Raw genomic sequence first — 55281 nt, 5'->3', positions numbered from 1 at the left:
TAGATCATGGCGTTTATTTATAGATTTTTCCTGAATGACATTGATGAGCCATCCCAGAAAGAATGAAAAACACAAGATAACAGAGTGTACGTTTGTATTTTCTATCAATAATAATATTACACCAGTCCAGGTGTTTCTATACTTTTTATTTGAAAATACTATGGCCAGTATGAACATAAGCAGCATGCTGATGCCATAGTTTCGTGCCATAACAACATATTCATAAAGTGCAAATCCGCTAAATGAAATTACGGCTTTATATTTAAAATCAAATGGCGATTTAAAAATTAAAATATAAATTGCAATTGTGGCTACAATAAAAGATATTAAAGGTAGTACTATATAAGATCCAGATATATAATATCCAAATCTAAGAAATAAGAACCAGATAGATGGATGACCATTCCCATGTATACCATATACGGGATCAGCACCTATGCCATAGACAAGATTAACAACTTCATCAAACCAAAATTTATGATTAAAAATCATGAAGCATACAAATGAAATCCATAATAAAAATAGAATAACACATTTGTTGTAATCGTTTATTTTTTTATTCATGGTTGATTCCTTGTTTGTTTTTATCGTTTCCACAGAAAAGTATTGACATATATTCATACACTTATGTCTATAAAAGACTTTTTGAAAATTGAGATATGCCCGGAAATGGGAAAGTTGGAACCAGATATGGCACGATAGCCTTTCCGCCTTACTGATCCTCACATACCTATGAAATGCCCCATATGATATCGATTTTGAACATTCTACTAATTTTCAAAAAGGCTCCCAGAACAATGACACAACATGCTATATGCTGTTTTCTCGGCTTCGTATCAATCAAATTATGGGTCTATAGAGGTTTCTCATACTGTTCTACCAGAACTGCCAGTGTCTGCGCCATCCGATGACGTGCCCCCAAGACCCTTATCTGGCAACCTGATTCGATGCTCTACCGTCCAGTAGGGAATGTGGGCGCACCGTATCGTAGTCTCCTCGCCAGTTAGCCAGAAACTGGTGGGTATGCGTCAGGGACGTGAACAGTGTCTCGTTAAGGCATTCATCCCTGAGCCGGTCATTGAATTTTTTGACAAACCTGTTCTACTACGATTTCTTCAGGGCAATATAGTGTCATTCGATCTATACCTTGTAGGCTTATTTCAGGATGGCATGGGATGTAAATTCCGTTCTGCTATCACTGATAATAATGAGAGGTCTGCCATATTGCTCTACCAGGGACGTCAGTTCCCGCGCTACACGTCCCGTGTGACAGCGATGTGTCAGCAACTGGCTCGCGGTTCTCTGGGCTGGAATCGTCGATAACGGTCAGAATGCGAAACCGGCAGTCACAGATCAGGGCGTTCGACGCAAAATACAGGCTCCAGTGCTGTACGAGCACCATAGCAGGTCCTTCATTTGTAGAAGGTTGCGTTATGCCCCCGTGTTTGCAGCAAAGATCAGAGACCTCCAGCCCAGATTCTTGTCCTTTGAGGAACCCTATGATCTGCTCTTGCGTAAAGCGACAGTGTTTCATCCGTCCGTATCCTTCGCGATCGGACTTTATTTTGAAATGATTATATTTTCGGGGGCATCATATCGAGCATTGTTTCAATCGCCTTATGCATTTCTGGCGCGTCGCTATCTGATATGATCGACGCACCATACATTTCCAGGGCTTTGTTCATTTCACCTGGCAACACCAGCAAAAGCGCAGGTGCATCGTTCACTCAGATCCCACGCATCGTAAATATATATCCAGATGATGTGGTATTTTTTACGAAATTCGTTTTAGATAAGAAGATTACTTGTTTAATTTAAAATAATCCCTATTTATTTTGTATTCTACTGTGCACTTATATTGTTTTTTGACGGAGGATCTATCTAATTTGTAAATAGAATAGCCTTCTTCCAGAAGAGTACGATTGAATGATGCTACCTTTGTTGTTTCTGCATACAGTCGAGACAGTTGCTTGTTGTCAACATAGAAATCCATGTACTGATAGCGAAATATTGTAGGCTTTTTTATTTCTTCATCATCTATTCTACCATAATTTTTAGATAAGAAGATGATCACACCAGTATTGTTGCAATATGATATTTTTTCAGCATCATCCAGAACGTTATCCAGGCTATTAAAATTGAAAGCACTTAATGAGAATGGGAAGATCAAGGCAAACCTACGTTGTGATATGTAAAAGGTAGGGTTATCCAGATAATAATGTAATGCAGGGATATTAAGATCATTTGTTGATATGATAGCAGAATCTCTCATGGTCGGATCCTTGCTTATAATATTTGCAACTTTATATGAGTTTGAAGTGGGATATCCAAAATACCCTCCAAATATATTCGCAAATGCCGGGAATATCTGCATTGATAGGAGAATGCATAAGCAATAATATCCATATTTGCGAATTTTTATCTGCTTTTCAGTAAAGGTATTCACGCTGTTTCTGGATATCCAGAGCGCAGAAACCATAAATGCCAGCCATAAGGCATGATGGCGGTACATGCCCCAATAACCGAAAACAAAAAAAACATCGAGAACATATAGAGATATCAATGCAGAGATAAATAAAGTTAAGTCGCCATAAACAGAAAAAACGCTCATAAAAATAATAATCGATGTAAATATCGTCAGTATAGACTTTATAATATTGTGCCATAGGTGCTCAATTTTTTCTTTATGAGAAAGAGAGCAGTTTTTTGTTTTTTGTTTTGATGAATATTCTTTCACGCACTCCGGGTAATCTATATAAAGATTCCGTGCGCCATTTATGCGAGGAAGATTATAAGCGTCGTTTATCTGGTCAATTTTGCTTTTAGGATCAGGAATAAGATCAGAATAGGGAGCATATGAAATCGAGTTAAATGCCTTGGATACCAAGAATATTTTTCCTATATTTTCAACTGCAGCTTTCCTGAAATTTTCAGTAGACAAATAGGCAGCCGTATCAAAGGTAGGAAACACCGTTAAAAAACACACCACGAGTCCGATAAAATTGTAAACAGATAATTTTATACAGAATCTCATATTGTTGGTAAGAGAAATCCCCCCTTTTTTTAAGGAACTAATCGTATTTCCAACAACAAAAGACGTAGATATCAAGGCAGATGGTATGTTTGTATTACATAAAAGGAATAGAAGTGGGCCAGTAAGCTTGTGTTTTAATTTTTCATTTGAGTATATAGTTGCGATTATAAACATAAATAACATGCTTATACCGTAGTTTCGGGCCATAACTACGTATTCAAACATGCACATATTGGTGCAGAGGAAGATTAATTTAAATTTCTTGCTGAATGGTGATTTGAACAGAAAAAGATAAACTGAAAGAAACGCAACAGCAAAGGATGCTAGAGGCAGTACCCATACTTTATGAAAAATGGAATATAAGAACCTTAATAATAAAAACCAGACTGCCGGATGGCCATTGCCATGTATGCCGTATATGTCATCTGCACCGATGCCGAATATTAAGTTTATAACTTCATCCATCCAAAAAGGATGTTGACTGATATTAAAAACTGAAAAAGAAGACCAGATGAAAAGAAATATGCAATTCCAAAATAAATCTTTTTTGGAAGAACCTACGTTTTCTTTTATCATGATCATGTCTTTCATTGGCACTCTATATGAAATGAAGCCCACTATATTGATAATAGTGGGCTTCAGTGCACTTCAAAATTAATACCCTAGAGGATATTTATTTTTTCTCTTCGTGGTAATCGTCACCAATGTTGATCTGCCAGATCTTTTCTTTGTCATATTTGCCAGAGATGATCTGATCCGCGGCTTCCTTGGCCGTCAGCATCGAGTGATCCTGGTTGTTGTATCGATGCATGCCGTTCCGCCCGATCAGGAACAGGTTGTCAACCGCATCCAGCGCCTCACGAACAGCACCAAAGGACTTGTAGGATTCCCCGAAATAACCCGGATAGGCCTTGGGAACATGCACCACGATGCTGTCCTGAGCCTTGGCAGCGGAAACGAGGCCAATCTTCTTCATTTCAAAGCAGGCCAGGTCAATCATGTCCTGATCCTTGAGTTCCCACAGCCTGTCGCCTTCCTTGCAGAAGAATTCCAGACCCAGCCACACCGTTCCCGGCTTCTTGACCAGATACGGGCTCCAGTTATTGAAAATCTGGACACGGCCCACATTCACGCCCGGCTCCTGGATATAAATCCAGTTATCCTTGAGCTGGCGCGGCATGTCGGACTCATTGTACAGCAGGCCAACGGTAATGAAGTCGCGATATTGCAGATCCTGCGCAACCTTGCGGATGGTCTCGGGCCAGTAACTTGCTGATGCCTGAACCAGATCCTTGACCGGCATGGTCGAAACCATGACATCGCAGGGAACGGTTTCCTGCTTCTTCTCCTTGTCGATCACATCAACGGACACGACCTTCTGGTCCTTGATGTTGATGCCGGTAACCTGCTGCTCCATCATGATCTTGCCACCCAGGGCCTCGATCTCGCGGGCAACAACTTCCCACATCTGGCCTGGGCCAAATTTGGGGTAGATGAACTGTTCGATCAGCGATGTCTGGACCTTCTTGCCTTTTTCCAGGCCCAGTGCGGTCTTGGCGGCATGTATGAGGGCACTGACAATGGACAGGCTCTTGACGCGCTGCGCACCCCAGTCCGCACTGATGCTCGAACACGGAACACCCCAGACTTTCTCAGTGTATTCCTTGAAGAATTGCAGATACAGCTTACGCCCGAAACGGTTGATGAAAAAATCCTCAAGCGTCAGTTCCGGCGTGATCTTGTGCAGGTGCGACCAGACATAGCTCAGGCCAAACAGGACCGTTTTCTTAAGGCCCAGCTTGGCCAGATTTTCAGGCGTCAGTTTGAGAGGGTAGTCGAAAAACGACTGGTTATAATAAATGCGCGAAAGGCGCGAACGAACCAGCATGATATCATCGGCAGAAGCGCTGCCCGGATTCTGCACGACATGGCTCCGCTCCTTGCCCTGATATTTCAGGGAAAGCGATTGCCCGGGGGAAGCGACGACCGGCAGGAAATTCTCCCACCACGACATCACCCATTCGGATTTGGAGAAAAACCGGTGACCACCGATGTCGATACGGTTGCCGTTATGATTGACAGTTTTGGAGATGCCACCGACCTGCGTATCGGATTCATACACAACAACGTTTTTGTATCCGGCTTTCAAAAGCTCATAGGCAAGCGTCAGGCCTGCGGGGCCTGCACCGACAACAACAACTTTTTCGTCCTGCTTCATAACTTCTTCGTCTTTCCATCACGTTATAATTTAAAAAAGGATGATTTTCCTGACAACAAAATTGAATATAAATGTCAATATGCTGGCGAATACCCGGGTTATTTCTGGTTGGAACCCCTCTAGATTGATACCAACCCATAGAGTCAACTCACACAGAAGCAACCCGCATATGCCAATGATAAGGAAAAGAAAAAATTCTTTATTCTGGTGTGTTTTCATCCTGCGCGATTTGAAAACCCAGAATATGCTACCCAGGTAGGCGGTGATGGAACCTAGAATGAATCCCAAACCAGCAGCATACGCCCAATGGATACCTAGAAAATGGATCGCGAAACTGAAGGAGCCGATATCGATACCCAGCGAAAACACTGAGCAAAGGAAATATCGTATGAATTCTCCTATATCCCGGGATATTTCTTCTTTTTCTGTATGGCAGGTATCCAACGTCGCCATGCTATAGTTCACGTTCTAATTTACGGAACAATTTTATCACCTCTCGATAGATAACGCTGAACCCGCAATTAACACACATGCCCTATAAAAAAAAGATATTCCATTCCCCGTGATATTATGGGGAGCGCCATCGCATTGTAGAGATGCGATAAGAGAACTTCCAACTATTTCAAGGTATTATTATGGCGGAGAGAGTGGGATTCGAACCCACGGTACGCTATTAACGTACACACGCTTTCCAAGCGTGCGCCTTAAGCCGCTCGGCCATCTCTCCAGCCGTATCGAAGACTGGCCACGCCCGTGGGGTGGCCGTATCCGATGGGTGCGGAACATATCACCAAATTCCGTCCGCGCAAGGGAAAAACGGCATGCCCTGACCGTCTGCCGCAATTCGGCGCGGCAGGCGGTCGGGGCAGGGGTTACTGGTCCATCTTGAGGGCGGCGAGGAAGGCGCTCTGCGGGATCTCGACCTTGCCGAACTGGCGCATGCGCTTTTTGCCTTCCTTCTGCTTTTCCAGCAGCTTGCGCTTGCGCGAGATGTCACCGCCATAGCATTTGGCGGTCACATCCTTCGACATGGCGCCAATGGTCTCGCGCGCGATGATGCGGCTGCCAATGGCGGCCTGCACCGCGATCTTGAACAACTGACGCGGAATCAGTTCCTTGAGCTTGGCGCAGATGGAGCGCCCGCGCGTCTCGGCGGCCGAGCGGTGGGCGATGAAGGACAGCGCATCCACCGGCTCCTGGTTGACAAGGATGGAAATGCGCACGAGGTCGCTCTCCTCATAACCATCCATCTGGTAGTCAAAGCTGGCATAGCCGCGGGTGACGGATTTCAGGCGGTCATAGAAGTCGAACACCACCTCGTTGAGCGGCAGGCGATAGACCGCCATGGCGCGGTTGCCCACATAGGTCAGGTCCTCCTGCACGCCGCGCCGTTCGCTGCACAGGGTCAGCACCGCACCCAGATATTCATCGGGCACCATGATGGTGGCCTTGATCCACGGCTCCTCGATCTTCTCGATCAGCGACAGGTCGGGCATGTCGGCGGGGTTGTGCAGTTCCGCCGTCTCGCCGTTGGTCAACTGCATCTTGTAGACCACCGAAGGCGCGGTCGCGATCAGGTCGAGGTCGAATTCGCGGCTCAGCCGCTCCTGGATGATCTCGAGGTGCAGCAGGCCAAGGAACCCGCAGCGGAAGCCAAAGCCAAGGGCGGCGGATGTCTCGGCCTCGTAATGGAAGGAGGCATCATTGAGCCGCAGCTTGGCCAGGCTGTCGCGCAGCTTTTCAAAATCATCGGCTACGATGGGGTACATGCCGCACCACACCACCGGGATGGAAGGCTTGAAGCCTGCCAGCGGGGTCTCGGCGGGGCGGCGGTCATCGGTAATGGTGTCGCCTACATTGGTGTCGGCCACGGTCTTGATGGCGGCATTGATGTAGCCGATCTCGCCCGGGCCAAGCTCGGCCACGTTGGTCATGCGCGGCGCGAACACGCCCACCTGGTCCACAAGATGCACCACGCCAGAGGACATCATGCGGATGCGCATGCCGCGCTTGAGCCGGCCTTCCTTCACGCGCACCAGCGTGATGACGCCCAGGTACGGGTCGTACCAGCTATCAACCAGCAGGGCCTTGAGCGGGGCTTCGGCGTCACCCGTGGGGGGCGGCAGGCGCTTGACGAGGGCTTCGAGCACGGCCTCGATGTTCAGCCCGGTCTTGGCCGAGACCTCGACGGCATCCTCGGCGTCGATGCCGACCACTTCCTCGATCTGCTCCTTGACGCGCGGGCAGTCGGCGGCGGGCAGGTCAACCTTGTTGAGCACCGGCACGATCTCGTGATTGGCGTCAATGGCCTGGTACACGTTGGCCAGGGTCTGCGCCTCCACCCCCTGCGAGGCATCGACGACGAGCAGCGAGCCCTCGCATGCTGCGAGCGAGCGGCTGACCTCATAGGCAAAGTCGACATGGCCCGGCGTGTCCATGAGGTTGAGCACGTAGGTCTTGCCATCTTCCGCCGGGTAGGTCAGGCGGACGGTCTGGGCCTTGATGGTGATGCCGCGTTCACGTTCCAGATCCATGTTGTCCAGAACCTGATTGGTCATTTCCCGCTGTGTCAGCGCGCCGCAGGCCTGGATCAGGCGGTCGGCCAGGGTCGATTTGCCATGGTCGATATGCGCGATGATCGAGAAATTGCGGATCAGGGAGAGGGGCGTGTCGGTCATGGGCGAGACATAGTGTAAAATTGCATGAAAGTCAGCCGCTACCTGTCATGCCAGGCAGGAAAATATCGGGGTCGGGCTGCGCGTGGGCCTACATGCACGCCATCGTGATGCGATGGATGCGCGTGGTGCCATCGAGAATGATTTCCTGCCCGTCAATGGCACCGAGGCCGCGGATGCGCACGAGTTCATGCAGCGGGGCGGTGACAGGCGCATCATGCCAGCGCTCGACCACATGCCCGCAGCAGGCCATGCCCTGCGCGGTATGGAGCAGCACGCGATCGCCCACGCGTATGGCCGCCGTGGGCGAGATGATGAGCGTGCCATTCTTGCGGAAAATCGGCTCCATTGCATCACTATCGATGTGCACGGCATAGGAATGATGGTCCGCCATGCCGTGATAGTCCCATTTCTCCCACCGTTCGCCATCGGGCAGGCCGGTTTCATCAAAGAGTTCGGGGTGGGCGAGTTGCGAGAACAGGGCAATCTTGAGGTGGGAATGGTGCACCTTGCTACTTGTCTCGGGGTCGCCATGGCCCGCGAGCAGGCGGCTGAACCCCTCGAAGGATATGCCGGTGGCGCTGAGCGTGCGGGCAAGGCTTTCGGTGCCCGGCCAGCGCGGGCGGCCCGAGGGGGTGATCCGCTTGGAGGGGTTGAAGGTGGTGCTGTCCAGCCCCGCCGCCCGCGCCAGGCCTGAAGGGGTCAGTCCGCGCTCGGCGGCCAGGCGGTCGATTGCGCGCCAGATGTCGGCATGGGTGATCATGGGGCCAGTTTCAGTATTTCGGTCCGGTGGCGGGCCTGCCCCTGCTCGGTCATGGTGAAGCGGGTCCCGTCCTGCGCATGCGCCAGGCCCATGCCCGTGAGCCTGCGCAGGCAGGGGTCATCGCGCAGGCCGGCCGGGCGTCCGTTTCCACCACTCAGCTTCAGCCGGTGCAGGGCCGAGCGGCAGCAGGTTTCAAGGTATGGTTCATTCCACATCGCGGCTGGGACCATCGCAGGCAGGCGGCCGCACTGCCGCCGGGTGGGGCAGGTGCAACCAGGTTCAGGATTTATGGTTCGGAATAGATATGTGTTTATGTGTCACATAGTGCCATTATCGCAGGCTGTCTACCATGGGCATCAGGCTCACCTGCGTTGGCAGGGCAGGTGGCATGTGCTGCATGCGCTACGCTTTCAGCGCCTGATTACTATATTCAGGAGCGATGACAGTGCATTGTCATGTTTCTGACCGGAATCTGACATATGTTTCTGTAAAGTTTCAGGTAGAAACCATTTTGTGCAGGGCTCTGTTTATGAAGTTTCGTGAATATATGCTTGTTCTGGCCGTTGTCGCAGCAGGCACGGGCGTTTCCATGACGGCGCGCGCCGCTGATTGCGATAATGGCCAGAGCACCTCCAAATGGGATGTGCTCGGTCGCGTGGCGCAGGCCGGTGACTGCGCCAACACCCGCCTGCAGGACCGTGAGCAGGCGTGGAAGGACAAGCAGCAGAACATGGAGCAGGGCTATCAGGACCGCAAGGATGCGCTGCGCCAGGACACGGTGGGCCGGTGGGACAGTGCAAAGCAGAACCTGAGCGATGACCGCGATCGCGTGGACCAGAAGATCCAGAACGGCCGGGACCGGCTTGATGCGATTCGCAACGCGCCAAAGAACCGCCTCGACAAGCTGCGTGACGCTGGCAGCGAGGAACGCCAGCGCTGGGATAACCTGAAAAGCCAGACCGGCTCCGATGTGAGTAGCCTGTTCGGGGGCAATAGCCAGAACAGCCAGTAAAGAATTGTTTGCGAATGGGTTTTAAGAGACTGTTTGAAAACAAATCATTGATAAAAATAATAAAAGTTTTTGGGTGCCGCCTTTTTTCAAAAAGGCGGCATTTTTTGTACCTTTCCAGCACAAGCGTTGCCGCAACGGCTCTGATTCTTGCGGTGTTTTTCAGAATGGACTGTTTTTATGATTTTTTTTGGAAAGCGGCGTACGCGGCATTGGGGCTGAAAGCGCATGGTCCCGGCAGCGGAAAAGGCGGAACGGGATGGGCCGCATGAAAGATGGCCCTGTTTCACGACCTTGAAACGCAACATGCCCGGACAATGCCGGGCATGAAGGATAACGGAAGAAAGGTGCCTGGCGCTTACGGGCGCGGCGGGCGCTTGCGCGATGAAGCCGCCCCGCGCGGCCCCCCGCCAAACCCGCCACCGGGGCGACCGCCACCACCACCGGGCTTGCGGGCGAAGGGGCGCCCACCGCGCGGCGGCCCACTGCGGCGCGGGCCTGCGCCGCCGGGCGGGGCCGCGGCAGGCGAGATCTGCACTTCGTCATTCTCGATCGCGGCGATGCACGAGCGGAACTTCTCGGTCGATTCCGGCGTGATCTCGAACAGCGTCTGGCTGTCATTGATGCGGATGGCGCCGATATCCGCCTTGCGCACGCCACCAAGGCGGCAGATCAGCGGGATCAGCCATTTCGGGTCGGCCTTTTCCTGTCGGCCCACGTTCATGGCAAACCAGGCACCCGGCTCGCCGCTGCCATAGCTCTCGCGCGGGGGGCGGGCGCCATCGCGCTCGGGGCGCTCACGCACGGGGCGCGGGGCATCGGGCGTGATGTGGCGCACGTTCTCCGGCGCGGGCAGGCGGGCGCGATACATCTGCAGAAGCGCCGCGGCAAGCTGCTCGCTCGTGCGGCCTTCCACCAACTGGCCCACCAGTTCGGCATCAGCTTCCGCCACGTCCTGGTTCAGCACGGGGTCAGCCAGCAGGCGCTTGGCGTCATTGGCACGGATCTCGGCTGCCGTCGGCACGCCGGACCACGTGGCGGTGATCTTGGCACCCTGCATCAGGCGCTCGGCGCGGCGGCGCTGCGACATGGGCACCATCAGCACGCACACGCCCTTGCGGCCTGCGCGGCCGGTGCGGCCCGAGCGATGCAGCAGGGTGGCGGGGTCGGTCGGCAGGGTGGCATGCACCACCAGCGCCAGCGCGGGGATGTCGATGCCACGGGCGGCCACGTCGGTGGCCACGCACACATTGGCCTGGCCCTTGCGCAGGCTGTCGATGGCGCGCGTGCGCTCGTTCTGCCCCAGCTCGCCCGAAAGGGCGACCGAGGAGAAGCCGCGCTCGACCAGGGCCGCCTGCATGTGGCGCACCATCTCGCGCGTGGCGCAGAACACCATGGTGGTCTGGCTGTCGGTATAGCGCAGCACGTTGACCACGGCGGGGATCAGTTCGCGCGCATCGGCCACCACGGCGCGGTATTCGATGTCGGCATGCTGCTTGGCGCCAGACAGCGTATCGATGCGCACGGCATCATTCTGGTAGCGGCGCGCCAGTGATGCGATTTCCTTGGCGATGGTGGCCGAGAACAGCAGCGTGCGGCGGGTCTTGGGCATGGCGTCGAGCAACTGCTCGAGTTCATCGCGGAAGCCGAGGTCCAGCATCTCGTCGGCTTCATCCAGCACGACCACGCGCAGGTCCGACATGTCCAGCCGGCCACGGGACTGGTGATCGCACAGCCGTCCCGGCGTGCCGACCACGATATGCGCCCCCATCTGGAGCGCGCGCGCCTCGCGCCTTGCGTCCATGCCGCCAATGCACGACACGATGCGCCCGCCTGCCGGGGCGTACAGCCACGTCAGTTCACGCGTGACCTGCATGGCCAGTTCGCGCGTTGGTGCGATGATGACCGCCAGCGGCGGCCCCGCGGGGCCAAAATGCTCCGCGCCGCCAAGCAGGGTGTCAGCCATGGCGAGGCCGAAGGCGACGGTCTTGCCCGAGCCGGTCTGGGCGGAGACGAGGAGGTCACGCCCCTCGGCTGCGACATCCAGGACCGCTTTCTGGACGGGAGTCGGGTTATCATACCCACGCTCGTCCAGCGCGCGTTGCAGGGCGGGGTGGGTTTCGGGAAACGGCATGTATCGGGCAATCCGGACAAAAACATGAAGAACATGGGCGACGCAGGAAGGAAACTGGCCGCCGGCCGTGTTCATGCGTCAGGGGAGAAGGCCGGTGCATAAAGAATGATTGCCCCAAAAGCCAGAATTAATAATGGGCCGGGCGTTTTTGCATGCCCTCCCAATGCGCCTCAGGGGGAAGGATAAAGTTTCTGGATGCCGCCTTGGCGCATGAGGCGCGGTGCTTTGGAAGCGTTTGAAAAAAGCTTCACCAGAAACTTTTCCAGGTTTTTCAGGGCACCAGCACGGCGGCGCCTTCAAAGCGGCCATGACGCAGGTCATCAAGCGCCTTGTTGGCGTCCTTGAGCGCATACGGCGTTGTGGTGGTGCGGATACCCACGCGCGGCACGCGTTCAAGGAAGTCGATCCCGTCCTGCCGCGTCAGGTTGGCCACCGACATGATCTGGCGTTCCTCCCACAGCAGGTCATACGAAAAGGCCGGGATCTCGCTCATGTGGATGCCCGCGCAGACCACGCGGCCTGCCTTGTGCACCGCCTTGAGCGCTGCGGGCACGAGTGCGCCCACGGGGGCGAAGATGATGGTGGCGTCAAGCTGCTCGGGCGGGGCTTCATCCGAGCCACCGGCCCACACGCAGCCGAGCGAGCGGGCGAATTCCTGCGTCTTTGTGTCACCGGGGCGGGTAAAGGCATAGACCTTGCGGCCCTGCCACGCCGCCACCTGCGCAATGATGTGGGCGGCCGCCCCAAAGCCATACAGCCCGATGCTGCGTGCGTCCGTGCCTGCCATGACCAGCGAGCGCCAGCCGATCAGCCCCGCGCAGAGCAGCGGCGCCACGGCCACGTCGTCATCGCCATCAGGCAGGGGGAAGGTGAAATGCGCATCTGCCACCGCCTTGGTGGCATAGCCGCCATCACGCGTGTAGCCGGTGAACAGCGGGTGGTCGCACAGGTTCTCGTGGTCGGTCTGGCAGTAGTGGCAGCAGCCGCAGGTATGGCCAAGCCACGGAATGCCCACGCGCTGGCCCATGTGCAGCCCTTCCACATTCGGGCCAATGGCGTCGATCCGCCCCACGATCTCGTGGCCGGGGGTCAGTGCATGACCGGGGAAGGGCAGGTCGGCATCGACCACATGCAGGTCGGTGCGGCACACGCCACAGGCCCCTACGGTTACGCGGACCTGCCCCGGCCCCGGCTGCGGGTCGGGCAGTTCGGTCCATTGCAGGGGGGTATGGGGGGCGAGCAGTCGCATTGCGTACATGGTGGCGCTCCTTTGGCGGTACAGGGGCGGCCTGCTGGCCGCGGGTGCCATGATGCGCACTCTAGCATGGCCGTGGCCCCTGCGGCATGACCTGCATCATCGCGCTGTTCGGCTTCAAAAAAACAGAAGTTTCCGGTGCCGCCTTTTTTTCAACCAGGCGGTGTTCCCTGAAGCTTTTGAACCGGTTCCGGGCCTATTCTTCTGTCCGGTAAGGCGTCATGGCATCAAGAGCGGGCAGTTCGGCCCGTATGGCCGCGCGCTCGTGTTGCAGGAATTCGGCCACGGCCTCGCGCAGGCCGGGGTGGCTGATCCAGTGGGCGGAATGGGTCAGGCAGGGGCGGTAGCCGCGTTGCAGCTTGTGCTCGCCCTGGGCGCCCGCTTCCACCCGTTTCAGCCCGTGGGCTATGGCAAAGTCGATGGCGCGGTAATAGCACAGCTCGAAATGCAGGAACGGCCACTCGCCTTCACGCCGCCCCCAGTTGCGGCCGTACAGCGTATCGCGCCCCATCAGGTTCAGCGCCCCTGCCACCGGCACGCCGTCCTGCCTTGCAACCATCAGCACGACCTTATCGCCCAGCCGTTCGGACAGGAGCGGGAAGAAGGCGGGCTGCAGGTAGGCGCTGCCCCATTTGCGGTCCACGGTGGAGAGGTAGAAATGGTAGAAATCCTGCCACAGCGCCTTCGTAATCTCCGCGCCGCGATAGGTGTGGAAGCTCAGCCCGCAGGCATTGGCATCGCGCCGCTCGCGCCTTATGGCCTTGCGCTTGCGTGAGGCGAGCATGCCCAGAAAATCATCGAAGCTGGTGTAGTTCTGGTTATCCCAATGGTACTGCACGCCAAGGCGCTGCAACCAGCCGCCTTCGCCCAGCAGTTCATATTCATGCGCGGAGCAGAAGGTGACATGCACGGAGGAAAGAGACATTTCCCCACAGGCCTGCCGCAGCGCGCGGCCCGCCAGCAGGCGCAGGCTGTCGGCATCGGGAGCGGTGGGGTGAACGAGCAGGCGCGGCCCCGGCACGGGCGAGAACGGCACGGCCACCTGCAGTTTGGGGTAGTACTGCCCGCCCGCCTGCTCGAAGGCACGCGCCCAGGCGTGGTCGAACACGTATTCGCCAAAGGAATGACCCTTGGCATAAAGCGGGGCGACCGCCAGCAGTGCCCCTTCGGCATCACGCAGGGCCAGGTGCTGGGGCATCCAGCCGGTCTGCGGGCCGGTGGAGCCGCTGTCTTCAAGGGCCGAGAGGAAGGCGTGGCTGACAAACGGGTTTTCATCGCCCGCGCAGCCATCCCACTGCGCCGTCGGAATTTCGGCAATCCGGCGGTGCAGGGTCATGGTGGTGCCGGTCATGATGCCTGCGCCGGGGTGCAGGCTGTGCGGGGCGGTGCGGTCATGACTGGCTCCCTCATGTTTGTGCGTGGTGGTTACATCACCCGATTTCGAACAGGCCCTCGACCTCGACGGCGGAGTCGAGCGGCAGCGAGGGCACGCCCACGGTCGAGCGGGCATGGCGGCCCGCATCGCCAAACACGGCCACCGCCAGGTCGGAGGCCCCGTTCATGACAGCGGCATGCTGCGTGAAGTCGGGCGTGCAGGCAATGAACCCGCCCAGCCGCACCACGCGCCTGACGCGTGAAAGATCGCCCACGGCGGCCTTCACCTGTGCGATCACGTTGATCATGCTGTAGCGCGCGGCTTCCACCGCCAGTTCCACAGCTACGGTGCCGCCAAGCTTGCCGGTGGTCAGCAGCTTGCCATCAACCAGCGGCAACTGGCCGGACACCACCAGCGTGGACCCGCTGATGACGGTGCCCACGTAATTGGCCACCGGGGCGGCAGGCGTGGGCAGCACGATGCCAAGCTGCTTGAGGCGCTGTTCGGGTGTTGTATCGGGCATGGGCAACAATCCTTACATTCAGGTGGCGGGGCGTGGGGCCGGGTTATCCGACCAGCCGCAGCCCGCGCCGCCGGGGGGGCGTGTCATCGCCATCGTCATTGCCGGAGCCGGGCAGGTCGAGCGGCAGCATGGGGGCGGGGCTTTCGGCCAGTGCGTCCTCATGCGGGGCATCGGGTAGCCTGCGGCCCAGATAGGCATCTGACAGGGCGCGGAAGGCGTAGTCGAGCATGGATGTGGCGTAGGATGCAACCGGGTCGCCCTCTACCGTGCCAGCAGGGCCGAACTGGGTATAGGCAAAGGCTTCCACGTAGCTTTCCAGCGGCGCGCCGTATTGCAGGCCAATGCTCACGGCCTGACCCAGCGTATCCATCAGGCCGCGCACCATCGGGCTTTCACGCGTGGGCGTGAGGCTGATCTCGCCCAGCGAGCCATCGGCATATTCCCCCGTGCGCAGGAACAGGCGGTGGCCGCCGATGCGGGTCTTCTGCGTAAAGCCGCCGTGGCGGGCGGGCAGGTGGCGGCGCACCCCGCGCTCCAGCCCGGCGCGGGTGGCCAGCGTGTCACGCGTGGCATCGGGGCGTGCGGGCACGCGATCGACAAAGCCACTGAGCGCGCGGTGCATGGCCTGATGGGATGCCGCACCCGGCAGGGGCAGCACGCTCTCGCCTGCAAGGGTTGCGGCAAAGGCGGCCTCCAGCGTCAGGCCCCGGCTGGCCAGGCGGGCCAGCGTGCTCATGGCCAGCCGCCCGTCAGGCCGCAGCGGGGAAAAGACGGGGGCCAGCCCGCAGGCTTCCACGCCCAGCAGCGCATCGATGGGGCCGGGGGCGGAAAAGCCGGTCTCGACGCGGGCTGCGGGCTGGTCGGTCTCGACTGCGGCCTCCTGCCACACGCTGCGCGCGATCTGGCTCACGCCGGGCAGGATGCTGCGCACGGGGGGCAGCGGCATGGCATCCGCCCCTTCGCCCGCATGGGCCACGAGGGTGGCAAGGGCTACAATGCTGCATGCCGCGTCGCGCCCGGCCTCGCTGTCATAATCAAGCCCCAGCCCGGCCAGGCAGGCATCGAGGTTGGTCAGCAGCAGCGCGCCCGCAACCGTGGGGCGCTCATGGCTTTCGCCAGCAGGGGGCAGGGCCACGGCGCGCAGGTGGGCCACCGCTGCGCCTTCGGGCTCGGGCAGGGGCAGTTCGCCATTGCGCATGTGCAGCTTCTGGTGTGCCAGGGTGCGCAGCACGCGGGCGAGCAGGCGCAGGGCCGCCACGAAGTCGCGCGCCATGAAGCTGTTATCGGCCTCGACAAAGGCGGCAAGGTTGATCACGAAGGCCGGCCTGCGGTCATGGTGGCCATGCCACAGGCTCTCGCCCGGTGCGGCCTGGCGCATGAGCAGCAGGCACGACAGCGCGCGCGCGACCGGGCCAATGACCGGGCCGGACACCTCGCCAGCGCACAGGTCATCGATCCATCGTGCCGCGAGTTCGGGCAGGTTGGCGGGGCCATGGCCGGGGGCCAGCCGGGCCACGGCCTCGGCTGCCGTGTCATCCCAGTCGGCGGGCAGGGTTACGGAACGCGGCGCGTCGTCTGGGTCCGCTGCGGCTTCAACGGTACGCATACGCACGCCGTTCCAGTGGCTTCGTGCTGTCATGCTTTATGTTTACCGGGCGGCTGCACGCCAGCGGAACCCGCTTACAACGGAGTCGCAACTATACATGGCACTGGATACAGTGGATATGGGGGATAACTGTGCAATGCGCCCGCGCACGGCCATCACCGCGGCGTGAGGCGGTCGCCCTGCGCGCTTTATGGACAGGAATTTCCGGCAGTCGCCGTTTTCCAGGCCGCCGCAACGCCCGCCCCGCGCCGATCCCGCAGATGTGACGGGCCTGCGCGCAGATGCGCGTGGACCGGGCGGCCGCGGGCGGATTAGGCTTGCGGCATGGCAAATCTAGGCACCCGCATCTATACCCGCTTCAGGGGGCGGCTGGTCGGCAAGGATGCCGATGGCCGCTGTTATTATGAGGCCCGCACCCCCAACCGCACCGGCGGCGGGGAAAAGCGCCATGAGCGCTGGGTCATTTACCACAGGGGCGAGGACGCATCCGCCGTGCCGCCCGAATGGTGGGGCTGGCTGCACCACATGGAGGCCGCCCCCCTGCCCGAAAGCGCGCGCCAGCCGTGGCAGCAGCCCTGGCAGCCCAACCAGACCGGAACGGCGGCCGCCTACCACCCGCCGGGCAGCGACTGCCGCGGCGGCCAGCGGGCTTCAACCACCAGTGATTATGAGGCATGGTACCCCGAGGGATGAAACCCGTGGCGTAACCTGCTAGGGTGCGCGCCATTGGATATTGGGGAAGCTTTGCCACCATGGTTGCTGCTGTTTCAGGGCGCGCGGGCCGTCAGCCAGCGGAACTTATTGCCGGTTTTGCCGTGCTGGCGGGGCTTGCGGGGCTGCTGGCCTATGCCGTGCTCGACAAGGGCCGCCCGCATGAAACCGGCTACCGGCTCAATGCCGCGTTCACCCATATCGATGGCCTGTCCATCGGCTCGGATGTCAGGCTTGCGGGCATTACGGTGGGGCAGGTGGTCGATGAGCGCGTCAATCCCAAAACTTATGGCGCGCAGGTGACCTTTACCGTGCGCCCCGACATCAAGCTGCCCGATGATACGGCGGCCATCATTACCAGCGACAGCCTGCTGGGCGGCAAATACATCGCCCTCTCACCCGGGGGCGATGACAAGATGCTCGCCCCCGGCAGCACGATTGGCGAGACCCAGGGCGCGATCAGCCTCGAGCAGCTCCTCAGCAAATTCATTTTCTCGGTAACCGATACGCTGACCAAGGCCCGGCAGGACAAGGCCAATGCGGCGGCCCCCGCGCCGGGTGGAGATGCGCCATGAGCGGCGAGCACGCCCCGCCCGCCATGTGGCCCCAGCGCGATGGCACGCCGGTCTCCTGCCGCGACAAGCTGCTGGTGTTGCAGGAAAATTATCAGGAAGTGCAGGGTATCTTGCAAGATGCGTTCGAGGATGCCGTGCTGATGGGCGTGGATGAGGCGGCCATGCGCCAGATCCTGATCGAGGTGGTCAACACCCTACGGAGCCCCCGCGCATGAGGCGCGTGCTCTGCTGCCTGCCCGCCCTGCTGCTTGCTGGCCTGCCCGGTCTTGCCCGTGCCACCGAATGGCTGGCCCCCCCCGCCATGTACCCGCCCGATACGTGGCAGGGCCGCACGGTGGCGGTGGTGCGCGTGCTCGACAAGCTCGATGCCCATACCGAACTGCTCAACGTGCCCATGGGCCAGGACGTGCCCTATAAAAGCCTGACCCTGCACGCCACGTCATGCCTGCAGCGCCCCGCCACCCTGCCGGCCGATAGCGCCGCGTGGCTCGACGTGCATGACGCGCATGAGGGCATGCCCGCCTTCCAGGGCTGGATGGCGGTGGCCGAGCCCGCGACCGGCGTGTTCCAGAACCCGCTTTATGATGTGCAACTGGCCGGTTGCGCGGGGGATGCTATCGCCCCCACCCCGCCGCCACTAGCCGCGGCGACCGTCCCCACGGAGGCCGCACCCGTGGCCCCTGCCGCAGCCTTGCCCGATGGCCAGCCCGCGCCGCCGGCAGCCGGTGGCACGGGTGCCGCGCCCGTGGCCCCCCCGGTCGCGCCGCAGCCGCCCTCACCGCCATTGCCCACCCCGCCGCCCGAGCCTGCCGATGAGGGGGCTGCCCCCCTCATGCTGCATTAGAAAATAATTTAATTTGTGTCGTATAAATGCTGCAGCCCTGTCCAGCACCCTTGTGGGCTTGCGTATTCTCCAGCTTTGCCAGAGGCTAGACCCACCATGAGCAAGACACCCTCCTCCCCTTCGCTCGATCGGCTGCCGTCTCCCGCGCGGGCGGCCTTCCTTCTGGATTTTGACGGCACGCTGGTGGATATCGCGCCCACGCCCGAATCCGTGGTCGTGGCACCCGGTCTGCGCGATACCCTGCGCCGCCTGCGCGAGAAATGCGGCAATGCGCTTGCGGTCATCTCGGGCCGCCCCATCGAGCAGATCGACCATTTCCTGCCTGATGTGCCCTATGCCGTGGCGGGCGAGCATGGCATCGCCATCCGCCATGCGCCGGGCCAGCCCATCGAGCGGGCCGCATTGCCGCCGGTGCCCGGGGCATGGATGGAGGAGGCGGAGAAACTGGCCGCGACCCATCCCGGCGTGCGGATCGAACACAAGAAGGCGGGGCTGGTGCTGCATTATCGCGGCGCGCCCGATGCCGGCCCGGCGCTGGGCCGGATCGCGGATGAATGGGTTGGCGCCACGAACGGCGCATTCCACGTGCAGGCCGCCAAGATGGCGTGGGAAATCCGCCCCGCTGGCATCGACAAGGGGCATGCGGTTGAAGCCCTGATGCAGAGCGCGCCGTTTGCGGGGCGGCTCCCCATCTTCGTGGGGGATGACGTGACCGATGAGGATGGCATGCGCGCGGCGGTCAGCCTGGGTGGCGTGGGCTTTCGCATTCCTGATGATTTCCCTGATCCGGCAGCCTTCCGTGCATGGCTGGCCCGGTTGGCACAGGGGGGTGATGGCGCATGGGGCGGCTGATTATCGTATCCAACCGCGTGCCTTCCCCGCGTGAGCGCAGCCAGCCTGCCGGCGGGCTGGCGGTGGGGCTGAAAGATGCGCTGCGCGAGGGGGAATCGCTGTGGTTTGGCTGGTCGGGCAAGCAGGTGCAACTGCATGGCGGCGACCCGGTGCCCCGGCTCGACAGGGTCGATAACGTCACCTACGCCACCATTGACCTGACCCCGCTGCAATATGAGGGGTTCTACCAGAATTTCTCCAACGGCATCCTGTGGCCGCTGTTCCATTACCGTGTCGGACTGATGAACTATTCCCGCACGGACTGGAAAACGTATCTTGCGGTCAACGCCATGTTTGCCCGCACGTTGCTGCCCCTGCTCAAGCCGGATGACACGATCTGGGTGCATGACTACCACCTGTTCCCGCTCGGGCAGGCGTTGCGTGACCTTGGGGTGAAGTGCCGCATCGGCTTCTTCCTGCATATTCCGTTCCCGCCATGGAGCCTCGTGCGCTCGCTGCCCGGCGCGGACCTGCTGCTTGAGGATATGCAGAGCTACGACCTGATTGGCGTGCAGACGCCCGAGGATGCCGAGAACCTCAACCACTCCCTTCAGGCCAACGGGCTTGCAGCACGCGGGCAGGCTTTTCCCATCGGCATCGACCCCGATGAGTTCCGCGCACAGGCCGAAAAGAGCATGAAAGGCCCGGAGGTCGAGCGGCTTGAAGGCAGCCTGCGCGGCGCCAAGCTGGTACTGGGCGTGGACCGGCTGGATTATTCCAAGGGCCTGCCCGAGCGCTTTCGCGGCTATGAGGCGCTGCTGGCGCGCTACCCCGAGCATCGCGGCAAGGTCACCTTCCTGCAGGTCGCCCCCATCTCGCGTGGCAGCGTGGAGGAATACCGCCAGTTGCGCCGCCAGCTTGATGAACTGACCGGGCGGATCAACGGCGCCTATTCCGAATTTGACTGGACGCCGATCCGCTACATCACCCGCCCGCTGGCGCGTGAGGTGCTGGCCGGGTTCTACCGCCGCGCCGAAGCCGCCCTGATCACGCCGTTGCGCGATGGCATGAACCTCGTGGCCAAGGAATACGTGGCAGCCCAGAATCCGGCCAATCCGGGCGTGCTGATTCTGTCGCATTTTGCCGGTGCCGCGCCGGAAATGGATGAGGGCATTCTGGTCAACCCCTATGACCCGGACGAGATTGCCGATGCCCTGCACGCTGCCCTGACCATGGGGCTGGCGGAGCGGCGCACGCGCTGGCAGGCGCTGGAGCAGGAAGTCAGCAGCACCACGGCCATCAGCTGGGCAGCGGATTTCCTGCGCGCACTTGATGCGGCGCCCGTTGCGGGGCGATCGTAACCGCCCATGCGTTCAACCGCTTTATTGATGGTACTGGCCGGGTGCGCCGCCCTTGGCGTGGCCTGGTGGAGTGAATCCATGCTGGGCCACGTGCCCTGTGGCCTGTGTTTGTGGGAGCGCTGGCCCTATCGGGTGCTGGCGGGGCTGGGGCTGCTGGGCCTCGTGCTGCCGCGTGATGCGGCGCGTGGCGCGCTGTGGCTGTGCATGCCGGTGCTGCTGGTGGCGGCAGGCCTTGGCGGGTTGCATGTGGGCGTGGAGCAGGGATGGTGGCCCAGCCCGCTGCCCGAATGCCGTGCGCCCACGTTCCATGGCGGCAGTTTCGCGCAGCGTCTGGCGTCCATGCCGCGCCGCCCGGCCAAGCCGTGCGATGCGGCAACCTATCTTGTGCCCGGCGTGCCGCTCTCCATGGCGGCGATGGGCGGGCTCTACGCGCTGGCGCTGATCCCTGTCGTGCGCCAGGGGTTACGGATCAGGGCGAAGTTCCGCGGCCGCGGCCGAAAAACAATCCAAGGATGAACAGCACGATGAAGATGAAGAAGAGCACCTTGCCGAAATAGGCAAATGTGTCCGAAATGCCGCCGAAGCCAAAAACCGCGGCGATCAGGGCGAGAACAAGGAATGTGATGGTCCAGCGTAACAGGTCCATGATCCGGTTCCTTCCGATCGATGTTGTGACAGACGCGGGCATGACATCCGCCCTCTAACAATGCGCCAGAGGGCGACGGGTTCATCGCAATACGTTATTTTGGCCCCGGCGCGGTCCCGACCCGAGCGGGGTTTTGCGTAGAACAGGCGGGAGGCACCCCATGAAAGACGGCACGGATACGGCAGGTTTTTACAGCCTGTATAACCACGGCTTTGCCCGGCTCGCAGCCTGCACGCTGCCCGTGGCCCTGGCCGACCCGATGGAAAATGCCCGCCGCACGCACCATGCCATCACGGCCTGCCACGAAGGGGGAGCCGTGTTGGCGGTGTTCCCCGAGCTTGGCCTGTCGGGCTATGCCATTGATGACCTGCGCCAGCAGGATGTGCTGCTCGATGGCGTGCGCGAGGCAATTGGCTGGCTGGCCGGGCAGACGGCGGGCCTGCTGCCGCTGGTGCTTGTCGGCGCGCCGCTGGCGGTAGGCGATGCGCTGTATAACTGCGCCATCGCCCTGCATGACGGGCGCGTGGTGGGCGTGGTGCCCAAATCCTACCTGCCCAATTACCGCGAATTTTACGAGGCGCGGCAGTTCACGCCGGGCGCGGGCCTGCGCGGTGGCATGGTCATGCTTGGCGGCACGGCCGTGCCGTTTGGCACCGACCTTCTGTTCCATGCGCCTGCGGTGCAGGGGCTGGTCGTGGCCGCCGAGATCTGCGAGGACATGTGGGTGCCGCACCCGCCGGGTGTTGATGCCGCCCTGGCCGGGGCCACGGTCATTGCCAATCTTTCCGCCAGCAACATCACGGTGGGCAAGGCGCGCACGCGCACGCTGCTGTGCCAGTCGCATTCGGCGCGCTGCCTGTGCGCCTATGTCTATGCGGCGGCGGGCGAGGGCGAATCCACCACCGACGTGGCATGGGACGGTCAGACCTCGATTTTTGAAAATGGCGTGACACTGGCCCAAAGCGCGCGTTTTCCCTCGGGGCAGGTCACGCTCATGGCCGATGTGGACCTTGACCTGCTGCGCCAGGAACGCCTGCGCATGGGCACCTTTGCCGATAACCGCGCCCAGAGCACGGCGGGCGGGTGGCGGCATATCGACCTGTCCATCACCCCGCCAGAGACCGATCTGGGGCTGCGGCGCGATATTGCGCGCTTTCCCTTCGTGCCCAGTGACCCGGCCCTGCTCGATCAGGACTGCTACGAGGCGTTTACCATTCAGGTCACCGCCCTCAAGCGCCGCCTGCTGGCCTCGCGCGCCAAGACGCTGGTCATTGGCGTATCGGGGGGGCTGGATTCCACCCATGCGCTGCTCGTCGCCGCCCGTGCTGCGGAGGAATGCGGGCTGGGGCGGCAGGCGGTGCTGGGCTACACCATGCCCGGTTTTGGCACCACGGGGGCCACGCGCGACAACGCGCATGAACTCATGGCCGCCCTTGGCGTGCAGGCGCGCGAGATCGACATCCGCCCCGCAGCCCGCCTCATGCTCGAGCAGATGGGCCACCCCTTTGCCGCGGGTGAGCCTGTGTATGACGTGACATTCGAGAACGTGCAGGCGGGCCTGCGGACCGATTTCCTGTTCCGGCTGGCCAACCAGACAGGCGGGATCGTAATCGGCACGGGCGACCTGTCGGAACTGGCGCTGGGGTGGTGCACCTATGGCGTGGGCGACCAGATGGCGCATTACAACGTCAATGCCGGGCTGCCCAAGACCCTGATCCAGCACCTGATCCGCTGGGTCATGGCCAGCGGGCGCGAACAGGCGCGCACCTGCACGGTGCTCGACGCCATCCTGCGCACCGAGATCTCGCCAGAACTGGTGCCCGCGACCGCAACACAGGCGGTGCAGAGCACGGAATCGCTGATCGGACCCTATGCGTTGCAGGATTTTACCCTGTTCCATGTGCTGCGCTATGGGTTCCGCCCCTCCAGGATCGCGTTCATGGCGCTGCATGCCTGGGGTGATGCAGCAGGCGGGGACTGGCCTCCCGGCTTTCCCGCCGAGGGCAGGCGGGCTTATGCCCTGGCGGAAATACGCCACTGGCTGGGGGTATTCCTTAACCGTTTCTTTGGCTTCAGCCAGTTCAAGCGCTCGGCCATGCCCAACGGGCCGAAGGTGGTGGCCGGTGGCGCGCTGTCGCCGCGCGGGGACTGGCGCGCGCCATCGGATGGCAATGCCCGGCTGTGGCTGGAAGAACTGGAGCGGCGCGTGCCACGAGATTGATCCAGATCAATCTTGATTCCGAATTTCTTAACCCATTCCTGACAAAGACGGTCCTGAAAGAATGCTTTCTCCGCCCTGACCGGGCGCGGGCAGTTCATCATCTGCGGCGAGGTCGGTTCCTGCCGCCGTGAGACAAGGAACGCAATGAATGGGATACGTGACCGTAGCCGGTGCCACCGGCCTCACGCTGGGGCTTAACCAGGACACGACGACACTGATGCAGGGCCTGCTGGACACGGCGCAGGAAATACAGAACGGCCTGAATGCCGGGCATGAAGGGATCCCCCAGTCCGAGATCTCCGCGCTGGAAGGGGACGGCAGTAACCCGGCATGGGGCGCGCTGCTGGCGGCCCAGGCCGTGGGTGTGGTGGCCATTGACGGGGCACTCAAGCAGGATTCGGGCGGCAGTATCGAGACGCTGGCCGGACAGGGCACCTATAATGCCACGGCCAGCACGATCGAGATCGGCAGCACGACAGGCAGCGGGCTGGACCAGTCGGTCAACATCCGCGGCGGGTCCGGCACGACCAATGTGATGGATGGCGATGCAGGCACGGTGGCCTACGTTGGCGGATCAGGCGACGTGAATTACTACGCCGCTGCAGGTGACACGTTCTTCCTCAGCGGAACGGGCAAGGATGTCATCCATACCATGGGTGGCACGGACACCATCTATGCCTATGGCAGCACTCCCACCGTAACCGGCAACTGGACCGCCCCCGGCACGGCGGGCAGCGATGATGCCACGCAGTTTGAAGGCACGGGTAGCACGCTCGATGTGTACAATGGCGTGGTGGTGCAGGATACCGCGTACGACACGGTCAATACCGTGGATAGCGTAAGTTTTTTCAACGGTAACTCGAACAATGCGGTCGTCACCATCAATGGTGGTGTGTTTGACACCATAAACGGCGGCTCCGCGCTGTTTGTGCAAGACCTGAGTGACAGCACGATCAATGCTGACAGCGGGCTGACGGTATCGGGTGGCACGCAGGACACGATTGCGGCCAGCGGGTCCGCCACCCTGACCTTCATCAGCGCGAGCACGGCGACACCCGTGGCCGATACCATAACGGGCAGCAACGCCACCATTTTCGGCGCGGCCGGAGTGGACCTGACGGCCGCCACCAGCGGCACGACCACCTATTATGCCGGTAGCGGCAACGAAACGCTCGATGGCGGGACGGCAGGCGCGGTCTATGCCGTGGCAGGCAGCGGCAACGATACGCTTGTGGGTGGCACGGGTAACGACACGCTTGTGGGCGGCACTGGCGCGACCGAATTCGAGTTCATCAAGGGCCGGGATGGTGGCACTGATATCATTCAGGATTTTGGCAAGTCAGCCGGGAACACCGTTCTTCTGTCCGGGTATGATGCGACTCCGGCTTCCATCCAGGCGATGCTTGACCAGGCCACCATTAGCGGGGGCAATACCACCATCAGCCTCGATGACCAGACCCAGATTACGTTCGTGGGTGTGACCGACCTCAAGGCGCAGAATTTCAAAAGCTGACACCGGGGGGCGGAATCGCCCCCCAACCAGCCTGTGCGGGCCGTGATGATGGCTATAAAAGCCAGTCGATGAGAGCCTGGGAAATTAAAGGAAGTTTTTTGACGAAGTTTTTTTCAAAAAGCTTCGGACAACACGGATTTTTTTAAAAAAAGAAAATTTCCATACGTTTTTATCGTTTTTTATCAATGCGTTGCTTTTACGCAAACGCATAATGATGCCTGATCGATATGAAGTTTTCATGGTGCAATATATCGGTGGCCAGCACAGCCCTTTTATGGGTCCAGCCGGTTATTGCAGCACATATCAGCGATAATTTTCATGTGATAACAAAAAATTGCTGGTCTAACCTCAATCATCAGGTTACAAGCCGCGACCGTCCGGCCCGGTGGGGCAACTGGCCTGTTTTCAAGACGGGTGCAGTATATTTACGAAATTCATTTCCAGCCCGGAAGGAGCAGGCAGTTCCGATGAGTAAGGCCTTCATTGCAGCCGTCATTCAGGATTCGATCGATTGCACTGGCGTCGCGGCCAATCAGGCCGCATCTGACCTGATTGCGGCCATTGTCAAGGAACTGAAGCGCGAGGGTGGTTTTACCCTGCCGTCTTTTGGCACGTTTACGGTCAAGAAGACCAAGGCTCGCAAGGCGCTTAACCCGCGCACGGGCGAGCCAGTCAAGGTCAAGGCTGGCAAGACCGTGCGCTTCAAGGCCAGCCCGAACCTGAAAAAGGCGGTCTGAGCTTACTTTATGTCCGGCCCCTTCCGGCAAGGAAGGAGCCGTTCTGCATTCAGGTAAACCAGACCGAAAGCGTGCGAACGCCCTGCGCGCCACGGATCAGCACGCCCTGAATATCCGCCGTGGCGGAGGGGCCGCTCATCAGCACGCCGTAATTGGCGGTCTTGAACTCGGGCCGCTCCTGATAAGCGGTGTGCATGTTGGCCGTCAGCTGATCGGCTGCAAGCAGCACCACGATATGCTGGCCCAGATGGGCAAACGAGTTGATGGGCAGTTGCGCCTCGCTCAGGAAGATCGAGCCCATCTCCGCAATGCCGAAGGGCGCGCGCACCACGGTTACGTCAATGGTGGCGGCATCCTGCGGGGTCTTTACCTTCTCGACCGGCAGCGTGCCTTTTGCTTCGGGCACGTTGGAGCAGATCACCTTGGCATCAGGGTGGCGGCGCACGATGGCCTGGTCCAGCGTTTCACCCTCAAGCGGCTCCAGCACGTCACCGCCCAGGATCCTGAGGCTGGTGATGAAGCGCTCGCGGCTGGCATCAAGGTCGCCAAGGGTGGCCACCGGCGGCAGCGGATGGTTTTCCGGCGTGGGGCTGTTGGCCCGCAGCGCCTGGAGGATTTCGTCGCGTGCGGTGCTCATTTCTTGGTCTCCGGTGCGGCAGCGGGCTTGGCTGCGGTCTCGCGGTTCTTGCGATACCAGTCATTGAAGGTCTGCTTGACCGGATGCGGGTTTTCGCGGTGCTTGCCCCACGGGTTGAGCCAGTTATAGAGCACGAAGCGCGGCATGGTGCTGAGCGAGACCTCGGTGGCCTTGATGGCGGCGCGGTACATCTTGGGCTGGCCCATCAGCTTGCCCGCCATGTGCATGATCTCGCGCTTGACGAACGGCATCTCATGGTGCTGCACCAGCACGCGGCGCCATTTGTAAAGCTGTTCGTGGATGTTGATCTTGACCGGGCAGACATTGGTGCAACTGCCATTGAGCGTGGAGGCATAGGGCAGGGTGCTGTATTTGCGCTCGTTGAAGGTGGGGTCGATGATCGCGCCGATCGGGCCGGAATACACCGCCCCATAGGACAGCCCGCCCGAGCGGCGATAGACCGGGCAGGTGTTCATGCATGCGCCGCAGCGGATGCATTTGAGTGAGGTCCAGAAATCTTCCATGCCCAGGCGGGCGGAACGCCCGTTGTCAACCAGCACCACATGCATCTCGCCACCCTTCTGCGGGCCGCGGAAATGGGTGGTGTACTGCGTGATGGGCGAGCCGAGCGCGCTGCGCGAGAGCAGGCGGATGAACACGCCCATATCCGCCATGCGCGGCACGAGGCGCTCGATGCCGATTGTCGCGATGTGCAGGTTGGGCACCGTCGCACTCAGGTCAGCATTGCCTTCATTGGTGCAGACCACGAAGGTGCCGGTTTCCGCCACCACGAAGTTGCCGCCGGTCATGCCCGCATCGGCATGCAGGATCACGGGGCGGGCGGCCTGGCGCTGGGCCTCGGCCAGCAGGTGCGGATCGCGGATGTCGGGGTCGGTGTGGTAGTCCTTGGCAAAGATCTTCGCCACGTCGGCGGTCAGCTTGTGCACCGCCGGCACCACGATGTGGCTGGGTAGCTGGTCATCAAGCTGCTGGATGCGCTCGCCAAGGTCGGTCTCGGTGACCGTCACGCCCTGTTTGGCAAGATAGGGCCGCATGTCACACTCTTCGGTGACCATGGACTTGCTCTTGATCAGGTTGCGCGCGTTATGGGCCTTGAGGATCTCGCCCACGATGCGGTTGTGCTCCGCCCCGTCGCGCGCCCAGTGCACGTGAATGCCGTTCTTCTTGGCGTTGGCCTCGAACTGCTCAAGGTATTCGGGCAGGCGCGAGAGCGTGTGTTCCTTGATGCGCGAGGCTTCCTCGCGCAGTTCCTGCCACTCGGGCAGGATGTGCATCTGGGCATCACGCTTCTGGCGCATGTCCCACAGGCGTTCATCATGGAACTGCAGGTGGGGCGTATCCTCGATGAAGTGCTCCGCCGCCCTGGCGTGATTGACCGGCTTGTCGCTCATTGGGATGCTCCGTTGAGGATCTGCGCAATGTGAATGAAGCGGATCGGCACGCCCGCGCGCTCGGCGCAGCCCTGCTGGTGCATGATGCACGATGAATCGGCCGAGACGATGTATTCCGCACCCGCCTGGTGGTGGTCGCGCACCTTGTCCACGCCCATCTTGGCGGACACCGCCTCTTCCGTGACCGAGAAGGTGCCGCCGAATCCGCAGCATTCATCCGGCCTCTTGGGGGTGACAAAGCGGATGCCCTTGACCTTGCTCAGCAGGTCCATCGGCTTGGAGAAGGGTTTCTCGCCCAGTTCGGACATGCTGGCCGTGCGCAGCGCGCGCAGCGTGCCGCAGCTATTGTGCAGGCCCACGGTGTGGTTGAACTCGGCCCAGGGGAAGGCATCGACCTTCAGGATATCGTGCAGGAATTCCACCAGCTCGTAGGTGTTTTCACGCACGTGGCGGACTTCATCCGTCTGGGGAATCGCATCGAAGTTGTCACGTACATGGTGCGTGCAACTGCCGGATGGCATGACGATCTTGTCGTATTTGGCAAAGTTGCGCACGAACAGCGCTTCTGCCGCCGCGGCATCCGAGTTGCAGCCGGAGTTGCCCATGGGCTGGCCGCAGCAGGTCTGGTCCAGCGGATATTCGACATCCTGCCCCAGTTTTTCCAGCAGTTCCAGCGTGGCGATCCCGGCATCGGGATAGAATGCGTCGATATAACACGGAATGAACAGGCCAATTTTCATCAGGGGATACTCATCCTCAGCACGGTTGGCGCGAAACGTGGCGCATGGCATGTTATTTCGTCAAATATATATTGAAGAAGATTCCCATATATAATTTATATGGAATATGGATTTAAGGCATTTACGATATTTCGTGGCGGTTGCCGAGAACGGAAGCTTCACGCGCGCTGCAGAGCAGCTAGGCATGGAACAGCCCCCTCTGAGCCAGCAGATCAAGCAACTGGAAAACGAACTTGGCGTGCTGCTGTTCCAGCGCCTGACGCGCGGCGTCAAGCTGACCGATATCGGTCTTGTGCTGCTTGACCAGGCCCGCGCGCTTCTGGGCATGCAGCAGCAGTTCATCGCGACCGCCACGGGGCTGGCGCGCGGCGAGAAGGGGCATATCCGCGTGGGGCTGGCAGGCGCGGTCTCGCTGCTGCCCATGATTCCGCTGACCGTGCGCCGCTTTCGTGAAGTATGGCCCGATGTGACCATCTACCTTGAGGAAAGCAACACCCCCGCCCTGCGCAAGGCGCTGCATGACCGCGCGATCGACATCGCCATCGTGCGCCCGCCGGTGCCTGATGGGGCGGGGCTGCTGGTCTCACCGCTGCTGGAGGAGGAAACGGTCGTGGCCCTGCCCAAGGGGCACCCGCTTGCCGTCCATCCGCATCTGGAACTCGAGATGCTGGCTGATGAACCCTTCATCATCTTTCCGCGGGAACTGGGGCCGGGCTTTCACGATGCCATCCTGTCCGCCTGCCACAATGCGGGTTTTACGCCGCGCATGGGCCAGCAGGCTCCGCAGATCGCCTCGACCGTGCCGCTGGTTGCGGCGGGGCTCGGGGTTTCGGTCGTGCCGCGCTCGCTGCGCCAGATCCATTCCGGCGGCGTGACCTATCATTCGCTCGGCGCCAAGGCGCCGCGCGCGGAACTGGCCATTGCCATGCGCGCGGGCCAGCATGTGCCGCTGCTGTCCAATTTCATCTCGACCCTGCGGGCATGCTGCCGCGACATGCATGCCGGGGCGCAGGTCATCGCGCTGGGTGAGGCTGAGGGGGAATGACGGACGTTCCTGGGGCGACCCGGCTGGCTACCCCACGCGGCTCTCGCGGATCAGGTCGTGAATGAAGGCAAGCTTGCGCAGGATCTCGGGCGTGAGCACGAAGGGGTAGAAATCCGGCAGCCCCATGGAGCGGTTGAGGCTGTTGACGGCATAGGTCAGCGGCAGCCAGCCCTGCGTGATCTCCTCGAAGGTCATCTCGGTGTAGGGGTCGCGCGTGACGCTGGCGCGTAGCGGCGGGGCCTGCGCGCCGCGTGCGTCAAGCGACATGCCATAGGCCCAGGCGGTCTCCAGCGTCGAGATGATGTGCAGGTAATGCGCCCATGTCTCGGCAAAGTCCTCCCACGGGTGGGAGGTGGCATACTGGCTGACATACCGCCCCCGCCATGCGGTGGTGGTGCCCGTGGCGTAATAGGCACGCAGGCTTTCGGCGTAGTCGCGCCGGTCATCGCCAAACACCGCGCGGCAGGCGGCCTGGCGTTCGGGGCCTGCATCGCGGATGAGCAGGTTCCAGTAGTAATGGCCGATCTCATGGCGGAAATGGCCGAGCAGGGTACGGTAATATTCCCCCATTTCCAGCCGCAGGCGTTCGCGCTGGGCATCATCGGCCTCGTGGATGGCGATGGTGATGATGCCATTCATGTGCCCGGTCATGGCAGGCGTGCCATCGGGCAGGCTGTCGAGAAAATCGAAGGCGAGCCCGCCCTCGGGGTCCTGCCTGCGGTTGCGCAGCGGCAGGTCCAGGCGCAGCAGGGTGTAGAACAGCCGGTGCTTGGCTATCTCCAGCTTCTGCCACCGCTCGATATTGCCGGGCACCGACAGGTTGGGAATGGTGCGGTTGAAACTGCATGCGATGCAGTAGGCCTGCCCTGGCGGCGCCAGCCAGTTGCACGCGCTATGGGCATTGTTGGCGCACAGCGCGCGTGCCTGATCGGGGGCGGCGAGGGGCTTCCACAGATCGCCGCCGAGCGCATCGAGCGCGCTGAGTTCGGTCTGCTCGGGCAGGTAGCCCAGCGTGTGGCCACAGCGCTCGCAGGCCGTATTCTCGAAAAACAGGATCTGCTGGCACGACTGGCAGAAAAACAGCTTCATGAAGACAGGCTCGACCGCAGCGTTCCGCATGTGGCGTGGGGCGGCAGCACGGTGGTCTGCATCGTCGCCTCGAAGGTCGCCTTGCACTGGTCAAGCAGCCCGCTTACGGGGGCGGCCTGCTGCGGGCGCGGGGCTACGGCCAGCGCCACATGCCCCTGTGCCGCGCGCAGGCCCGATGTCGTGTCCAGCCCCACCCATCCGGCGCCGGGCACGTGAACCTGCGTCCAGGCATGCAGTTCGCAGCCCATCTGCCCGGGCTGATCGCGCTCGGGCTGGAACAGGTAGCCCGACACGAAACGCGCGGCAAAGCCCAGGCGGCGCAGGACGGCAATGAGCAGCCACGCGGTGTCGCGGCATGACCCCGCGCCGTGGCGCAGCGTTTCCTCGGGCGACCACACCCCGGCCTCGGGGCGGATGCGGTAGGTGATGTCGGTCGCGATGGCGCGCGTCAGGTCCATGAGCAGCCCGGCCGTGGGGCAGGGCAGGCGCGCGCGCCATTCTTCCACCAGCGCGTCCAGCCGGGGGGTGGGCGTGGTGGGCGCATCGGTTGGGGCGGGCTGGCGGTATGCCACAAGCGACGGGCTGGCATCCACGCTCTGCGCCGTCCAGGTCCGGGCGGCCGGTGCGATGGCCAGGGCGCACGGCATGGTGGGCGTCTGGTCGGTGGTGAGGTGGACGGTAATATCGAAATGCGTGACACGCTCATCAAACGTGACGCGGGCGACGCGGTTGCCAAACGGGTCATGGCACCATGCCTGCGTGCTGGGGGCAGGGCTGATCTCCAGCCCGTGCGCGAGCACGCTGGCGCAGCCGGGCAGGGGGTGCAGGCGGATGGTCTGCGGGCCGAGGTGGACAGGCCGGTCGTAGCGGTAGCGTGTGTGGTGGACCAGCATGGCACGCGCGTTCATGTAATCCTGAGCCTCGGTAAACTGTTCGGCCTGCCATCGTGATCCCGGCGATGGTACGGTTCGGACATGGTTATGTATGCCATCCCCACGGTATCAGGATTGGCGGTGGCAGCAATATCGTATTTTTCCGGCATTTTGGGCTGAAAGGGAAGGGAATGCAGATTCGTTCTTGGCAAGAGGTGATTTTCTTGCTCCGCTAGTAACGGATCGAAATGAAACAGCAGGTGGGTGGACATGATTCCTTCACGCCTGATCCTTCTCCCCGCAAGCGGAGGCAGGGCATGAGTGACATGAAGATGGCGGCACAGGCCGCCGGGCTGTTCGCGACGTATGATGTCCCGGATTTTTTCTGTGAACTGCTCAACCGCAAGGACATCCCGCCCCCGGGGCTGCAACAGGTGCGCGACCGGCTGGCCCGCTTCGACCTGGCCGAGCTTCGCCGCCGCGCCGCCGCCGTCGAGGCGCAGTTCTACCGCCTGGGCATCACCTTTACCGTCTATTCCGACCGCGAGGCGATCGACCGCGTGCTGCCGTTCGATGTCATTCCCCGCGTGCTGACAGCACCCGAGTGGGATCATGTCGAGCGCGGCGTGCAGCAGCGCGTGCGGGCCATCAACCTGTTCCTGCACGATATCTATCACGAGCGGCGCATATTGCGCGATGGCGTGATCCCCGCACAACTGGTGCTGGGCAATGCCAATTACTGCCAGGCCATGGTCGGGCTGGACGTGCCCGGCGGGGTGTACGTGCACATCAACGGCACCGATCTCGTGCGCGACCGCGATGGCCGCTTCCTGGTGCTGGAGGATAACGCGCGCACGCCATCGGGCGTATCCTACGTGCTCGAGGACCGGCAGATGATGCTGCGCCTCATGCCCGACCTCGCCACCGGGCTGGACCTGCGCCCGGTCGATGAATACGGCCCCCGCCTGCACCGCGCATTGGCCGAGGTGGCGCCTGCGGGCGTGGATGACCCGCAGGTGGTCCTGCTCTCGCCGGGCATCTACAACGCGGCCTATTTCGAGCATGTGTTCCTTGCGCGCGAGATGGGCATTCCGCTGGTGGAAGGCCGCGACCTGACCGTGGAGGACGGGCGGGTGTACATGCGCACCGTAGCCGGGCTGCGGCCGGTGCATTCCATCTATCGCAGGCTCAATGACGACTTCCTCGACCCGCAGGTATTCAACCCCGACAGCCTGCTTGGCGTGCCGGGTCTGGTCGATGCCTACCGGCGCGGCAATGTCACGCTGGCCAATGCCATCGGCACCGGGGTGGCCGATGACAAGGCGGTCTATGCCTACATGCCGCGCATCATTCGCTACTATCTCGATGAAGAGCCGATCCTGACCAATGTGGAGACGCATATCTGCGCCGAGCCCGAGGGGCTGGCCTACACGCTGGCCAATCTTGAGCACCTTGTGGTCAAGCCGGTGGGGGAATCCGGCGGCTACGGCCTGCTGATCGGCCCGCATGCAACCCAGGCCGAACTGGAGGACTTCCGCGGCAGGCTGCGCGCGGACCCGGCCAATTACATCAGCCAGCCTGTCATCAGCCTGTCGGTCTCGCCCACGCTGTGCCCCGCAGGTGTCGAGGCGCGGCATGTGGACCTGCGCCCCTTTGCCGTAACCGGGCGCGAGACATGGGTGCTGCCCGGCGGCCTGTCGCGGGTGGCGTTGCGCAAGGGGTCGCTTGTGGTCAATTCCTCGCAGGGTGGCGGGGCGAAGGATACATGGGTGCTGGCGTCATGACACAGGTTTCGGTTTTTCCCACCCCGGTGCTGCCGGGCCTGCGCAACCTGCTCTCGCGCTATGCGGAAAGCACGATGTGGCTGGCGCGCTACATGGAGCGCATCGAGAACATGGCCCGGCTGATCGAGGTCACGGGCACATCGGTGCATGCCAGCAACATGGATGCGGGATGGGACAGCATCATCCGCATCAATGCCGATGAAGACACATTCTTCCTGCGCCACAAGGTGGCGACCGAGCGCACCGTGGTCGAATTTTACATCATTGACCCTGATAATCCGGATTCAATCGTGTCCATGGCGCGGTGCGTGCGCGAGAATGCCCGCGTGCTGCGCCCGCTGATCTCGACCGAAATGTGGATGCACCTCAACGTCTTTACCCGCTGGGCCATGGATCTCGGGCCTGATGATGTGGGGGCAGGTTACCTGTCCACGCTGTGCACGCGCCTCAAGCAGGAATGCCAGACGCATTTCGGCATTACCGAGGGCACGCTGTACCGTGACCAGGCCTGGCTGTTCTACCTGCTGGGCAAGAACCTCGAGCGCGCCGACCAGATCACGCGGCTGATCGACATCAAATACCACACCCTGCTGCCCAGTGGCGAAGGGGTGGGCTCGGATATCGACCTGAGCCAGTGGACATCGGTGCTGCGCTCGGCTGCGGCCTACCATGCCTTCCGCCGCGTGCTGCCCGAGGGCATGACGCCTGCCAATATCGTGGGTTTCCTGCTCAAGAATGACGGGTTTCCCCGTTCGCTCTCCACCAGCCTGCGCTGTGTCTACAGCGTGCTTGGCTCGCTGGCGGGGGAATACCGGCTGCGCCATTGCGGGCCGATTCTGGAGCGGGTGGAGGAACTGCGCGTGACGCTGGCCGAACAGACGGTGGAGGACATCATCCTGCGCGGCCTGCATGAATACATGGACTGGATCCAGCGCGAATTGCGGCTGATCCAGAACGAGATCGCGGGAGCGTTCTGGCCCCCGGTGGCCTTGCAGGCAGCGGGGGGCGGGTAAGGGCAAAAGCTTCTACGAACGCTGCCTTTTTAAAAAGGCAGCAGCCCAAAACGTTTATTTTAGCGCAGTCGGCCCCTTCACGGTCCCGCACGGTCTGGGCCGGACATGCCGGATGTTCTTTTTTCAGGAAGGAAACTGGCTGGGGCGGGAGGGTTCGAACCTCCGCATGGCGGAATCAAAATCCGCTGCCTTACCACTTGGCTACGCCCCAACAGGCCATACGCTGCGCGATTCGCGTAACGTCATGCTGTTCTAATATCTCAGGCGCGGTTTGAAAAGTCTGCTCCCGAAACATCGCGCCATGTAGAAAAAGTTTTTGGTGAAGCTTTTTGCAAAAAGCTTCAAAAGAACGCTGCCTTTCTGGAAAGAGGCAGCACCCCCAAACTGTTATTCTGTTTTATCAGACTGTTATTTTCAACAGCGTCCTGACACGTCAGGCTGAAGGCTCAAGCGGCAGGTCCACCAGCGGGTCGGTATCGTGGCCATGGCCTGTGGGTACCGTGGACCCGTCGGTTTCCGGCCCGAAGGAGACAAAGCGGCCCGCGCGTTTGAGCGCCTCCTCCAGGGCTGCCATGGTCAGGCCCATATCGGCGCTGTCATCGCGGTCCCATGTGCGCAGGGTGAGGGTCCATACGCCCACCAGCGCCTGCAGGCGCAGCGCCCCGGCCAGGCCGTTTGTGTCCACGCCCGCGGCGGTGGCGATCCACTTCATGCTTTCCAGCGTGGCGCCACCAAGCAGCACGGCCAGTGCGGGGTCGGTGGGCAGGGCGCGCAGCACGCTGCGCACGCCCTCGCGGTATTGCTGGAATACATCAAGCCGGCGCATGAGCATGTCGAACAGTCTGTCGCGCACGCTGCCTTGCATTTCGTCTTCCACCAGTGCCGATTCATCGGCTAGGCGGCCGAGCGTGAACAGCAGCTTGGTCTTGCATGCAAAGCGCTTGCGCGCGGTCTCGAGGCTCAGCCCGGCATCACGCGCGGCATCAACGACCGTGGTGCGCCGCCATCCGTGCGAGCCGGCACGCTCCAGCACGGAGCGGAGAAGGGTGGCGTCAAACAGGTCGTTATCCATGGAGGGTCTGATCTTCCGGGTTGGGGATGGAAATGGGGGCCGCAGGTTGCCGCTGGGTCATGAAACGGGCTGCGGGCCTGACAGTTCGCGCGCGCGCCGGGCGGCGGCGGCAAGGGCGGCATCAAGCGTGGCGGGCCAGGCATCAGGCGCCATCAGCACTGCAAGCGCCTGCTGCGTGGTGCCGCCGGGGCTGGTCACGTTCTGGCGCAGGGTGGCGGCATCAAGCCCGCTGGCCTGCATGAGCGCGCCGGAGCCTGCCACCGTCTGGCGCGCGATCTGGCGGGCGAGGGGGGCAGGCAGGCCGCGGTCGATGCCCACCTGCTCGAGCAGTTCGGCAAGCAGGAACACATAGGCCGGTCCACTGCCTGAAATGGCGGTGACCATGTCCATCTGGTCTTCATGCTCGATCCAGGCCACTTCGCCCACGGCACTCATCAGCCGCGCGCACAGCCTGCGATCGGCCGGGGTGGCGGGTGGCGGGGCATAACACACCGTCATGCCCTGCCCGATGGCGCTGGGCGTGTTGGGCATGGCACGGATCACGGCAGGGGGCGGGCTGCCCGCGGGCAGGCAGGCGTTCAGTGCCGCGCTCAGGCTTTCCACCGTGCGGCCCGCGAGCACGGACAGAACGGGGGCGTGGGCGGCAAAGGGCGCCAGGGCGGGCAGCACTGCATCCACCTTCTGCGGTTTGGTGGCCAGCACGATCATGCCGGGGCGGAAACTGGCGGGCACCGCGTCAAGGCTGCGCACGAGCTGATGCGGCGGCGGCACCGAATCGCGATGGCGATCGACGATGAAGGAGGGGGCGAGCCCCTCCTTCAGCCAGCCATCAAGCATGGCCCCCCCCATCTTGCCGCAGCCAATGAGCTGCAGGGGCGGAAGGAGTTCGCCCATTACGCCATCCCCGCGCAGTCGAGCATGGCGGCCTCAAGGGCTTCGGCCGGCTTCCTGCCGCCCCACAGCACGAACTGGAAGGCGGGGTAGAATCGCTCGCATTCCGTCAGCGCGATGTCGATCATGTCCTCAAGGCTTTCCATCGAGGCCCCGCGCGAGCCGCGCAGCAGCACCGCATGGCGGAATACCGGCGTGCCGTGCTCGAGATCCATGCCGAAATGGCCGATCCACAGCCGCTCATTGGCCAGCGCCACGAGTTCAAACAGGTTGCGGCGCTGCTCGGGCGGCACCTTGAGGTCGAACGTGCAGGTGAAGTGCATGGCGTTCACCTCTTCCGACCAGCAGAAGAACAGGCCGTAATCGCACCATTTGCCCGGTGCCTCGGCTGCCATTTCCGAATCGCTGCGGCGCTCGAAATTCCAGTCGTATCCGCCCACGATCTGTTCCATCTGGTCGAGCGGGTTCGTATTACGCGCGGTGGTGATCTGAGTCAGAGCAGGCATGTGGCACTCCCCGAAGCCGTCGTGGAGGAGATCCGGGCATGAGGCCGGATTCCGTGTCTCTGCAACCTGGTCCGTGTCCTGTTACGGGGAATCAGGGCGCGGACCGTCCTGTTACACTATGGCCCGCAGGCATTGGCTGCAAGCCTCGTTCAGCCGCCGGTATGCGGGGTGGGGGCGGTCAGGCTGGCTTCAAGGTCGGAGACGCGCTCTTCAAGGCGGGCGATGCGGTTTTCCATCTCGCCCTGTGCCAGGCGCGCGCGGGTGGCGACTTCGCGCACCACTTCAAATTCATCGCGGCGCACGAGGTTCAGGCTGCCGAGTGTTTCATCCACGCGGGCACGGACCATGGCGCCGATTTCCTCGCGCACGCCAGCAAGGGCCGAGAACGCGCCGCCGGCCACACCGGCAAGGTCATCAAGAATGCGGGGCCTGTCGGACATAGTGGATACTCCATGACGTTCCGCGCAACCACCAGAACCGGGCTGCCGCGCGAAGGGGGAAAGCCGTTACTATAGACACATTGCCGCCTCAGGGCTATCCGCACGATTGTGGCGGCCTTCGGGTGCGGCCATCAATGTGCAGGCAGCAGCGGGGGGCGGAGCAGTGATCGTGATTACGGGGGGCGCGGGCTTTATCGGCTCGTGCATGCAGCAGGCCCTGCACGCGCGCGGGGTCGATACGGTGGTGGTGGACTGGCTGGGCAGCGCTGGCAAATGGCGCAACCTGCGCCACCATGCTCCCATGCAGATCGTGGCCCCCGAGGCGCTCGAGGGGTGGCTGGCCACCCGGCCCGATGTCTCGGCGGTGGTGCATCTCGGTGCGATCAGCGAGACCACGGCCAGTGATGGCGATCTTGTATGGCGCACCAATGTCGACCTGTCATGCCGGCTGGCGGAATGGTGCGCGCATGAGGGCGTGCGCTTCATCTATGCCTCATCGGCCGCGACCTATGGGGCCGCCGACAGGGTCGAGCAGTTCAGCGATGACCCGGCGGGGCTGGACCGGCTCAGCCCGCTCAACCTGTATGGCTGGTCCAAGCAGGCGTTCGACCAGATCCTGCAGCACCGGCTGGCGCGTGGCGAATTGTCGGGCCTGTCATGGGCGGGGCTGAAGTTCTTCAATGTCTATGGCCCCAACGAGTACCACAAGGGGCGCATGATCTCGGTGGTCAAGGTCAAGTATGACGAGGCGCGGGCCGGCGGCCCGCTCACGCTGTTCCGCTCCGACGTGCCGGGGCTGGCCGATGGCGCGCAGGCGCGTGACTTCATCTGGGTGGGCGATGTGGTCAATGTCATGCTGTGGCTGCTTGACCATACGAATGTGTGCGGGCTGTTCAACTGCGGCACCGGCATTGCGCGCACCTATGCCGACCTTGCGCATGCGGTGTGCGATGCGGCGGGGGTTGCGCCCAAAATCGAGTTCATCGACATGCCGCAATCCCTGCGCGGGCAGTACCAGTCCTTTACCTGTGCCGACATGCGCAGGCTGCGGGCGGCGGGCTACAGCCACCCCTTCATCACGCTGGAAGACGGTGTGCGGCGTTACGTGCACGATTACCTTGCCACGCCCGATCCCTATCTCTAGGCATCGACCGCTGCCCTGCTCCTTCCCTGATTACTGAAAGTCGGCCCATGCTGCCTGTTCTGGTCTTTCCGCAGTTTGATCCGGTCATGGTCCATTTCGGGCCGTTTGCCATACGCTGGTATGCCATGGCCTATATCGTGGCGCTGGTGGCGGGGTGGCGCATCGCCCGCCGCCTTGCAGCCCTGGCCCCCCGGGCCGCCACGGCGCTGCAGGTCGATGACTTCCTGACATGGGCGACACTGGGCGTGGTGCTGGGCGGCAGGCTGGGCTACATCCTGTTCTACCAGCCCGGCTATTACCTCACGCATCCGCTGGCCATATTGCAGGTATGGCATGGGGGCATGTCGTTCCATGGGGGGGCTGCGGGCGTGATCATTGCGCTGATCGTGTTTACGCGGCTCAACGGGCTGAGCTTCCTCGCCTTTTCCGACCGGATCACCACGGTGGTGCCCATCGGGCTGGGGCTGGGGCGCATCGCCAACTTCATCAATGGTGAATTGTGGGGCAGGCCCGCCTCGCCCTCGCTGCCCTGGGCCATGATCTTCCCCGATGCGGGGCCGGAGCCACGCCACCCATCCGAACTGTATGAAGCCTTTGCCGAGGGGCTTTTGCTGTTTACCCTGCTGTGGTGTGTCTCGCGCAGCCTGAAGGTGCGCCAGCATCCCGGCTTCATCGCGGGGCTGTTCCTGTTTGGCTACGCGGTGGCGCGCACGGTGTGCGAATGCTTCCGCGAGCCCGATGCGTTCATCGGCTTCCTGCCCTTTGGCGTGACCATGGGGCAGGTGCTGTGCGTGCCCATGGCCATTGGCGGGCTGGGGCTGATGCTCAATGCGTATATGCGCCCCGCCCGCACCGTGGTGATGGCGGAACCGGCGGAAGAGCCTGCCGGGGCGAAGGGATGACCGGCCAGCCCGAACGGCTGGACCACTTCATGGCGCGGGCCAACGCGGCCTATTATGCAGGCCGCGACCCGTTTGCCGATTTCATTACATCGCCCGAGATCTCGCAGATGTTTGGTGAATTGCTGGGTGCCTGGGTGGCCGTGGTGTGGGGCCAGCTTGGCCGTCCTGATCCGTTCGTGCTGGCCGAGGCGGGGCCGGGGCGGGGCACGCTCATGGCCGATGCCCTGCGCCTGCTGCAACGTGTCGCGCCCGCCTGCCACAAGGCAGCACAGGTGCATCTGATCGAGACCTCGCCCCGCCTGCGCGCCTGCCAGAACGCGGCCCTGAAGGCGGCCACGGCCAACCCGGTCAACTGGCATGACGCTCTGGCCAGCCTACCCGAGGGGCCGTTCATCCTGCTGGCCAACGAGTTTGTCGATGCGCTGCCCATCCGCCAGTTTGTCCGCCATGGTCAGGGCTGGGCGGAGCGCTTTGTGCAGGCAGGGCGCTTTGTGGAGCACGCGGCTGTTTTGCCGCCCACCCACCCGGCTCTGGCGCGGCCCGTGCCGGAGGGCTGCGTGCTGGAAACCTGCCAGCCCGCGCTGGATTTTGTCCACGCCCTTGCCATCCGCCTGCAACGCGGGCGCGGGGCGGCGCTGCTGATCGATTACGGTTACGATGCCCCGGCCTGGGGCGACAGCCTGCAGGCGCTAAGGGCAGGCCGACCCGTTGACCCGCTCCGTGACCCCGGCATGGCGGACCTGACCGCCCATGTCGATTTTGCCAGCATGGCGCAGGCAGCGCACAGGGTGGATGTATGGGGCAGCGTGAAGCAGGGCGATTTTCTCGCAGCCCTCGGGCTGGGTGCGCGCGCCGGGCAGCTTGCGCGGGCAGCGCCCGACCAGGCGGACGACATAAGGGCCGCAGCAAGGCGGCTGGCAGCACCTGAGCAGATGGGGCGGCTGTTTCGCGTGCTGGGGCTGTCGGTGGGGGTTACGGGCCTGCTGCCGGGTTTTGCGGGGTTGCGCGCAACATAAGGAAGTTTTTGGTGAAGCTTTTTTCAAAAAGCCTCGAAGAACGCTGCCTTTTTGAAAAAAGGTGGCCCCCAGAAACTTTTATAAATTTTCCTGTTACGGGATGAGGGGAAAACACGGATGACGGATAGCGCGATCACGGATGCGCAGGTGGTGCAGGCCCCCGCCCTTGCAGGCATGCGGCATGGATTCTTCACCCGCCTTGGAGGGGTCTCCACCGGGCCCTATGCCACGCTCAACTGCTCGACCCGCTCGGCGGATGATCCACATGCCTTGCGCGAGAACCGTCGCCGCGTGGCGCAATATGTCGGGGTAGCGCCTGACAGCCTGCTGGGCCTGACCCAAGTGCATGGCGACCGGGTGCTGACGGTAACAGCCCCCTGGGCCGCCGGTGCCGGGCCGGAGGGCGATGCGCTGGTCACGGCCACGCCCGGCCTGGCGCTGGGCGTGATTACGGCGGATTGCGCCCCGATTCTGTTCAGCAATGCGCAGGGCACGGTGGTGGGTGCTGCCCATGCGGGCTGGCGGGGCGCGTGTGGCGGCATTATCGAGGCCACGGTGGCGGCGATGGGCGCGCTGGGCTGCATGCCCGGCGAGATCACCGCCGTCGTCGGCCCCTGCATCGCCCCTGCAAGCTACGAGGTTGGCCCCGACATGCGCGATGCCGTGCTGGCCTGTGATGCGGCGGGCGATGCGTTTTTCAGCCCGGCCGCGCGGGCGGGGCATTTCATGTTCGACCTGCCGGGTTACTGCGTCATGCGCCTTGAGCGGGGCGGGGTGGGGGCGGCCATGGCGCTCGGCCTCGATACCCTGCATGACGAAACGCGGTTTTTCAGCCATCGCCGCCGCACGCTGGCAGGTGGCGGGCCGATCGGGCACCAGATTTCCGTTATCGCCTGCCGGGCGGTATAAGGGGGCCATGATGTCAGACGTTTCTGCCCGCCGGTCGGGCGCGCTCGCGGCCCTTGTGGGGCTTTCCCTGCTGGGTGGCTGCGTGGATGTGCCGCACCCCTTCCGCCATGATGGCGCGGGCGCGCAGCCCCCCACGGCGCGGCTGGCCGTGCCGGTCTCCACCGCATCGGGCACGGATGAGGCGGGCGCGCAGGCCTGGCAGCACGCCATGGTCGAGGCCATGCTGGCGCAGTCGGTGCCCGCCATGGGCCAGCCGGTCAAGCCCGGTGACTGGTGGCTGAAAATGACCACCACGGCGCAGGGCGATACGGTCATTCCCACCTATGCCGTCATGACCCCCAAGGGCGAGGAACGCGGCCATATGAGCGGCGCTGCGGTGCCGGCTGCGCAGTGGCAGGCAACGGACGGGCAGGCCGAGACCCGCTCGGCGCAGGAGGTGGCGCCCGGCGTTGCCGAACTGCTGACCGGCATCCAGGCCGCCCAGATGCAAAAAGACCCCAACAGCCTCAAGAACCGCCCCGCCCATGTCTATTTCGCGGGCGTGCAGGGCGCGCCGGGCGATGGCGACCACGCGCTGGCCCGCGCCTTTACCGCAGCCTTCCCCGATGCGCATGAAGACCTGCGCCATGCGGCCACGGGCGCGGATTACACCGTGCGCTGCACCGTGGTGCTCAATGATGCGGTGACCACCACCTCGACCACGCCCCAGCAGCATATCGTGCTGACATGGAAGGTGCTCGACGCGCAGGGCACCGAAGCCGGTGCCGCCACCCAGATTCATGATATCGCGGCGCATTCGCTGGATTCCCGCTGGGGCGACGTGGCCGTGGCCGCCGCCGATGAGGCGGCAGGGGCCGTGCGCCAGATCATCACCCGCTATTCCGGCCGCGAAAACGCACCACTTGCCGCCGATGGCACCCTGCCCGCGCCGGGCAGCGCATCTCCCGCAGCGCCTGCACAGCCCTGAATTTGAATGAATTCTTAAAAACAAGGCATTGATAAAAAAGAATAAAGGTTTTGGGGTGCCGCCTTTTTTCAAAAAAGGCGGCGTTCCGGCGCGGCCTGTAGAAAAAAGCCGCCTTGCCGCCTGCCAGGCCACAAGGGTGTGACGGATCGGCAACGGGGGGCAGACGTGCAGGTTTGCACACCCTTAGGCAGGTGACAGGCCATGTGCCGGTTGATAGAACGCCGCACATACACGACGGGGGCGGAAAAAACCGCCCTCCAGCGCCTCTACCGCCGCCCGGGAGCGTCACACGATGAAGATTGTCGCCTGTAACAGCAACCTGCCTCTCGCCGAGAAAGTTGCGGCGGAGCTGGGGCTACCGCTCTGCAACGCGACCGTGCGGCGTTTTGCCGACATGGAAATTTTTGTCGAGATTCATGAGAACGTGCGGGGCGAGGATGTGTTCGTCATCCAGAGCACCTGCTCGCCCACCAACGACAACCTCATGGAACTGCTGATCATGCTCGATGCCCTGCGCCGGGGCTCGGCGCGGCGCATCACGGCGGTCATGCCGTATTTCGGCTATGCCCGGCAGGACCGCAAATCCGGCCCCCGCACGCCCATCAGCGCCAAGCTCGTGGCCAATATCCTGGTCGAGGCCGGTGCCAACCGCGTGCTGACCATGGACCTGCACGCCATGCAGATCCAGGGCTTCTTCGACATCCCCGTCGACAACCTTTACGCTGCCCCCCTGTTCACGCGTGACATCCGCGGCCGCATGAAGCTCGAGGGCGAGCCCCCGCTGCCCTATGACGCCCCGCCGATGGACATTCCCGGCGGCCCGCACAACCTCATGATCGTCTCGCCCGATGTCGGCGGCGTGGTGCGCGCCCGCCAGCTTGCGCAGCGGCTGAACGTGGATCTTGCCATCATCGACAAGCGCCGCGAGCGCGCGGGCGTATCGGAGGTGATGAACGTGATCGGTGACGTGCGGGGCCGTTACTGCATCCTGGTCGATGATATCGTCGATAGCGGCGGCTCGCTGTGCAACGCGGCCGAAGCGCTGATGAAGCACGGGGCCGCTGCGGTCGAGGCATATGTGACCCACGGCGTGCTGACCGGCAGCGCGGTGAGCCGCGTGGGCCAGTCGCCGCTGGGCATGCTGACCCTGACCGACAGCATCAAGGCCACCGAGGCCGTGAAGGAAGCCGCCAATATCCGCCAGATCAGCACGGCGGCGCTCATTTCACGCGCCATGCAGGCCATCTCGGATGAAAGCTCGGTCTCCTCGCTGTTCGACTGAATGCAGGCGGTTCGGGGCCGGGCGCGGGATTGACCGCCCCGGCCCCCCGGCGCTACCCCCAAGGGCGTAGTAGAGTGAAGGAACGACGCATGACTGATCTGATGACCCGGCCATACTGGTATCTGCGCCATGGGGAAACGGACTGGAATGCGCAGGGCCGCTCGCAGGGGCGCACCGATATCCCGCTCAACGCCACGGGTGTTGCCCAGGCCGAGGCGGCAGGCCTGCTGCTGGCGCGGCACTGGCGCGATCATGCGCCCATCGTGCGGATCGTGTCCTCGCCCCTGTCACGCGCGCGGCGCACGGCCGAGATCGTGGCCGACCAGCTTGCGGCGCACGGCGCCCCCCGCCTTGAGGTTGCGCTTGATGACGGGCTGAAGGAAGTCTGCTTCGGCGCGGAAGAAGGCAAGCCGATGGGCTCGTGGTACGACAGCTGGATTGCAGGCGAGTACACCCCCCCTGATGGCGAAAGCTTTGCCGACCTGCGCGAGCGCGCGGTCTCGGCGGTCAATCGCGCGCTGGAGCTTGATGGCGTGCCGCTGATCGTGTGCCATGGCGCCATGTTCCGCGCCCTGCGCGCGGCCATGCACCTCAAGCCCAATGTGCGCCTGCCCAACGCCACCCCCATGTGGGTCGAGCCGGGGGCCACCGAAGTGTGGAGTCTCACCGCACTTTCCTGAAAAACCGGGCCTGCCCGGGCTTGGTGATTGCATAAGGCGCGGTTTTCCGTTAAACGCCGCGCACGCGCTGGCACCCCTGGAGGCCCGCGCGCTTGTGTTTCAGGAGCAGACAAGTGACCAAATTCACCAAAATCGAAGTCTCTTCGCGCGCGAAGGCTGGTAAGGGGGCAGCGCGTGCAACGAGGCGTGCCGGCAAGGTGCCCGGCGTGATCTATGGCGGCGGCCAGGAACCCACCCTGATCGCCCTTGACCCCCGCATCGTGCACCGTGAGCTGCACAAGTCCGGCTGGCGCTCGCGCATCTATGACATCTCCGTTGAAGGGGGTGCGTCCGTGCACGCCCTGCTGCGCGAGATCCAGCTGCACCCCGTAACCGATGCCCCGATCCATGTGGACTACCAGCGCCTCGCCGCTGGCCACAAGGTGCATGTGGAAGTGGAAATCCGCTTCACGGGTGAAGAGCTTTCCCCGGGTGTGAAGCGCGGTGGCGTGATGAACATCGTCCGCCACACGGTCGATGTCGTGGTTGATCCGGCCGATATTCCGGAATTCTTCACCGCCGACCTGTCCAAGCTCGACTTCCACGACAACGTGCGCTGGGAAGACCTCAAGGGCACGGAAAAAGTGACCCCCGTGCTGCATGACAACAACTTCGTCATCGCCAACGTGGCACCGCCGAGCGTTGATGACGAGCCCGAGGCCGCCGAGGCCGCCGAAGGCGCAGCCGAGGGCTGATTGCCCGCCCACCGCCACGAATGCCCGACAGGAGACTGAACGATGCTGCTCTGGACCGGTCTTGGTAATCCCGAGACGGGGATGAGCCGGAATCGTCACAATGTCGGCTTCATGGCGGTGGACCGGATCGCGCAGCGCCACGGGTTTGGCCCGTGGCGCAAGCGCTTCCGTGGCGAGATTGCCGAAGGCATGGTGGGGCGGCACAAGGTGCTGCTGCTCAAGCCCATGACCTACATGAACCTCTCGGGCGAGAGCGTTCAGCAGGCGGCGGCCTTCTACAAGCTGCCGCCCGAGGCCATTACGGCCTTCCATGATGAACTTGACCTCGAGCCGGGCCGCATCCGCGTCAAGCGTGGCGGCGGGGCGGCAGGGCATAATGGCCTGCGGTCGATGGATCGCATGCTGGGCACGAAAGAATACTGGCGCGTGCGGCTTGGCATCGGGCATCCCGGCAGCCGCGAGCGTGTGACGGGCCATGTGCTGGGCGATTTCTCCCGCACGGACCGCGAGTGGCTGGACCCGATGCTTGATACGCTGGCTGATGAAGCCACGCTGCTGGCGGATGGCAGGCCGGAACTGTTCATGACAAGAATGGCCGCGCAGGCCGGGGAGTAAGGGCGTATGGGCTTTAACTGTGGCATCGTGGGCCTGCCCAACGTGGGCAAATCGACCCTGTTCAACGCCCTGACCGAGACCGCGTCGGCACAGGCCGCGAACTATCCGTTCTGCACCATCGAGCCCAATGTCGGGCGCGTGGCCGTGCCCGATGCGCGGCTGGCGGAACTGGCGCGGATTGGCAAATCACAGAAGATCCTGCCCACCAGCCTTGAATTCGTCGATATCGCGGGCCTGGTGCGCGGCGCCTCGCGCGGGGAGGGACTGGGCAACCAGTTCCTGGCCAATATCCGCGAGGTGGATGCCATCATCCACGTGCTGCGCTGCTTTGAAGATGATGACATCACCCATGTGGAAGGCGGCGTGGACCCCATCCGCGATGCCGAGATCATCGAGACCGAACTGATGCTGGCCGACCTCGAATCGCTGGAAAAGCGGATCGTGGCGCTGCAGAAGAAGGCACGCGGCAATGACCGCGAGGCCGCAGCCCAGGTCGAGCTGATGGAGCCGCTGATCGCGGCCCTGCGCGAGGGACTGCCCGCGCGCAAGGCCATTCCGGCAGGGCAGGAGGAGGCCGTGCGCCGCCTGCAGCTCATGACGTCCAAGCCCGTGCTGTATGTGTGCAACGTGGATGAAGCCTCGGCTGCCACCGGCAACGAATTTTCCGAGCGCGTGCGGGCGCGGGCGCAAGAGGAGGGGGCGGCGATGGTTGTCGTCTCGGCCGCGATCGAGGCCGAGGTGAGCCAGTTGGGTGCCGAGGACCGGGTCGAGTTCCTTGAAGGCCTCGGCCTGAAGGATAGCGGGCTCGACCGCGTGATTGCCGCGGGCTACCGCCTTCTGGGCCTGAGCACCTACTTTACCGTGGGGCCGAAGGAGACGCGCGCCTGGACCATTACCGAAGGCACGAAGGCCCCGCAGGCCGCCGCCGTCATTCATAACGATTTCGAGCGGGGCTTCATTGCGTGCGAAACCATTGCATATGATGATTACATCGCCTGCAATGGCGAGGCAGGGGCCCGTGAGGCGGGCAAGCTGCGCATCGAAGGGCGGGATTACGTGGTGCAGGATGGTGATGTCCTGCTGTTCCGCTTCAACGTCTGATACGGGCGCGGTGCCCGTTCAGGGATAGATCAGGGAGTTAGGGATCATGGATCAGGCTGTTGCAACCCCCGCGCGGGCCGACGCACCGCAGCCGGACGTGATCCGCACCATGGCGCTCGCCGCCCGCGTGGCGGCCCGCGTGCTGGCCCGCAGCACGACCGAAACCCGCAATAAAGCGCTGAGCGCTGCCGCCGCCGCCCTGCGCGCGGCCGAGCCGGAACTGCTGGCGGCCAATGCGCGCGACGTGGCGGCCTTTAGCGGGGCGGCGTCCTTTCGCGACCGGCTGACGCTCAATCACGAGCGGGTCGAGGCCATGGCGCAGGGGCTGGAACAGATTGCCGCCCTGCCTGACCCTGTGGGTCACGTCATGGCACAGTGGGACCGGCCCAATGGCCTGCGCATCCGCCGGGTGGCAACGCCCGTGGGCGTGATCGGCATGATTTATGAAAGCCGCCCCAATGTGGGCGCGGATGCAGCGGCGCTGTGCATCAAGTCTGGCAATGCCGTGATCCTGCGTGGCGGGTCGGACAGCCTGAACAGCGCGCGCGTGATCCATGCGGCCATGCAGGCGGGGCTTGCCGCCGCCGGCCTGCCGGTTGAATGCGTGCAGATCCCGCCTGATGCCGACCGTGCCCATGTGGCCGCCATGCTGGGGGCGGCCGGGCTGATCGACCTCATCATTCCGCGTGGTGGCAAGTCGCTGGTCGAGCGCGTCTGCGCCGAGGCCCGCGTGCCGGTGCTGGCCCATGCCGAGGGGCTGTGCCACACCTACGTGCATGCGGCGGCGGATCTGGAGATGGCGCGGCGCATCGTGCTCAACGCCAAGCTGCGCCGCCCCGGCATCTGTGGCGCGACCGAGACGCTGCTGGTCGATCAGGCCATCGCCCCGAAAATCCTGCCCGGCCTGATCGAGGACCTGGCCACGCGCGGCTGCACCTTCCGCGCCGATGAGCGCGCGCGCGCGATCATTCCCGACCTGCCTGCCGCCACCGATGCGGATTTCGCCACCGAATGGCTCGATGCCGTGCTGTCGGTTGCGGTGGTGGATGGCGTGGAGGATGCACTGGCCCATATCGCCCGCTATGGCAGCGCCCATACCGAGGCCATCGTGACGGAAGATGCCCAGGCGGCCACCACCTTCCTCAATGGTACGGATAGCGCGGTGGTGATGTGGAATGCCTCCACCCAGTTCTGTGATGGCGGCGAGTTCGGCTTCGGGGCCGAGATCGGCATCGCCACCGGGCGCTTCCATGCCCGTGGCCCGGTCGGGCTGGAGCAACTCACCACCTTCCGCTACGAGGTGATCGGCACGGGGCAGGTCCGGCCCTGATCTGGCCGTGCGTGGGCATGTGCCGCCTGTAATCCCGACCCATGGCGATGGGCGGCGCATGCGCGTGGGCCTGCTTGGTGGTTCGTTCAACCCGGTGCATGAAGGCCATGTGCAACTGGCCTGCCGCGGGTTGCGGCAACTGGAACTGGATCAGGTGTGGTTTCTTGTCTCGCCGGGCAATCCGCTCAAGCCGGTGGCGGGCATGGCCCCGCTGGCGCAGCGCCTGGCGGGGGTGCGGGCGCGTATTGATGGGGTTGCGGGCAGGCGGCTGGTGGCCACCGATATCGAAAGCCGTATCGGCACCCGCTATACGGTCGATACGCTGGGGCGGTTGAAGCGACTCTTCCCCCATGTGCGTTTTGTCTGGCTGATGGGGGCGGACGGGCTGGCGCAGATGGGCCGGTGGCGGCGGTGGCGCGATATCGTGCATATGGTGCCCTTCGCCGTATTGCCGCGGCCGGGCTATAATCCTGCCGCATTGCATGGCCAGATTGCCCGCAGGCTTGCGCGCTGGCGGCTGCCCGCGCGCAGGGCGGGAACGCTGGCAACATGCATGCCGCCCGCATGGGTCTTTCTTCCCGCGCCGCAGAACGCTATATCAGCTACAGAAATACGTGCATCGCAGGCCGCGCATGGCCGCCGACGGGAGTAACAGCCATAACCAGAAAGCCTATAGCCGAGAGTGGCGCCAAGCGCCGTACCGGCAGCCCCCATGCCGCGCCGCGTGCCGTCACGGGTTCACTGGGGAGTGCCGTGCAGGTGCCGGGCACGCCGCGCAAGAAGGCTGCCGTGGCAGGCCCCGCCCCCGCTGAAACGCGTGCGCCCGACCCGCGCGTGGAGCAGTTTCTGGAGATCATCACCACCAGCCTTGAAGATGACAAGGCCGAGGATATCGTGGTGATCGACCTGACAGGCCGCGCCTCCTTTGCCGACCGCATGGTGATCGCCACCGGCCTTGCTGACCGCCAGATTGCCGCCATGGCCGCGCATATCGAGCGCAAGCTGGGCGAGGCCGGGCTCAAGCGCGTGCGCACGGAAGGGGCGACCGGCTCTGACTGGGTGCTGCTCGATGCCGGTGATATCGTGGTGCATCTGTTCAAGGCCGAGGCTCGTGCGCTTTACGGGCTGGAGCGCATGTGGGGCGATGACCTCGACGTGCCGCCGGAGGCGCCCGCAGGCCCGGTGGCGTAAGCCTTGTTTCACCTGATTGCCGTGGGCCGCATGAAGGACCGGGTGGAACGCGACCTGTTCGAGCGTTATGCCACCCGGCTTTCGCCCCGCATCAAGCTGGTTGAACTGCCCGAAGGGCGCGGTGCGCCCAACGAGATCAAGCGCAGGGAAGGGCAGGCGATTCTGGCGGCCCTGCCGGATCGTGCCATTGTCGTTGCCATGGATGAAGGCGGCCGCACCTATGACAGCGTGGCCTTCTCGCGTGCGGTGGAGCAGTGGATCGAGACGCCACGACCGCTATGCTTTGTCATTGGTGGGGCGGAAGGGCTTGATGGCCCGGTCGTGCAGCGCGCCGACCATACGCTCTCGCTCGGCAAGATGACATGGCCGCATATGCTGGTGCGTGGCATGCTGGCCGAGCAGCTTTATCGTGCCCGCGCCATTTCATCCGGGCATCCCTATCACCGTGCGGGCCGCCCTGACTGAACATCGCCCGCGTATGCGCTGACATGCTGCTTTTGCAAAAGGGCCGTGCTACCCAAAGCTTTTTGAAAAAAGCTTCACACAAGACTTTCCGGGTATCAGGCCTGGTGCCGCGTGCGCCTGATTAGCGCAGCGAGCGGTTGGGCGCATCATCCGAATAGGCGAGGGATGAGGACGCACGCCCCGCAATGCCCTCGGGCGCCTCGGCTACTTCCGTGCCGTTGCGGCGGGTGGAGGTGTTGCGCGCCATCACGGCAGGGTTGCGCATGGCCTTCTGGTAGGTGCTCAGCATCATGTGCGCGGTGGTGTCAGGCCGGGCGTAGATGAAGCCGTAGGTGGGGTAAATGCTGCCAAAAGCGCCGTTGTGGCTGTTAAGCGCCACGCGCACGGCGGACCAGTCGTTATTGGGGGAAACATCGATCACCGGCACGTCACGGCTGATGCCGCGCTGGCCCCAGTGCGACTGGTCAATGACGATGGTGCGGTTATTGACCACCTGGCGCACCACGGCCACGTGGCCAAGCGGCATGCGGCGCGTGCCACGGAAGTTGAGCACGCTGCCTTCCTCCGGTGCGCTGCCGCGTGCGTAGCGGCCTGCGGCATTGTACCACCAGTCTACCGCGTTGCCACGGATCTCGACATCGGATGCCGATTTGGCGAAGGCCACGCACTGGATCACATGCCCGCGCTCATGGCCATGGGTGCCGTGATAGGCGGTGTGATGGATGGACGCATGATGGGAAGAGGCCGTGTGCGCCGCGACCGGGTGCACATGGCTGACATGCCGAACGGTATGGGCGGCGTTGCCCTGTTCAGAAAACATGAAGCCGAAAGTGGCCGTAAGGACGGAAAGCAGGACGCCACGCTTCATGTTTCTGATCCGCATTTTTCGCAATCTCTCCACCGCATCCGGGTGATTCTCAAAATGATCCGCTCACATCGCGTTCATCGAGTAGCAAGCCCGTTGCAAGTCTGACAAGCCTGCGCTGTGGAGGATGAAGAGCAACATTGCATATTTCCTCCAAAAACGCGTTCAAAATGAAAAAATAGGAATATATTCTTTATCCGGACTATTCACACCCTGATTTTCCGTCGCTTATTCCAAGGATTTCAGCGGGGAGAACAGAAGTAGAATGATTCTGGGAAAGCGGGAAAGTTGCAAAAATGTGACATGTTTCACAGGCGCCCTTCCCGCTGCCCCGGGGTCTTATTTGGTCGCGATGATCATGATTTCGACCAGCACGTCCGGGTGCGCCATCTTGGCCTCGACACAGGCGCGGGCCGGTGCGCCGCCCTTGGGCAGCCAGGGGCCCCACACGGCATTCAGCGCGTCACGGTCATTGATGTCCTTCAGCCAGATCTGGGCCTGCAGCAGGCGGGTGTTGTCGGTGCCATGCAGTTCCAGCGCCTCGTCGATCTGGGCCAGCACGTCCTTGGTCTGTGCCGTGACATCGGCGGACAGGTCGCGCGCCACGAATCCCTGCGTGAACAGGAAACCATGATACTCCACCACTTTGGACAGGATGGGGTTGGGCTCGGTGCGAATGATCTTGCTCATGTTATGGGTCCTGGTTGGTTGGTTGGCATGCGGCGCGCCACATGCGCTGCCTTCCCTCTTCGCGCCGGGCCGGGCCGAGGTCAACTCCCCTCGAAAAGGCGGCTGAATTCAGCCAGTCGCTCCGGCGTGTCAAAATCCGCCGCGATTTCCGCGCCAGCCGCCACGCGGGGCATGGCGGGGGCATGCTGCGCCAGCAGGTGGCGGGCCCCGCTATCGCCCTGGCCTGCCATCAGGGCGGGAAACAGGGCGCGCGCCCACAGCACCGGATTGCCGCGCCTGCCCTCATGCATGGCCAGCACGCCGGGGCAGCCGGGATGGGCATGGAAAGTGGCCATCATGCGGTCGAGCAGTTCCGCGCTGACCAGCGGCATGTCACCAAGGCAGATCAGCGCGCCTGTTATGGAGGGGTCATCCATGGCCGCCCGCACGCCTGCCGCCAGCGTGCGTGACAGGCCGCGGGCATGGTCGGGCGCTGTAATGAAATGGGGCAGCGGGTCGGGCCGGAGCCCCTGCGCTGCCGCCTGCCGGATCGCGTCGGCCCGGTGGCCCAGCACGACCATGACGGGCTCGGCACGGCTGGCCGTGACCGCGCGCAGGGTGCGGGCGATCATGGGCAGGCCGGTGGCATCCGGGGCCAGCAGCTTGTGCGCGGGCGCCGTGCGGCTTGAGGCACCTCCTGCCAGCACGATGGCGGCAATGCGCCCCGGTGCGGCTGTCACGCCCAGCCCGATATCCGCCCCAGTGGCCTGTTGTGCCGCACGGCCACGATCTCGGCCAGGATGGAAAGCGCGATTTCCGCAGCACCCACAGCGCCAATGGCCAGCCCGACGGGACCGTGGATGCGCGCGATCTGGCCCGCGTCAAAACCCGCCTCCTGCAGCCGCGCCACGCGTGACGCCTGCGTTTTGCGCGAGCCCAGCGCGCCGATATAGAAGGTCTCGCTGCCCAGGGCGTATTGCAGCGTCGGGTCATCGAGCTTGGCGTCATGCGTCAGGGTAACGATGGCGGTCTGGTTATCGATGCCCAATCGCGCAAGGGCTTCATCCGGCCAGTCGGTATCGAGCGTGATGCCGGGAAAGCGCTCCGGCGTGGCAAGCTGCGTGCGCGGGTCGATGACCGTGACCGAGAAGCCGGTGGTCTGCGCCATGGGGGCCAGTACCTGCGCGATATGCACCGCCCCTACAATCAGCAGGCGCGGCGGCATGGGCACGAGGTGCAGGAACCACATGGCCTGCCCCGTTTCACCTTCCAGCCGCAGGCTGCGCCCGGTTTCAAAAACCTCACGCGCGCGGGCGGCCAGGCGGGCCTCGAGTTCCGTGGCGATGGGGGTGGTCGTATCATACAGCAGGCGGCATGCGCCGGTGGCAAGTTCGGTCGCGATGATGACCGGCACGCGGGCGCGGCGCTTTTCGGCCACGGTTTCCAGCATTTCCAGCGGCAGCGTGCCCTGCGGGCGGGCGGGCGTGCCGATGGCGGCCACATACACATCAAGCAGCCCGCCACAGGCCAGCCCCACCGCCCACGCATCATCGCTCGATACGCCATAGGACAGGGCCGCCGGTGTGCCGTTGCGCATGACGGTGGTGGCTTCTTCTATCACGGCGCCTTCAACGCAGCCGCCGCTGACCGAACCTTCGATGCGGCCATTCTCGCACACGGCCATCATGCTGCCCGCGGGCCGGGGGGAACTGCCCCACGTCGAGGTGACGGTGGCAAGGGCGCAGGGCAGTCCGGCCCGGGCCCATTCGATCAGGAGATCCAGCGGATCGGGCGTAGAGGAAAGCTTTGTCATGGCAGACTTACTTTATCAGCACGCATGCGCGCCTGTCACCCGCTGGACATGCATGCCCGAACACCCCATGTAGTGTGACAACACGCGGGCCACCACAGGGTGGCCTGATGCATGAATGGAGTATTTTATATGAGCTATGTCGATCCGGTCTGGTATGTAGTGGCCGACAGCATTCACGCGCGCATTCTCAAGCACGGCGAACACGGCCTGGCCACCATCACCCACCTCAAGAGCGACGATGCCAAGGGCATGGACGCCCCGCGCAACGGTGCCTATGGCAAGGTGATTGCCGAATTCCTGAACAAGGCCGTCCGCGCGAAGGAAGCGCCGGGTCTTGCACTGGCCGCCCCCGGCGAGGTGATGCACCAGATCCGCGAACATCTGGACGTGGAAGCCCGCCCGCTGGTGGTGAAGGTTGTCGAGCATGACCTGACCAACACGCCGGACAACAAGCTGGCCCCGCATTTCGATATTCCGGCCACCGGCTGGCCGCTCGCCAAGGAGCGCTGAGCCACCCGTCGTGGTTCAGTAACGGTGCGCCCTGCGGTAACGTGGGGCGCATTTTTTGTTTGTAGGGCTTTTTATCATGCCAGCACCCCTGTCACTCGAAGTCGTGCCCGTGACCGCGTTCGGGCAGAACTGCTCCATCTTGTGGAACCCCGATACGCATCATGCCGTCGTGGTCGATCCGGGCGGGGATGTGCCCCGCATCATGGCGGCGCTGACGGACAAGGCCCTGACGGTAGAGGCCATCTGGCTCACCCACGGCCATCTCGACCACGCGGGCGGGGCCGATGCCCTGCGGCGCGAACTCTCGGCCCGGCAGGGTGCGCCCGTGCCGGTGCTGGGGCCGGACCGGGCGGACGCGCCCCTGCTTGCCTCCATTCCCCAGCAGGCCGCCCTGTTCGGCCTGACCGGGCTGGAAAACGTCCAGCCAGACCGTTTTGTAAAACATGGCGAAACGCTCGAAGCGCTGGGGCACAGCTTTCAAGTGCGTCATGTGCCTGGCCATACGCCCGGCCATGTCGTGTTTTATGATCCGGATGCCCGCTTCGCCTTCGTGGGTGATACGCTGTTCAAGGGCGGCGTGGGCCGCACCGATTTTCCCTATGGCGACCACGACCAGCTGATTGCCGCGATCGGGCGGGAATTGCTTACATTGCATGATGATGTCACGATCCTGCCCGGTCATGGCCCCGCAACGACAATCGGCGCGGAGCGGAAGGGCAATCCCTTCCTGGCCTGACGCATGGATTAAAGGGTGCAGGAGAGTATTTGCTTATGATGTCCTTCAAGGCGGGCCGGTGGCTGGCCCTGGCCGCATGCATGGCCGCAGTGTCCGTTCCCGCCATGGCGGCGGAGGAAACGGGTGAACCCACCCATGCGCAGGCCCCGCTGCCGACCGTGCCGCTCACCATCACCACGGCCGATGGCGCAAAGCATGTCTTCACGGTGGAAAAAGCCATGACCCCGCGCGAGCAGCAGGTGGGTGAAATGTTCCGCCCATCAGTGCCCGCTGATGCGGGGATGATCTTCGTATGGTCCTACCCGCGCCAGAGCGACATGTGGATGGAGAACACAAAAGCCCCGCTCGATATCGTCTTCATCGGGGCGGATAACCACATTTCCTCCATTGTCGAGAACGCCGTGCCACTCAGCCTGGCCCGCATCAGCAGCCATGGCCCCGTGCGCGCAACCCTCGAACTGCAGGCCGGGATTACCGAAAAACTGGGAATCGTCGTGGGTGACAAGGTCGATTCTGAGGTGCTGGCAAACAAGCCCGCCGGTAAGTGATTCTATTTTCTGGCTGTTTCCCGGGGGCTGAATGGCACCCCGGAGCATATTTTTCATATTCGGGGCATTTTTCTGATTGACGGTTGGGGGTGTGGGTCCTATATCCCCAATCACTGGCGGCGCTGAGGAAACTTCTTGAGGTTCTTTGGTGGATTTGCTAGGTTACTCGGCCCTGTTGGGTTGAGGGTTCTTTGACAAGAGAATAGAGAGAGTATCTGGAAGGGATATGCTGGCGGCGCGATTGTTGTCCTTTAGGGGATGATGATTGGCGG

At 62.5% G+C, this 55281-nt stretch carries 60 protein-coding genes, 2 tRNA genes and 1 pseudogene (1 of these 63 only partly in view); 32 read left to right on the top strand and 31 right to left on the bottom strand.

What is annotated here, in order from left to right; translation table 11 throughout:
* The 10 genes and pseudogenes from HNW77_RS08255 to HNW77_RS08210 all read right to left on the bottom strand — a co-directional run.
* Positions 1-564, bottom strand: the 5' end (the start) of a protein-coding gene (locus HNW77_RS08255; RefSeq protein WP_172156806.1) for a hypothetical protein. The gene continues 1173 nt to the left of window position 1, outside the view; only the first 564 of its 1737 coding nucleotides appear in the window; the start codon lies at positions 562-564; the stop codon falls past the left edge of the window.
* Between the two features lie 363 nt (positions 565-927).
* Positions 928-1089 (bottom strand): annotated as a pseudogene (locus tag HNW77_RS18155) (integrase core domain-containing protein); the annotation flags it as partial.
* A 485-nt stretch (positions 1090-1574) separates the two neighbouring features.
* Positions 1575-1727: a hypothetical protein gene (locus HNW77_RS08245; protein WP_172156804.1), complete on the bottom strand. Its 153-nt coding sequence runs from the start codon at positions 1725-1727 to the stop codon at positions 1575-1577.
* Positions 1728-1801: 74 nt separating this feature from the next.
* Positions 1802-3625 carry a hypothetical protein gene (locus HNW77_RS08240; RefSeq protein WP_172156802.1) on the bottom strand — a complete coding sequence of 608 codons (1824 nt, stop codon included), beginning with the start codon at positions 3623-3625 and terminating at the stop codon, positions 1802-1804.
* 82 nt (positions 3626-3707) lie between these two features.
* Positions 3708-5252 carry an NAD(P)/FAD-dependent oxidoreductase gene (locus HNW77_RS08235; protein WP_172156800.1) on the bottom strand — a complete coding sequence of 515 codons (1545 nt, stop codon included), beginning with the start codon at positions 5250-5252 and terminating at the stop codon, positions 3708-3710.
* A gap of 30 nt (positions 5253-5282) precedes the next feature.
* A complete protein-coding gene (locus tag HNW77_RS18150) occupies positions 5283-5705 on the bottom strand; it encodes a GtrA family protein (protein ID WP_172156798.1) in 423 nt (140 codons plus the stop codon).
* A 183-nt stretch (positions 5706-5888) separates the two neighbouring features.
* Positions 5889-5979, bottom strand: a tRNA-Ser gene (locus HNW77_RS08225).
* Positions 5980-6124: 145 nt separating this feature from the next.
* A complete protein-coding gene (lepA, locus tag HNW77_RS08220; RefSeq protein WP_130732420.1) occupies positions 6125-7930 on the bottom strand; it encodes a translation elongation factor 4 in 1806 nt (601 codons plus the stop codon).
* 88 nt (positions 7931-8018) lie between these two features.
* Positions 8019-8690: a helix-turn-helix transcriptional regulator gene (locus HNW77_RS08215; protein ID WP_172156796.1), complete on the bottom strand. Its 672-nt coding sequence runs from the start codon at positions 8688-8690 to the stop codon at positions 8019-8021.
* A complete protein-coding gene (locus tag HNW77_RS08210; RefSeq protein WP_172156794.1) occupies positions 8687-8905 on the bottom strand; it encodes a hypothetical protein in 219 nt (72 codons plus the stop codon). The genes HNW77_RS08215 and HNW77_RS08210 overlap by 4 nt, the downstream gene beginning before the upstream one ends.
* Positions 8906-9219: 314 nt before the next feature.
* Between HNW77_RS08210 and HNW77_RS08205 the strand changes: the two genes are divergently transcribed.
* Positions 9220-9702, top strand: coding sequence for a hypothetical protein (locus HNW77_RS08205; protein ID WP_172156792.1), 483 nt, complete (start codon positions 9220-9222; stop codon positions 9700-9702).
* Between the two features lie 14 nt (positions 9703-9716).
* Positions 9717-9971, top strand: coding sequence for a hypothetical protein (locus HNW77_RS08200; protein ID WP_172156790.1), 255 nt, complete (start codon positions 9717-9719; stop codon positions 9969-9971).
* A gap of 86 nt (positions 9972-10057) precedes the next feature.
* Here the strand turns inward: HNW77_RS08200 and HNW77_RS08195 are convergent, their stop codons facing one another.
* The 5 genes from HNW77_RS08195 to HNW77_RS08175 form a co-directional block, all read right to left on the bottom strand.
* Entirely contained in the window at positions 10058-11833 is a 1776-nt protein-coding gene (locus HNW77_RS08195) for a DEAD/DEAH box helicase (RefSeq protein WP_172156788.1), read from the bottom strand.
* A 271-nt stretch (positions 11834-12104) separates the two neighbouring features.
* Complete coding sequence (locus HNW77_RS08190) at positions 12105-13091, bottom strand: zinc-dependent alcohol dehydrogenase family protein (protein WP_172156786.1); 987 nt, start codon at positions 13089-13091, stop codon at positions 12105-12107.
* A gap of 193 nt (positions 13092-13284) precedes the next feature.
* Positions 13285-14439 carry a GNAT family N-acetyltransferase gene (locus tag HNW77_RS08185; protein ID WP_172156784.1) on the bottom strand — a complete coding sequence of 385 codons (1155 nt, stop codon included), beginning with the start codon at positions 14437-14439 and terminating at the stop codon, positions 13285-13287.
* A gap of 79 nt (positions 14440-14518) precedes the next feature.
* Entirely contained in the window at positions 14519-14986 is a 468-nt protein-coding gene (locus HNW77_RS08180) for a RidA family protein (protein WP_172156782.1), read from the bottom strand.
* 43 nt (positions 14987-15029) lie between these two features.
* Entirely contained in the window at positions 15030-16592 is a 1563-nt protein-coding gene (locus HNW77_RS08175) for a TSCPD domain-containing protein (protein WP_172156780.1), read from the bottom strand.
* Between the two features lie 324 nt (positions 16593-16916).
* Here HNW77_RS08175 and HNW77_RS08170 point away from each other — a divergent pair, with 324 nt between their 5' ends.
* The 7 genes from HNW77_RS08170 to HNW77_RS08140 all read left to right on the top strand — a co-directional run bounded on the left by HNW77_RS08170 (position 16917) and on the right by HNW77_RS08140 (position 21430).
* A complete protein-coding gene (locus tag HNW77_RS08170) occupies positions 16917-17285 on the top strand; it encodes an NADH-ubiquinone oxidoreductase subunit NDUFA12 family protein (RefSeq protein ID WP_172156778.1) in 369 nt (122 codons plus the stop codon).
* A gap of 59 nt (positions 17286-17344) precedes the next feature.
* Positions 17345-17878 carry an outer membrane lipid asymmetry maintenance protein MlaD gene (gene mlaD / locus HNW77_RS08165; protein ID WP_172156777.1) on the top strand — a complete coding sequence of 178 codons (534 nt, stop codon included), beginning with the start codon at positions 17345-17347 and terminating at the stop codon, positions 17876-17878.
* A complete protein-coding gene (locus tag HNW77_RS08160; RefSeq protein WP_172156775.1) occupies positions 17875-18093 on the top strand; it encodes a hypothetical protein in 219 nt (72 codons plus the stop codon). The genes mlaD and HNW77_RS08160 overlap by 4 nt, the downstream gene beginning before the upstream one ends.
* Positions 18090-18722, top strand: coding sequence for a DUF2155 domain-containing protein (locus HNW77_RS08155; protein WP_172156773.1), 633 nt, complete (start codon positions 18090-18092; stop codon positions 18720-18722). Before HNW77_RS08160 ends, HNW77_RS08155 begins: the two co-directional genes overlap by 4 nt.
* A 96-nt stretch (positions 18723-18818) precedes the next feature.
* Entirely contained in the window at positions 18819-19574 is a 756-nt protein-coding gene (gene otsB, locus HNW77_RS08150) for a trehalose-phosphatase (protein WP_172156770.1), read from the top strand.
* Complete coding sequence (locus tag HNW77_RS08145; RefSeq protein ID WP_172156761.1) at positions 19562-20914, top strand: alpha,alpha-trehalose-phosphate synthase (UDP-forming); 1353 nt, start codon at positions 19562-19564, stop codon at positions 20912-20914. Before otsB ends, HNW77_RS08145 begins: the two co-directional genes overlap by 13 nt.
* A 6-nt stretch (positions 20915-20920) precedes the next feature.
* Entirely contained in the window at positions 20921-21430 is a 510-nt protein-coding gene (locus HNW77_RS08140) for a disulfide bond formation protein B (protein WP_172156759.1), read from the top strand.
* On the opposite strand, the gene HNW77_RS08135 is transcribed toward HNW77_RS08140, so the two are convergent.
* The gene (locus HNW77_RS08135) at positions 21384-21560 is read right to left on the bottom strand and encodes a DUF1328 domain-containing protein (RefSeq protein WP_078526178.1); all 177 of its coding nucleotides are present in this window, start codon (positions 21558-21560) and stop codon (positions 21384-21386) included. The two genes, HNW77_RS08140 and HNW77_RS08135, sit on opposite strands and share 47 nt — an antisense overlap.
* Before the next feature lie 160 nt (positions 21561-21720).
* Between HNW77_RS08135 and HNW77_RS08130 the strand changes: the two genes are divergently transcribed.
* The 3 genes from HNW77_RS08130 to HNW77_RS08120 all read left to right on the top strand — a co-directional run bounded on the left by HNW77_RS08130 (position 21721) and on the right by HNW77_RS08120 (position 26031).
* Positions 21721-23781 carry an NAD(+) synthase gene (locus tag HNW77_RS08130; RefSeq protein WP_172156757.1) on the top strand — a complete coding sequence of 687 codons (2061 nt, stop codon included), beginning with the start codon at positions 21721-21723 and terminating at the stop codon, positions 23779-23781.
* 148 nt (positions 23782-23929) lie between these two features.
* A complete protein-coding gene (locus tag HNW77_RS08125; protein ID WP_172156755.1) occupies positions 23930-25294 on the top strand; it encodes a calcium-binding protein in 1365 nt (454 codons plus the stop codon).
* Between the two features lie 467 nt (positions 25295-25761).
* A complete protein-coding gene (locus HNW77_RS08120; RefSeq protein WP_010514654.1) occupies positions 25762-26031 on the top strand; it encodes an HU family DNA-binding protein in 270 nt (89 codons plus the stop codon).
* Between the two features lie 49 nt (positions 26032-26080).
* On the opposite strand, the gene HNW77_RS08115 is transcribed toward HNW77_RS08120, so the two are convergent.
* Genes HNW77_RS08115 through HNW77_RS08105 form a run of 3 tightly spaced genes read right to left on the bottom strand, consistent with a single transcriptional unit; the run spans position 26081 to position 28820 of the window.
* Positions 26081-26668: a LutC/YkgG family protein gene (locus HNW77_RS08115; protein WP_172156753.1), complete on the bottom strand. Its 588-nt coding sequence runs from the start codon at positions 26666-26668 to the stop codon at positions 26081-26083.
* The gene (locus tag HNW77_RS08110) at positions 26665-28080 is read right to left on the bottom strand and encodes a lactate utilization protein B (RefSeq protein ID WP_172156751.1); all 1416 of its coding nucleotides are present in this window, start codon (positions 28078-28080) and stop codon (positions 26665-26667) included. Before HNW77_RS08110 ends, HNW77_RS08115 begins: the two co-directional genes overlap by 4 nt.
* Positions 28077-28820, bottom strand: coding sequence for a (Fe-S)-binding protein (locus tag HNW77_RS08105; RefSeq protein ID WP_172156749.1), 744 nt, complete (start codon positions 28818-28820; stop codon positions 28077-28079). The genes HNW77_RS08110 and HNW77_RS08105 overlap by 4 nt, the downstream gene beginning before the upstream one ends.
* 106 nt (positions 28821-28926) lie before the next feature.
* Here HNW77_RS08105 and HNW77_RS08100 point away from each other — a divergent pair, with 106 nt between their 5' ends.
* Positions 28927-29865 carry a LysR family transcriptional regulator gene (locus HNW77_RS08100; RefSeq protein ID WP_172156747.1) on the top strand — a complete coding sequence of 313 codons (939 nt, stop codon included), beginning with the start codon at positions 28927-28929 and terminating at the stop codon, positions 29863-29865.
* A gap of 27 nt (positions 29866-29892) precedes the next feature.
* Here the strand turns inward: HNW77_RS08100 and HNW77_RS08095 are convergent, their stop codons facing one another.
* Genes HNW77_RS08095 through HNW77_RS08085 form a run of 3 tightly spaced genes read right to left on the bottom strand, consistent with a single transcriptional unit; the run spans position 29893 to position 32098 of the window.
* Complete coding sequence (locus HNW77_RS08095) at positions 29893-30954, bottom strand: zinc-binding metallopeptidase family protein (protein ID WP_172156745.1); 1062 nt, start codon at positions 30952-30954, stop codon at positions 29893-29895.
* Positions 30951-31862: a transglutaminase family protein gene (locus HNW77_RS08090; protein ID WP_172156743.1), complete on the bottom strand. Its 912-nt coding sequence runs from the start codon at positions 31860-31862 to the stop codon at positions 30951-30953. Before HNW77_RS08090 ends, HNW77_RS08095 begins: the two co-directional genes overlap by 4 nt.
* Positions 31859-32098 carry a hypothetical protein gene (locus HNW77_RS08085; protein WP_172156695.1) on the bottom strand — a complete coding sequence of 80 codons (240 nt, stop codon included), beginning with the start codon at positions 32096-32098 and terminating at the stop codon, positions 31859-31861. Before HNW77_RS08085 ends, HNW77_RS08090 begins: the two co-directional genes overlap by 4 nt.
* A 45-nt stretch (positions 32099-32143) precedes the next feature.
* Here HNW77_RS08085 and HNW77_RS08080 point away from each other — a divergent pair, with 45 nt between their 5' ends.
* A complete protein-coding gene (locus tag HNW77_RS08080; RefSeq protein ID WP_172156741.1) occupies positions 32144-33610 on the top strand; it encodes a circularly permuted type 2 ATP-grasp protein in 1467 nt (488 codons plus the stop codon).
* The gene (locus HNW77_RS08075) at positions 33592-34623 is read left to right on the top strand and encodes an alpha-E domain-containing protein (protein WP_172156739.1); all 1032 of its coding nucleotides are present in this window, start codon (positions 33592-33594) and stop codon (positions 34621-34623) included. Before HNW77_RS08080 ends, HNW77_RS08075 begins: the two co-directional genes overlap by 19 nt.
* A 136-nt stretch (positions 34624-34759) precedes the next feature.
* Here the strand turns inward: HNW77_RS08075 and HNW77_RS08070 are convergent.
* The 5 genes from HNW77_RS08070 to HNW77_RS08050 form a co-directional block, all read right to left on the bottom strand.
* Positions 34760-34834: transfer RNA gene (locus HNW77_RS08070), tRNA-Gln, on the bottom strand.
* Positions 34835-35056: 222 nt separating this feature from the next.
* Positions 35057-35695 (bottom strand): TetR family transcriptional regulator, encoded by a 639-nt coding sequence (locus tag HNW77_RS08065; protein ID WP_172156737.1) that lies wholly within the window; start codon positions 35693-35695, stop codon positions 35057-35059.
* 57 nt (positions 35696-35752) lie between these two features.
* Positions 35753-36589: a pyrroline-5-carboxylate reductase gene (proC, locus tag HNW77_RS08060; protein WP_172156735.1), complete on the bottom strand. Its 837-nt coding sequence runs from the start codon at positions 36587-36589 to the stop codon at positions 35753-35755.
* A complete protein-coding gene (locus tag HNW77_RS08055) occupies positions 36589-37092 on the bottom strand; it encodes a type III secretion system chaperone family protein (RefSeq protein WP_172156733.1) in 504 nt (167 codons plus the stop codon). The genes proC and HNW77_RS08055 overlap by 1 nt, the downstream gene beginning before the upstream one ends.
* Before the next feature lie 149 nt (positions 37093-37241).
* Positions 37242-37532 carry an accessory factor UbiK family protein gene (locus HNW77_RS08050; protein ID WP_172156731.1) on the bottom strand — a complete coding sequence of 97 codons (291 nt, stop codon included), beginning with the start codon at positions 37530-37532 and terminating at the stop codon, positions 37242-37244.
* A 163-nt stretch (positions 37533-37695) separates the two neighbouring features.
* On the opposite strand from HNW77_RS08050, the gene rfaD reads away from it, so the two are divergent.
* The 14 genes from rfaD (at position 37696) to HNW77_RS07980 (ending at position 49868) form a co-directional block, all read left to right on the top strand.
* A complete protein-coding gene (rfaD, locus tag HNW77_RS08045; protein ID WP_172156825.1) occupies positions 37696-38676 on the top strand; it encodes an ADP-glyceromanno-heptose 6-epimerase in 981 nt (326 codons plus the stop codon).
* Between the two features lie 47 nt (positions 38677-38723).
* On the top strand, positions 38724-39578 hold the full coding sequence (gene lgt / locus HNW77_RS08040) for a prolipoprotein diacylglyceryl transferase (RefSeq protein WP_172156729.1): 855 nt from the start codon (positions 38724-38726) through the stop codon (positions 39576-39578).
* Positions 39575-40594, top strand: a complete 1020-nt coding sequence (locus HNW77_RS08035) for a class I SAM-dependent methyltransferase (RefSeq protein ID WP_172156727.1) — start codon at positions 39575-39577, stop codon at positions 40592-40594. The genes lgt and HNW77_RS08035 overlap by 4 nt, the downstream gene beginning before the upstream one ends.
* A 117-nt stretch (positions 40595-40711) precedes the next feature.
* The gene (gene pgeF, locus HNW77_RS08030; protein WP_172156725.1) at positions 40712-41503 is read left to right on the top strand and encodes a peptidoglycan editing factor PgeF; all 792 of its coding nucleotides are present in this window, start codon (positions 40712-40714) and stop codon (positions 41501-41503) included.
* A 7-nt stretch (positions 41504-41510) separates the two neighbouring features.
* The gene (locus HNW77_RS08025) at positions 41511-42470 is read left to right on the top strand and encodes a hypothetical protein (protein ID WP_172156723.1); all 960 of its coding nucleotides are present in this window, start codon (positions 41511-41513) and stop codon (positions 42468-42470) included.
* Positions 42471-42762: 292 nt separating this feature from the next.
* On the top strand, positions 42763-43752 hold the full coding sequence (locus HNW77_RS08020) for a ribose-phosphate pyrophosphokinase (RefSeq protein ID WP_172156721.1): 990 nt from the start codon (positions 42763-42765) through the stop codon (positions 43750-43752).
* An 89-nt stretch (positions 43753-43841) separates the two neighbouring features.
* On the top strand, positions 43842-44432 hold the full coding sequence (locus HNW77_RS08015; RefSeq protein WP_172156719.1) for a histidine phosphatase family protein: 591 nt from the start codon (positions 43842-43844) through the stop codon (positions 44430-44432).
* Positions 44433-44545: 113 nt separating this feature from the next.
* Entirely contained in the window at positions 44546-45166 is a 621-nt protein-coding gene (locus HNW77_RS08010; RefSeq protein WP_172156717.1) for a 50S ribosomal protein L25/general stress protein Ctc, read from the top strand.
* A 42-nt stretch (positions 45167-45208) separates the two neighbouring features.
* Entirely contained in the window at positions 45209-45781 is a 573-nt protein-coding gene (pth, locus tag HNW77_RS08005) for an aminoacyl-tRNA hydrolase (RefSeq protein WP_061275493.1), read from the top strand.
* A 6-nt stretch (positions 45782-45787) separates the two neighbouring features.
* Positions 45788-46882: a redox-regulated ATPase YchF gene (gene ychF, locus HNW77_RS08000; protein WP_172156715.1), complete on the top strand. Its 1095-nt coding sequence runs from the start codon at positions 45788-45790 to the stop codon at positions 46880-46882.
* A gap of 46 nt (positions 46883-46928) precedes the next feature.
* Positions 46929-48212 carry a glutamate-5-semialdehyde dehydrogenase gene (locus tag HNW77_RS07995; protein WP_172156714.1) on the top strand — a complete coding sequence of 428 codons (1284 nt, stop codon included), beginning with the start codon at positions 46929-46931 and terminating at the stop codon, positions 48210-48212.
* Positions 48213-48270: 58 nt separating this feature from the next.
* Positions 48271-48864, top strand: a complete 594-nt coding sequence (locus tag HNW77_RS07990) for a nicotinate-nucleotide adenylyltransferase (protein ID WP_172156818.1) — start codon at positions 48271-48273, stop codon at positions 48862-48864.
* Between the two features lie 89 nt (positions 48865-48953).
* Positions 48954-49403 carry a ribosome silencing factor gene (rsfS, locus tag HNW77_RS07985; RefSeq protein ID WP_172156823.1) on the top strand — a complete coding sequence of 150 codons (450 nt, stop codon included), beginning with the start codon at positions 48954-48956 and terminating at the stop codon, positions 49401-49403.
* Between the two features lie 3 nt (positions 49404-49406).
* Positions 49407-49868 (top strand): 23S rRNA (pseudouridine(1915)-N(3))-methyltransferase RlmH, encoded by a 462-nt coding sequence (locus HNW77_RS07980; protein ID WP_172156713.1) that lies wholly within the window; start codon positions 49407-49409, stop codon positions 49866-49868.
* 121 nt (positions 49869-49989) lie between these two features.
* On the opposite strand, the gene HNW77_RS07975 is transcribed toward HNW77_RS07980, so the two are convergent.
* The 4 genes from HNW77_RS07975 to HNW77_RS07960 form a co-directional block, all read right to left on the bottom strand.
* Positions 49990-50736 (bottom strand): CHAP domain-containing protein, encoded by a 747-nt coding sequence (locus tag HNW77_RS07975; RefSeq protein WP_241694361.1) that lies wholly within the window; start codon positions 50734-50736, stop codon positions 49990-49992.
* Between the two features lie 336 nt (positions 50737-51072).
* On the bottom strand, positions 51073-51423 hold the full coding sequence (locus HNW77_RS07970) for a RidA family protein (protein WP_159260947.1): 351 nt from the start codon (positions 51421-51423) through the stop codon (positions 51073-51075).
* An 80-nt stretch (positions 51424-51503) separates the two neighbouring features.
* Positions 51504-52142 carry an NTP transferase domain-containing protein gene (locus HNW77_RS07965; RefSeq protein ID WP_172156711.1) on the bottom strand — a complete coding sequence of 213 codons (639 nt, stop codon included), beginning with the start codon at positions 52140-52142 and terminating at the stop codon, positions 51504-51506.
* On the bottom strand, positions 52139-53215 hold the full coding sequence (locus HNW77_RS07960) for an XdhC family protein (protein WP_172156710.1): 1077 nt from the start codon (positions 53213-53215) through the stop codon (positions 52139-52141). The genes HNW77_RS07965 and HNW77_RS07960 overlap by 4 nt, the downstream gene beginning before the upstream one ends.
* A 129-nt stretch (positions 53216-53344) precedes the next feature.
* Here HNW77_RS07960 and HNW77_RS07955 point away from each other — a divergent pair, with 129 nt between their 5' ends.
* The 3 genes from HNW77_RS07955 (at position 53345) to HNW77_RS07945 (ending at position 55009) form a co-directional block, all read left to right on the top strand.
* Positions 53345-53725: a host attachment protein gene (locus HNW77_RS07955; RefSeq protein WP_172156709.1), complete on the top strand. Its 381-nt coding sequence runs from the start codon at positions 53345-53347 to the stop codon at positions 53723-53725.
* 76 nt (positions 53726-53801) lie between these two features.
* Positions 53802-54461: an MBL fold metallo-hydrolase gene (locus HNW77_RS07950; protein ID WP_172156699.1), complete on the top strand. Its 660-nt coding sequence runs from the start codon at positions 53802-53804 to the stop codon at positions 54459-54461.
* 35 nt (positions 54462-54496) lie between these two features.
* Positions 54497-55009 (top strand): DUF192 domain-containing protein, encoded by a 513-nt coding sequence (locus HNW77_RS07945; RefSeq protein WP_172156697.1) that lies wholly within the window; start codon positions 54497-54499, stop codon positions 55007-55009.
* Positions 55010-55281 lie beyond the last annotated feature (272 nt).

This window comes from Komagataeibacter melomenusus, from assembly GCF_013155395.1.
GTDB lineage: Bacteria > Pseudomonadota > Alphaproteobacteria > Acetobacterales > Acetobacteraceae > Komagataeibacter > Komagataeibacter melomenusus.
The sequence above is the reverse complement of the archived record's forward strand: the minus strand, read 5'-3'. Positions and strand labels throughout refer to the sequence as shown.

Coding starts and splice junctions, on each gene's coding strand:
- HNW77_RS08075 (WP_172156739.1), top strand. CDS start 33,592: ATGGGTGCTGGCGTCATGACACAGGTTTCGGTTTTTCCCACCCCGGTG.
- HNW77_RS08050 (WP_172156731.1), bottom strand. CDS start 37,532: ATGTCCGACAGGCCCCGCATTCTTGATGACCTTGCCGGTGTGGCCGGC.
- HNW77_RS07995 (WP_172156714.1), top strand. CDS start 46,929: ATGGATCAGGCTGTTGCAACCCCCGCGCGGGCCGACGCACCGCAGCCG.
- HNW77_RS18150 (WP_172156798.1), bottom strand. CDS start 5,705: ATGGCGACGTTGGATACCTGCCATACAGAAAAAGAAGAAATATCCCGG.
- HNW77_RS08205 (WP_172156792.1), top strand. CDS start 9,220: ATGAAGTTTCGTGAATATATGCTTGTTCTGGCCGTTGTCGCAGCAGGC.
- HNW77_RS08120 (WP_010514654.1), top strand. CDS start 25,762: ATGAGTAAGGCCTTCATTGCAGCCGTCATTCAGGATTCGATCGATTGC.
- HNW77_RS08175 (WP_172156780.1), bottom strand. CDS start 16,592: ATGCGTACCGTTGAAGCCGCAGCGGACCCAGACGACGCGCCGCGTTCC.
- HNW77_RS08240 (WP_172156802.1), bottom strand. CDS start 3,625: ATGAAAGACATGATCATGATAAAAGAAAACGTAGGTTCTTCCAAAAAA.
- HNW77_RS08145 (WP_172156761.1), top strand. CDS start 19,562: ATGGGGCGGCTGATTATCGTATCCAACCGCGTGCCTTCCCCGCGTGAG.
- HNW77_RS07960 (WP_172156710.1), bottom strand. CDS start 53,215: ATGACAAAGCTTTCCTCTACGCCCGATCCGCTGGATCTCCTGATCGAA.
- HNW77_RS08200 (WP_172156790.1), top strand. CDS start 9,717: ATGGGTTTTAAGAGACTGTTTGAAAACAAATCATTGATAAAAATAATA.
- HNW77_RS08210 (WP_172156794.1), bottom strand. CDS start 8,905: ATGTGGAATGAACCATACCTTGAAACCTGCTGCCGCTCGGCCCTGCAC.
- HNW77_RS08135 (WP_078526178.1), bottom strand. CDS start 21,560: ATGGACCTGTTACGCTGGACCATCACATTCCTTGTTCTCGCCCTGATC.
- HNW77_RS08020 (WP_172156721.1), top strand. CDS start 42,763: ATGAAGATTGTCGCCTGTAACAGCAACCTGCCTCTCGCCGAGAAAGTT.
- HNW77_RS08115 (WP_172156753.1), bottom strand. CDS start 26,668: ATGAGCACCGCACGCGACGAAATCCTCCAGGCGCTGCGGGCCAACAGC.
- lgt (WP_172156729.1), top strand. CDS start 38,724: ATGCTGCCTGTTCTGGTCTTTCCGCAGTTTGATCCGGTCATGGTCCAT.
- HNW77_RS08100 (WP_172156747.1), top strand. CDS start 28,927: ATGGATTTAAGGCATTTACGATATTTCGTGGCGGTTGCCGAGAACGGA.
- lepA (WP_130732420.1), bottom strand. CDS start 7,930: ATGACCGACACGCCCCTCTCCCTGATCCGCAATTTCTCGATCATCGCG.
- HNW77_RS08015 (WP_172156719.1), top strand. CDS start 43,842: ATGACTGATCTGATGACCCGGCCATACTGGTATCTGCGCCATGGGGAA.
- pth (WP_061275493.1), top strand. CDS start 45,209: ATGCTGCTCTGGACCGGTCTTGGTAATCCCGAGACGGGGATGAGCCGG.
- ychF (WP_172156715.1), top strand. CDS start 45,788: ATGGGCTTTAACTGTGGCATCGTGGGCCTGCCCAACGTGGGCAAATCG.
- HNW77_RS08095 (WP_172156745.1), bottom strand. CDS start 30,954: ATGAAGCTGTTTTTCTGCCAGTCGTGCCAGCAGATCCTGTTTTTCGAG.
- HNW77_RS08110 (WP_172156751.1), bottom strand. CDS start 28,080: ATGAGCGACAAGCCGGTCAATCACGCCAGGGCGGCGGAGCACTTCATC.
- HNW77_RS08190 (WP_172156786.1), bottom strand. CDS start 13,091: ATGTACGCAATGCGACTGCTCGCCCCCCATACCCCCCTGCAATGGACC.
- HNW77_RS08105 (WP_172156749.1), bottom strand. CDS start 28,820: ATGAAAATTGGCCTGTTCATTCCGTGTTATATCGACGCATTCTATCCC.
- HNW77_RS07990 (WP_172156818.1), top strand. CDS start 48,271: ATGCGCGTGGGCCTGCTTGGTGGTTCGTTCAACCCGGTGCATGAAGGC.
- HNW77_RS08155 (WP_172156773.1), top strand. CDS start 18,090: ATGAGGCGCGTGCTCTGCTGCCTGCCCGCCCTGCTGCTTGCTGGCCTG.
- HNW77_RS08195 (WP_172156788.1), bottom strand. CDS start 11,833: ATGCCGTTTCCCGAAACCCACCCCGCCCTGCAACGCGCGCTGGACGAG.
- HNW77_RS08140 (WP_172156759.1), top strand. CDS start 20,921: ATGCGTTCAACCGCTTTATTGATGGTACTGGCCGGGTGCGCCGCCCTT.
- HNW77_RS08080 (WP_172156741.1), top strand. CDS start 32,144: ATGAGTGACATGAAGATGGCGGCACAGGCCGCCGGGCTGTTCGCGACG.
- HNW77_RS08180 (WP_172156782.1), bottom strand. CDS start 14,986: ATGCCCGATACAACACCCGAACAGCGCCTCAAGCAGCTTGGCATCGTG.
- HNW77_RS08085 (WP_172156695.1), bottom strand. CDS start 32,098: ATGTCCACCCACCTGCTGTTTCATTTCGATCCGTTACTAGCGGAGCAA.
- proC (WP_172156735.1), bottom strand. CDS start 36,589: ATGGGCGAACTCCTTCCGCCCCTGCAGCTCATTGGCTGCGGCAAGATG.
- HNW77_RS07945 (WP_172156697.1), top strand. CDS start 54,497: ATGATGTCCTTCAAGGCGGGCCGGTGGCTGGCCCTGGCCGCATGCATG.
- HNW77_RS08125 (WP_172156755.1), top strand. CDS start 23,930: ATGGGATACGTGACCGTAGCCGGTGCCACCGGCCTCACGCTGGGGCTT.
- HNW77_RS07970 (WP_159260947.1), bottom strand. CDS start 51,423: ATGAGCAAGATCATTCGCACCGAGCCCAACCCCATCCTGTCCAAAGTG.
- HNW77_RS08185 (WP_172156784.1), bottom strand. CDS start 14,439: ATGACCGGCACCACCATGACCCTGCACCGCCGGATTGCCGAAATTCCG.
- HNW77_RS08025 (WP_172156723.1), top strand. CDS start 41,511: ATGATGTCAGACGTTTCTGCCCGCCGGTCGGGCGCGCTCGCGGCCCTT.
- HNW77_RS07955 (WP_172156709.1), top strand. CDS start 53,345: ATGAGCTATGTCGATCCGGTCTGGTATGTAGTGGCCGACAGCATTCAC.
- HNW77_RS08215 (WP_172156796.1), bottom strand. CDS start 8,690: ATGATCACCCATGCCGACATCTGGCGCGCAATCGACCGCCTGGCCGCC.
- HNW77_RS08160 (WP_172156775.1), top strand. CDS start 17,875: ATGAGCGGCGAGCACGCCCCGCCCGCCATGTGGCCCCAGCGCGATGGC.
- HNW77_RS08055 (WP_172156733.1), bottom strand. CDS start 37,092: ATGCCTGCTCTGACTCAGATCACCACCGCGCGTAATACGAACCCGCTC.
- otsB (WP_172156770.1), top strand. CDS start 18,819: ATGAGCAAGACACCCTCCTCCCCTTCGCTCGATCGGCTGCCGTCTCCC.
- HNW77_RS08170 (WP_172156778.1), top strand. CDS start 16,917: ATGGCAAATCTAGGCACCCGCATCTATACCCGCTTCAGGGGGCGGCTG.
- HNW77_RS08090 (WP_172156743.1), bottom strand. CDS start 31,862: ATGAACGCGCGTGCCATGCTGGTCCACCACACACGCTACCGCTACGAC.
- mlaD (WP_172156777.1), top strand. CDS start 17,345: ATGGTTGCTGCTGTTTCAGGGCGCGCGGGCCGTCAGCCAGCGGAACTT.
- HNW77_RS08065 (WP_172156737.1), bottom strand. CDS start 35,695: ATGGATAACGACCTGTTTGACGCCACCCTTCTCCGCTCCGTGCTGGAG.
- HNW77_RS08130 (WP_172156757.1), top strand. CDS start 21,721: ATGAAAGACGGCACGGATACGGCAGGTTTTTACAGCCTGTATAACCAC.
- HNW77_RS07975 (WP_241694361.1), bottom strand. CDS start 50,736: ATGAAGCGTGGCGTCCTGCTTTCCGTCCTTACGGCCACTTTCGGCTTC.
- HNW77_RS07950 (WP_172156699.1), top strand. CDS start 53,802: ATGCCAGCACCCCTGTCACTCGAAGTCGTGCCCGTGACCGCGTTCGGG.
- HNW77_RS08235 (WP_172156800.1), bottom strand. CDS start 5,252: ATGAAGCAGGACGAAAAAGTTGTTGTTGTCGGTGCAGGCCCCGCAGGC.
- HNW77_RS08035 (WP_172156727.1), top strand. CDS start 39,575: ATGACCGGCCAGCCCGAACGGCTGGACCACTTCATGGCGCGGGCCAAC.
- pgeF (WP_172156725.1), top strand. CDS start 40,712: ATGACGGATAGCGCGATCACGGATGCGCAGGTGGTGCAGGCCCCCGCC.